The 57,671-nt window shown below is 68.9% G+C and carries 51 protein-coding genes, 1 tRNA gene and 1 pseudogene (1 of these 53 cut by a window edge); 31 read left to right on the top strand and 22 right to left on the bottom strand.

Annotated features, from left to right (window positions below; all coding sequences use genetic code 11):
* A protein-coding gene (locus OCQ_RS23590; RefSeq protein WP_014385952.1) for a hypothetical protein crosses the window boundary here: on the top strand, positions 1 to 497 show its 3' portion. It extends 283 nt beyond the left edge of the window; only the last 497 of its 780 coding nucleotides appear in the window; the start codon falls outside the window, past its left edge; the stop codon is at positions 495 to 497.
* 113 nt (positions 498 to 610) lie between these two features.
* Here the strand turns inward: OCQ_RS23590 and OCQ_RS23585 are convergent, their stop codons facing one another.
* Both OCQ_RS23585 and OCQ_RS23580 read right to left on the bottom strand, forming a co-directional pair.
* The gene (locus tag OCQ_RS23585) at positions 611 to 1,747 is read right to left on the bottom strand and encodes an LLM class flavin-dependent oxidoreductase (protein WP_014385951.1); all 1,137 of its coding nucleotides are present in this window, start codon (positions 1,745 to 1,747) and stop codon (positions 611 to 613) included.
* Positions 1,748 to 2,030: 283 nt separating this feature from the next.
* Positions 2,031 to 2,104 (bottom strand) — tRNA-Gly (locus OCQ_RS23580).
* A 175-nt stretch (positions 2,105 to 2,279) separates the two neighbouring features.
* Between OCQ_RS23580 and OCQ_RS23575 the strand changes: the two genes are divergently transcribed.
* From OCQ_RS23575 to OCQ_RS23545, 7 genes and pseudogenes are all read left to right on the top strand, one after another.
* Positions 2,280 to 2,915, top strand: a complete 636-nt coding sequence (locus tag OCQ_RS23575) for a hypothetical protein (protein WP_179960093.1) — start codon at positions 2,280 to 2,282, stop codon at positions 2,913 to 2,915.
* A 29-nt stretch (positions 2,916 to 2,944) separates the two neighbouring features.
* Positions 2,945 to 3,517 carry a dCTP deaminase gene (dcd, locus tag OCQ_RS23570; protein WP_008261591.1) on the top strand — a complete coding sequence of 191 codons (573 nt, stop codon included), beginning with the start codon at positions 2,945 to 2,947 and terminating at the stop codon, positions 3,515 to 3,517.
* A 48-nt stretch (positions 3,518 to 3,565) separates the two neighbouring features.
* Positions 3,566 to 5,838, top strand: a pseudogene (locus tag OCQ_RS23565) (DUF7159 family protein).
* A gap of 170 nt (positions 5,839 to 6,008) precedes the next feature.
* Positions 6,009 to 7,115, top strand: coding sequence for a DUF7159 family protein (locus OCQ_RS23560; RefSeq protein ID WP_008261587.1), 1,107 nt, complete (start codon positions 6,009 to 6,011; stop codon positions 7,113 to 7,115).
* Positions 7,116 to 7,279: 164 nt separating this feature from the next.
* On the top strand, positions 7,280 to 8,740 hold the full coding sequence (locus OCQ_RS23555; RefSeq protein WP_420029192.1) for a DUF7159 family protein: 1,461 nt from the start codon (positions 7,280 to 7,282) through the stop codon (positions 8,738 to 8,740).
* A 96-nt stretch (positions 8,741 to 8,836) separates the two neighbouring features.
* Positions 8,837 to 10,162: a UDP-glucose dehydrogenase family protein gene (locus OCQ_RS23550; protein WP_008261583.1), complete on the top strand. Its 1,326-nt coding sequence runs from the start codon at positions 8,837 to 8,839 to the stop codon at positions 10,160 to 10,162.
* Between the two features lie 114 nt (positions 10,163 to 10,276).
* Positions 10,277 to 10,738, top strand: coding sequence for a TauD/TfdA dioxygenase family protein (locus OCQ_RS23545; RefSeq protein ID WP_014385948.1), 462 nt, complete (start codon positions 10,277 to 10,279; stop codon positions 10,736 to 10,738).
* A gap of 18 nt (positions 10,739 to 10,756) precedes the next feature.
* Here the strand turns inward: OCQ_RS23545 and OCQ_RS23540 are convergent, their stop codons facing one another.
* Complete coding sequence (locus OCQ_RS23540; RefSeq protein WP_014385947.1) at positions 10,757 to 12,079, bottom strand: MFS transporter; 1,323 nt, start codon at positions 12,077 to 12,079, stop codon at positions 10,757 to 10,759.
* Positions 12,080 to 12,318: 239 nt separating this feature from the next.
* Positions 12,319 to 12,975, bottom strand: coding sequence for a class I SAM-dependent methyltransferase (locus OCQ_RS23535; RefSeq protein ID WP_014385946.1), 657 nt, complete (start codon positions 12,973 to 12,975; stop codon positions 12,319 to 12,321).
* A 100-nt stretch (positions 12,976 to 13,075) separates the two neighbouring features.
* Here OCQ_RS23535 and OCQ_RS23530 point away from each other — a divergent pair, with 100 nt between their 5' ends.
* From OCQ_RS23530 to rfbA, 3 genes are read left to right on the top strand one after another with little or no spacing between them, the layout of a single operon-like run.
* Positions 13,076 to 13,831: a maleylpyruvate isomerase family mycothiol-dependent enzyme gene (locus tag OCQ_RS23530; RefSeq protein ID WP_014385945.1), complete on the top strand. Its 756-nt coding sequence runs from the start codon at positions 13,076 to 13,078 to the stop codon at positions 13,829 to 13,831.
* A gap of 29 nt (positions 13,832 to 13,860) precedes the next feature.
* Positions 13,861 to 14,235 carry a nuclear transport factor 2 family protein gene (locus OCQ_RS23525; protein WP_009954015.1) on the top strand — a complete coding sequence of 125 codons (375 nt, stop codon included), beginning with the start codon at positions 13,861 to 13,863 and terminating at the stop codon, positions 14,233 to 14,235.
* A gap of 34 nt (positions 14,236 to 14,269) precedes the next feature.
* Positions 14,270 to 15,145, top strand: coding sequence for a glucose-1-phosphate thymidylyltransferase RfbA (gene rfbA / locus OCQ_RS23520; protein WP_008261569.1), 876 nt, complete (start codon positions 14,270 to 14,272; stop codon positions 15,143 to 15,145).
* Here rfbA and OCQ_RS23515 read toward each other — a convergent pair.
* The 5 genes from OCQ_RS23515 to OCQ_RS23495 all read right to left on the bottom strand — a co-directional run bounded on the left by OCQ_RS23515 (position 15,142) and on the right by OCQ_RS23495 (position 23,314).
* Positions 15,142 to 16,407 (bottom strand): YibE/F family protein, encoded by a 1,266-nt coding sequence (locus OCQ_RS23515; protein ID WP_014385944.1) that lies wholly within the window; start codon positions 16,405 to 16,407, stop codon positions 15,142 to 15,144. The genes rfbA and OCQ_RS23515 overlap by 4 nt on opposite strands.
* Positions 16,408 to 16,439: 32 nt before the next feature.
* Positions 16,440 to 17,744 (bottom strand): pyridoxal phosphate-dependent aminotransferase, encoded by a 1,305-nt coding sequence (locus OCQ_RS23510; protein WP_008261567.1) that lies wholly within the window; start codon positions 17,742 to 17,744, stop codon positions 16,440 to 16,442.
* 32 nt (positions 17,745 to 17,776) lie between these two features.
* On the bottom strand, positions 17,777 to 20,746 hold the full coding sequence (locus OCQ_RS23505) for a (Fe-S)-binding protein (protein ID WP_014385942.1): 2,970 nt from the start codon (positions 20,744 to 20,746) through the stop codon (positions 17,777 to 17,779).
* 249 nt (positions 20,747 to 20,995) lie between these two features.
* On the bottom strand, positions 20,996 to 22,672 hold the full coding sequence (locus OCQ_RS23500; RefSeq protein ID WP_014385941.1) for an Hsp70 family protein: 1,677 nt from the start codon (positions 22,670 to 22,672) through the stop codon (positions 20,996 to 20,998).
* A gap of 96 nt (positions 22,673 to 22,768) precedes the next feature.
* Positions 22,769 to 23,314, bottom strand: a complete 546-nt coding sequence (locus OCQ_RS23495; protein ID WP_014381310.1) for a hypothetical protein — start codon at positions 23,312 to 23,314, stop codon at positions 22,769 to 22,771.
* Positions 23,315 to 24,017: 703 nt separating this feature from the next.
* Here OCQ_RS23495 and OCQ_RS23490 point away from each other — a divergent pair.
* The gene (locus OCQ_RS23490; protein WP_232065624.1) at positions 24,018 to 25,367 is read left to right on the top strand and encodes a sugar porter family MFS transporter; all 1,350 of its coding nucleotides are present in this window, start codon (positions 24,018 to 24,020) and stop codon (positions 25,365 to 25,367) included.
* A 47-nt stretch (positions 25,368 to 25,414) separates the two neighbouring features.
* Here the strand turns inward: OCQ_RS23490 and OCQ_RS23485 are convergent, their stop codons facing one another.
* The 5 genes from OCQ_RS23485 to OCQ_RS23465 form a co-directional block, all read right to left on the bottom strand.
* Positions 25,415 to 26,152: a hypothetical protein gene (locus OCQ_RS23485; protein ID WP_014385939.1), complete on the bottom strand. Its 738-nt coding sequence runs from the start codon at positions 26,150 to 26,152 to the stop codon at positions 25,415 to 25,417.
* Positions 26,153 to 26,171: 19 nt separating this feature from the next.
* Entirely contained in the window at positions 26,172 to 26,891 is a 720-nt protein-coding gene (locus OCQ_RS23480; RefSeq protein ID WP_014943047.1) for a hypothetical protein, read from the bottom strand.
* Positions 26,891 to 27,433: an LpqN/LpqT family lipoprotein gene (locus OCQ_RS23475; protein ID WP_041785263.1), complete on the bottom strand. Its 543-nt coding sequence runs from the start codon at positions 27,431 to 27,433 to the stop codon at positions 26,891 to 26,893. Before OCQ_RS23475 ends, OCQ_RS23480 begins: the two co-directional genes overlap by 1 nt.
* Positions 27,434 to 27,443: 10 nt before the next feature.
* A complete protein-coding gene (locus OCQ_RS23470) occupies positions 27,444 to 28,661 on the bottom strand; it encodes a putative alpha/beta hydrolase (protein WP_014385936.1) in 1,218 nt (405 codons plus the stop codon).
* 112 nt (positions 28,662 to 28,773) lie between these two features.
* Entirely contained in the window at positions 28,774 to 29,367 is a 594-nt protein-coding gene (locus tag OCQ_RS23465) for a hypothetical protein (protein ID WP_014385935.1), read from the bottom strand.
* Between the two features lie 318 nt (positions 29,368 to 29,685).
* Here OCQ_RS23465 and dnaK point away from each other — a divergent pair, with 318 nt between their 5' ends.
* The 4 genes from dnaK to OCQ_RS23445 are packed head-to-tail and all read left to right on the top strand — an operon-like array spanning position 29,686 to position 33,806.
* Positions 29,686 to 31,545, top strand: coding sequence for a molecular chaperone DnaK (gene dnaK / locus OCQ_RS23460; protein ID WP_014385934.1), 1,860 nt, complete (start codon positions 29,686 to 29,688; stop codon positions 31,543 to 31,545).
* Complete coding sequence (grpE, locus tag OCQ_RS23455) at positions 31,542 to 32,183, top strand: nucleotide exchange factor GrpE (RefSeq protein ID WP_014943046.1); 642 nt, start codon at positions 31,542 to 31,544, stop codon at positions 32,181 to 32,183. The genes dnaK and grpE overlap by 4 nt, the downstream gene beginning before the upstream one ends.
* 49 nt (positions 32,184 to 32,232) lie before the next feature.
* A complete protein-coding gene (dnaJ, locus tag OCQ_RS23450) occupies positions 32,233 to 33,411 on the top strand; it encodes a molecular chaperone DnaJ (RefSeq protein WP_008261532.1) in 1,179 nt (392 codons plus the stop codon).
* Entirely contained in the window at positions 33,411 to 33,806 is a 396-nt protein-coding gene (locus OCQ_RS23445; protein WP_008261523.1) for a heat shock protein transcriptional repressor HspR, read from the top strand. The genes dnaJ and OCQ_RS23445 overlap by 1 nt, the downstream gene beginning before the upstream one ends.
* Before the next feature lie 138 nt (positions 33,807 to 33,944).
* Here the strand turns inward: OCQ_RS23445 and OCQ_RS23440 are convergent, their stop codons facing one another.
* From OCQ_RS23440 to OCQ_RS23430, 3 genes are read right to left on the bottom strand one after another with little or no spacing between them, the layout of a single operon-like run.
* Positions 33,945 to 34,856, bottom strand: coding sequence for an aldose 1-epimerase (locus OCQ_RS23440; RefSeq protein WP_014385932.1), 912 nt, complete (start codon positions 34,854 to 34,856; stop codon positions 33,945 to 33,947).
* Between the two features lie 2 nt (positions 34,857 to 34,858).
* Positions 34,859 to 36,049: an FAD-binding oxidoreductase gene (locus tag OCQ_RS23435; RefSeq protein WP_014385931.1), complete on the bottom strand. Its 1,191-nt coding sequence runs from the start codon at positions 36,047 to 36,049 to the stop codon at positions 34,859 to 34,861.
* Positions 36,050 to 36,081: 32 nt separating this feature from the next.
* Complete coding sequence (locus OCQ_RS23430; RefSeq protein ID WP_371286286.1) at positions 36,082 to 36,516, bottom strand: DUF3060 domain-containing protein; 435 nt, start codon at positions 36,514 to 36,516, stop codon at positions 36,082 to 36,084.
* A gap of 133 nt (positions 36,517 to 36,649) precedes the next feature.
* Here OCQ_RS23430 and clpB point away from each other — a divergent pair, with 133 nt between their 5' ends.
* From clpB to OCQ_RS27245, 9 genes are all read left to right on the top strand, one after another.
* Positions 36,650 to 39,196, top strand: a complete 2,547-nt coding sequence (gene clpB, locus OCQ_RS23425; protein ID WP_008261516.1) for an ATP-dependent chaperone ClpB — start codon at positions 36,650 to 36,652, stop codon at positions 39,194 to 39,196.
* A 117-nt stretch (positions 39,197 to 39,313) separates the two neighbouring features.
* Positions 39,314 to 40,597 (top strand): acyl-CoA dehydrogenase family protein, encoded by a 1,284-nt coding sequence (locus tag OCQ_RS23420; protein WP_009954035.1) that lies wholly within the window; start codon positions 39,314 to 39,316, stop codon positions 40,595 to 40,597.
* A gap of 89 nt (positions 40,598 to 40,686) precedes the next feature.
* The gene (gene ttfA, locus OCQ_RS23415) at positions 40,687 to 41,565 is read left to right on the top strand and encodes a trehalose monomycolate transport factor TtfA (protein WP_014385929.1); all 879 of its coding nucleotides are present in this window, start codon (positions 40,687 to 40,689) and stop codon (positions 41,563 to 41,565) included.
* 50 nt (positions 41,566 to 41,615) lie between these two features.
* Complete coding sequence (locus OCQ_RS23410) at positions 41,616 to 42,389, top strand: SDR family NAD(P)-dependent oxidoreductase (RefSeq protein ID WP_026071156.1); 774 nt, start codon at positions 41,616 to 41,618, stop codon at positions 42,387 to 42,389.
* Positions 42,376 to 42,915: an orotate phosphoribosyltransferase gene (gene pyrE, locus OCQ_RS23405; protein ID WP_008261506.1), complete on the top strand. Its 540-nt coding sequence runs from the start codon at positions 42,376 to 42,378 to the stop codon at positions 42,913 to 42,915. The genes OCQ_RS23410 and pyrE overlap by 14 nt, the downstream gene beginning before the upstream one ends.
* Positions 42,916 to 43,141: 226 nt before the next feature.
* The gene (locus OCQ_RS23400; RefSeq protein WP_014385928.1) at positions 43,142 to 44,044 is read left to right on the top strand and encodes a hypothetical protein; all 903 of its coding nucleotides are present in this window, start codon (positions 43,142 to 43,144) and stop codon (positions 44,042 to 44,044) included.
* Positions 44,041 to 44,688 carry a TrmH family RNA methyltransferase gene (locus OCQ_RS23395; RefSeq protein WP_014385927.1) on the top strand — a complete coding sequence of 216 codons (648 nt, stop codon included), beginning with the start codon at positions 44,041 to 44,043 and terminating at the stop codon, positions 44,686 to 44,688. The genes OCQ_RS23400 and OCQ_RS23395 overlap by 4 nt, the downstream gene beginning before the upstream one ends.
* A 152-nt stretch (positions 44,689 to 44,840) precedes the next feature.
* Positions 44,841 to 45,980: a glycoside hydrolase family 76 protein gene (locus tag OCQ_RS23390; protein WP_009957191.1), complete on the top strand. Its 1,140-nt coding sequence runs from the start codon at positions 44,841 to 44,843 to the stop codon at positions 45,978 to 45,980.
* A complete protein-coding gene (locus tag OCQ_RS27245; protein ID WP_009957192.1) occupies positions 45,977 to 47,326 on the top strand; it encodes a 3-oxoacid CoA-transferase in 1,350 nt (449 codons plus the stop codon). Before OCQ_RS23390 ends, OCQ_RS27245 begins: the two co-directional genes overlap by 4 nt.
* A 15-nt stretch (positions 47,327 to 47,341) precedes the next feature.
* On the opposite strand, the gene OCQ_RS23380 is transcribed toward OCQ_RS27245, so the two are convergent.
* A complete protein-coding gene (locus tag OCQ_RS23380) occupies positions 47,342 to 48,034 on the bottom strand; it encodes a DedA family protein (protein ID WP_009957193.1) in 693 nt (230 codons plus the stop codon).
* A gap of 92 nt (positions 48,035 to 48,126) precedes the next feature.
* On the opposite strand from OCQ_RS23380, the gene fbaA reads away from it, so the two are divergent.
* On the top strand, positions 48,127 to 49,158 hold the full coding sequence (gene fbaA, locus OCQ_RS23375; RefSeq protein ID WP_014385926.1) for a class II fructose-bisphosphate aldolase: 1,032 nt from the start codon (positions 48,127 to 48,129) through the stop codon (positions 49,156 to 49,158).
* An 86-nt stretch (positions 49,159 to 49,244) separates the two neighbouring features.
* Here fbaA and OCQ_RS23370 read toward each other — a convergent pair whose 3' ends face one another.
* Complete coding sequence (locus OCQ_RS23370) at positions 49,245 to 50,126, bottom strand: Rv0361 family membrane protein (protein WP_009957195.1); 882 nt, start codon at positions 50,124 to 50,126, stop codon at positions 49,245 to 49,247.
* A 123-nt stretch (positions 50,127 to 50,249) separates the two neighbouring features.
* Here OCQ_RS23370 and OCQ_RS23365 point away from each other — a divergent pair, with 123 nt between their 5' ends.
* A complete protein-coding gene (locus tag OCQ_RS23365) occupies positions 50,250 to 50,663 on the top strand; it encodes a DUF3151 domain-containing protein (RefSeq protein ID WP_014381301.1) in 414 nt (137 codons plus the stop codon).
* A 4-nt stretch (positions 50,664 to 50,667) separates the two neighbouring features.
* Here OCQ_RS23365 and OCQ_RS23360 read toward each other — a convergent pair whose 3' ends face one another.
* Genes OCQ_RS23360 through OCQ_RS23350 form a run of 3 tightly spaced genes read right to left on the bottom strand, consistent with a single transcriptional unit; the run spans position 50,668 to position 53,044 of the window.
* Positions 50,668 to 51,564 (bottom strand): cation diffusion facilitator family transporter, encoded by an 897-nt coding sequence (locus OCQ_RS23360; protein WP_009957198.1) that lies wholly within the window; start codon positions 51,562 to 51,564, stop codon positions 50,668 to 50,670.
* 40 nt (positions 51,565 to 51,604) lie between these two features.
* Positions 51,605 to 52,387: a site-2 protease family protein gene (locus OCQ_RS23355; RefSeq protein ID WP_009957199.1), complete on the bottom strand. Its 783-nt coding sequence runs from the start codon at positions 52,385 to 52,387 to the stop codon at positions 51,605 to 51,607.
* A 9-nt stretch (positions 52,388 to 52,396) separates the two neighbouring features.
* Entirely contained in the window at positions 52,397 to 53,044 is a 648-nt protein-coding gene (locus OCQ_RS23350) for a hypothetical protein (RefSeq protein ID WP_014383409.1), read from the bottom strand.
* A 285-nt stretch (positions 53,045 to 53,329) separates the two neighbouring features.
* On the opposite strand from OCQ_RS23350, the gene OCQ_RS23345 reads away from it, so the two are divergent.
* From OCQ_RS23345 to purT, 4 genes are all read left to right on the top strand, one after another.
* Positions 53,330 to 54,244, top strand: a complete 915-nt coding sequence (locus OCQ_RS23345; RefSeq protein ID WP_014385924.1) for a histidine phosphatase family protein — start codon at positions 53,330 to 53,332, stop codon at positions 54,242 to 54,244.
* A gap of 208 nt (positions 54,245 to 54,452) precedes the next feature.
* Positions 54,453 to 55,751: an adenylosuccinate synthase gene (locus OCQ_RS23340; protein ID WP_014385923.1), complete on the top strand. Its 1,299-nt coding sequence runs from the start codon at positions 54,453 to 54,455 to the stop codon at positions 55,749 to 55,751.
* On the top strand, positions 55,748 to 56,395 hold the full coding sequence (locus tag OCQ_RS23335; protein WP_009956038.1) for a PaaI family thioesterase: 648 nt from the start codon (positions 55,748 to 55,750) through the stop codon (positions 56,393 to 56,395). Before OCQ_RS23340 ends, OCQ_RS23335 begins: the two co-directional genes overlap by 4 nt.
* 29 nt (positions 56,396 to 56,424) lie before the next feature.
* Entirely contained in the window at positions 56,425 to 57,621 is a 1,197-nt protein-coding gene (gene purT, locus OCQ_RS23330) for a formate-dependent phosphoribosylglycinamide formyltransferase (protein ID WP_014943033.1), read from the top strand.
* Positions 57,622 to 57,671: the final 50 nt, after the last annotated feature.

The raw sequence follows: 57,671 nt of genomic DNA, 5'->3' as shown, positions 1-57,671 counted from the left end.
GCCAGCTGACATATGAGTTGCCGTTCTTGCTCGGTCACCCGTTCAACCTGTGGACCGCCACCACGGACCCCGGGTGGCGGTGGCTGTGGTGGCAGTACGGCCTGGCCGATACCCGCTACCGCAGCGACGACCCGTGGATCTTCGGCCTGGAATTCGGCGCGGTGCTCGTCGGCATCATGCTCACCATCGTGTGGCTTCGTTTGTTGCGCAAGGATTTACCCGACGAGTCGCGGATCAAGTGTCTTTGGCTGACGTTCTTCGGCGTCGCGGTGCTGCTCACCGGGACCCTCGTCTATTACGTCAGCGAAATCCGCACCGGCTTCAACGACATCGGCCAGGGCGCTTACGGCCTGTGTTTCAAGCTGGTCGGGGAGAACGTCCCCTACATGATCCTGCCGGTCTTCGTCCTCTACGCCATTTATCTCCAGGTCGATTACCTGACCAGGCGCGCCGGGGCGACTACACAGGCGCCCGCGCCGGTCAACGCCGGGGTGTAGTTGAAGCGTCGGGCGGCACCGCCACGGGATCGCTGAGCCGGGTAGGGCAGGCCAACGCGTCGGCACCCTCGACAGGCGCGCAAAACCGTTGGGACAAGCCAGGTTCGGTGCTTTCACAGCCTCGCGATTCCGCGGAGGATCTTCATGAAGGGCAACGCGCTGGACAGCCCGCGACTGAGTTGGGGCTGGATGGTGCTCATGTTGAGCAGCGTCGGATACCGGACACCGTGATCGCGGTAGGTGGCGAGCTGATCGAGGACCTCGTCAGGTGTTCCGCTGAGCAGGCATCGCCGCATCAAAGCCCGCGGTACCGCATCGATGTGGGCGAGCGTCGTCGCCTCGTCGAGTAGCTGCGGCAGGAGGTCCTGATATCCGGTGCATCCCTCTCCCATCGGGTGACGGGCGCCGTGCTCGGCCCATTCCACATCCGGGAGAAGGAGGGCATACGTGCGGGCGGGCACTGACTCCAAGGCGTCGTCGACCTCGGCCGTACTGCGCCCGGTCACGACGAACTGCGTGATCGCGGCGACGATGGAGTACGGATCCCGGTTGGCGTCGTCGGCGGCCGCGCGAACCTGTTCCAACCCGGTTGCGTACCGTTCCGGGCTAACGATCGCCACTGGGAACCACCCGTCGGCGTAGCGACCCGTCGCCCGCAACATCCGCGGTCCGTGCGAGGCCACCCAGATCTGCGGCCGGTTGCCTTTGACGGCAGGCAAGGTGAAAATCGCGTTGCGCAGGGGGAACCATTCCGAATCTCGATTCACCAACTGCCCGTTGGAGTTCCACAGCGCACGGATCGTCGCCAGCCCCTCCTCGAATCTGGCCACCGGCTTGGACCAGTCCACCCCATATGGCTCATTGCCTTCGCGTTCCCCGGTTCCGATCCCGAGGACCGCGCGGCCCCGGGTCATCAGGTGCAGCGTCGCCGCGGTCTGCGCCGTCACGGCCGGATTCCGGCGGCCGGTGTCGGTCACGCAGGTGCCCAGTCGCATCCGGTTGAAACGATGCCGGCCGGCGAGGTGCCCGAGCGTCGTCCACGGCTCCAGGAATGCGTCCGCATGGGGCGCCAGTCGGGCTATCCCGCTGTACTTCGGCGTCATCACCGCTCGCGGCAAAAAGGCATTGAGATGGTCGGGCAGCCAGTACGAATCAGCACCGGTCAGCATGGCTACCCGATAACCCATTTCGGCCGCCGCCGTCGGCCCGAACCGGCTATGCAGTGGCGCTTCGACGACACCGAACTTCACTGCCTCGCCCCCCGGTTGACGCGGCGGAAGACCGCATGGTGGCCAGCGGTGAGACTTAGCAGCGGTCGTTGCCCTAGCGCCGGCATGGACAGCCGCGCCGTGGGTGCCGTATCACGCCGCCAACGTTATGTAGGGCCGAGCAAACGGGACTAGCCATCGCGCGCGGCTCTGTGGCCAGACTGCGCATGGCCCGCCGATCGCCGTGGCGTCGCCTCGACCAAGGAAGAGATTCGGTGCCCGGGCCGCGCTGCCCAGCATGTGAAAGCGTTACCGCTGGTGGATGTGGAGCCGATGACGGGAATCGAACCCGCGTATTCAGCTTGGGAAGCTGATGTTCTGCCATTGAACTACATCGGCACAGTCGCCTCAGAAGGCTAGCATCCAGCACCGCGCCCGCCGGCGCGCCCAGGAGGCCTGACCTCCCCCGGCAACCGGGTCCTAAGAGCGGACACGCGAAATCTAAGACGCCTATCTAACTATTCTCATAACGCTCAGATTTATTATTTCGTTATCGCAACGTAATGTGCTCCGGGTGGGTCGACACGAATTAGCCAGGAAGCGACGTAAACCGTCAGTGGTCCTGGCTGCGGTGCTCGCCCCCGCGGCGGTGTTCTTCGCGGTGTCCGCCGACGTCCATCCATTTGCACCGCACAACCAGGCCAAACCCGTTATCAGCGAGCCCGCCCCCTGTTGCGTGCAAATCGTGACAGCCGCGTCGAAGCGGCCCGCTAAAGCGCTGGTTGACGGCGAGCCCGCCGCGGCATCGCGCTACCACACGCGATCGCGCTTCCTGCCCGCCGGCGTCGCGCCGGAGCAGGGCCTACAGGTCCGCACGATCTTGGTCGAGCGCAGCATCAGCGCGGAGTTCCCCCAGATCCACGAGATCGGTGGGGTGCGGCCAGATTCGCTGCCCTGGCATCCCCGCGGGTTGGCGCTCGACGTCCTGATCCCCAACCCCGGCAGCGCGGAGGGCATCGCGCTGGGAAACTCCATCGTCGCCTACGTGATGCAGAACGCCACCCGGTTCGGGATCCAGGACGCGATCTGGCGCGGCGTCTACTACACCCCCGGCGGAGCGCAGGCCAGCCGGCTCGGCCACTACGACCACGTGCACGTCACGACCACCGGCGGCGGATATCCGACCGGCGACGAGGTCTATCTCCGCTGAACCCGCTGCCCAGCAGATAGGCTCGTCGCGTGCTGCTCTCCGATCGCGACCTCAGGGCCGAAATCAGCGCCAGCCGGTTGGGCATCGACCCCTTCGACGACGCCCTGGTGCAGCCGTCCAGCATCGACGTTCGCCTCGACTGCATGTTCCGGGTGTTCAACAACACCCGCTACACCCACATCGACCCGGCCAAGCAGCAGGACGAGCTGACCACCCTTGTCGAGCCCGTCGAGGGGGAGCCGTTCGTGCTGCATCCCGGCGAGTTCGTGCTCGGCTCGACGCTGGAGCTCATCACGTTGCCCGAGGACCTCGCGGGACGGCTGGAGGGCAAGTCGTCGCTGGGCCGCCTCGGCCTGCTGACGCATTCGACCGCCGGCTTCATCGATCCCGGCTTCAGCGGTCACATCACCCTCGAACTGTCCAACGTCGCGAACCTGCCGATCACGCTGTGGCCGGGCATGAAGATCGGTCAGCTGTGCATCTTGCGGTTGACCAGCCCGGCCGAACACCCTTACGGCAGTTCGAGAGTGGGCTCGAAGTACCAGGGCCAGCGAGGACCCACGCCGTCGCGCTCCTATCAGAACTTCATATCGTCTACATAGGTTCTGCGGGGCCCGCTCGCCCCCGTTCTGCGCGATACTTAGTTAGCCATGGTTTTTACCTCCGCCTGGCCGTGGTTCACCGCAATGCCTTTGGAGGGGTTTGTTTTGGATATCGTGCTCGGGGTGTCGATGGCACCGTCGTCGATCCAAATGGTTGTCCTGCAAGGCGAATACGCCGACGGCGCCACGGTAGAAGAGGACGCGATCGACGTCACCGGCGCCGACGACGCGGCGACCGTGAGCGCGTCCGACCGGGTGATCTCGGCGATCTTGGGCACCCGTGAGGGTGCCGCCGATGCCGGCCTCGAGCTGTCGTCCATCGGGGTGACGTGGACCGATCAGTTCGAAGCTGCCGCCCTGCGCGACGCGCTGACCGCTCACCGGCTCGACAACGTGATGCTGGTCTCGGCGTTTCTTGCCGCGGCGGCGCTCGCGCAAAACGTCGGCGGCGCAATGGGTTACGAACGCACCGCCGTACTCCTGGTGGAGCCCGATACCGCCACGCTGGCCGTCGTGGAGACCTCCGACGGCTCCATCCCCGATGTGTACAAGCAGCAGATCCATGCCGAGTCCTACGGCGCCGCCGCCGAGCAGCTCAGCGGAATGGTCGCCGGGCTGGAGAAGCTGGAATACCGCCCGGACGGGCTGTTCGTGGTGGGCTCGGGCGTCGATGTCGCCCCGTTGAAGCCGGCGCTGCAGACGACGACGGCGCTCGACGTGAGCGTGGCCGAGGAGCCGGAGACGGCGCTGGCCCGCGGCGCGGCGCTGGCGTCGGCGAATGCCCCGCTGTTTGCCTCCTCGACCGCCGCGCTGGCCTATGCGCAGGACCCCGGCACCGGCGCCGTCGACCAGCACTCCCTGCCCGAGTACCTCTATGTCCCGTTCGGTCCCGACGCCGGCGACGACGAGCTCGCCTACAGCGCGGTGGCCGATGAGGACGCCGACTCGCCGACCGTGGTCATCGAACGGCTCTTCCTTCCCGAAGAGAGTCAGCCGCAGCGGCGGCCGGCGCTGCTGATCGGCAGCGGGCTGGCGGTGGCTGGCATCAGCGCAGTGTTGGCGCTCGAGATCGCGCTCGCGATCGGGATCCGCACGACGGGCACCGTCGCGTTGCAGCCCACCCCGAACCAGCACCTGATCGTTCCCACCGAGCAGGCGCCGGCGCCGGTGCAGGCGTCCGCGCCGGAGGCGAAGATCAGCCTGCCGGCCCCGGTGGCGGCCCCCAAGCCGTTGAATCCCCCGGTCGCGGCCCCGCTGCCCGCGCCTCCGCCGCCGGAAGCCCCTCCCGTACCGGCGGCGCCGCCGGTGGTCCCCGTTCCCGTCGTGGTTCCGCCCCTGCCAGTCCCGGTGCCGGTGCGCATCCCTGTTCCCAACCCGGTGGTAAGGCCGCCGCTGTTCGAGGCACCGCCGCGCGTGTCAATCCCTCAACCGGCGCGGCCGCAACCGCCGGTGCAAATTCCTCAGCCGCCGACGCCCCCGAAGGTGGGCGGCACCGTTCCGCAGTCGCCGCCGCATCAAACGCCTCCCGGTGAAGGCACCCCGCCCAAGCCGGGCGCTCCGGGTAACTCCGGTGGCGGTCACGTGCCGACGCCGGGTTCGGGGGGTTCCGGTGGTGGGCATGTCCCGACGCCGGGTTCGGGTGGTTCCGGTGGCGGCCACGTGCCGACACCCGGTTCGGGTGGTTCCGGTGGCGGCCACGTCCCGACGCCCGGGTCGGGCGGCTCCGGCGGAGGCCACGTGCCGACGCCCGGGTCGGGCGGTTCCGGTGGCGGCCATGTCCCGACGCCCGGGTCGGGTGGTTCCGGCGGTGGTCACGTGCCGACGCCCGGATCAGGTGGTTCCGGTGGTGGCCATGTCCCGACGCCGGGTTCGGGTGGTTCCGGTGGTGGCCCATGTCCCGACGCCGGGTTCGGGTGGTTCCGGTGGTGGCCCATGTCCCGACCCCGGGTTCGGGTGGCGGCCATGTCCCGACGCCCGGTTCGGGTGGCGGCGTACCGAAGCCTGGTGGGGGCGGCCCGGGCGGACTCGGCGGCGGCCACGCTCCTGCGCCCGGCGGCGGACTTGGCGGCGGTCACGCTCCTGCGCCCGGCGGCGGACTTGGCGGCGGGCACGCTCCTGCGCCCGGCGGCGGATTTGGCGGTGGCCACGCTGCGCCGGCGCCTAAAGGCGGCGGTGGCTTCGGCGGCGGGCATAGCGGCGGTGGCCTGGGCGGCTTCGGCGGCGGCCACAGCGGCGGCGGCCTGGGCGGTTTCGGCGGCGGTCACGGTGGCGGCGGTGGCTTCGGCGGCGGTCACGGTGGCGGTGGCGGCGGCCACAAATAGCCTCGGTTTGCCGAGCCTCCTCCCACCAAGCGGCGCATGGGGCACAGCTTCGGCGGTCACGGCCACCGATAACTCAGCAGGCTAGGGTGGCGTCGCGAACCCCCATGCGGCGCCGGCGCGGCTGTGCTGGCGCAGCACAGCAACCAAGCGTCTGGCGATTTGGAGGAGCGGTGGAGGTCGTACTCGGTGTGTCGATGGCACCGGAGACAGTCCGCATGGTGCTCGTCGAAGGCGCTGCCGCGGGCGGGGTGACCGTCGATCAGGACGGCTTCGACGTCGTCGGCGACCCGACCCCAGCTGCCGCCGCGGATCACGTCGTCGCGGCCATTCTCGGCACCCGCGACAGCGCGGCCCTGGGCGGTTACCAGCTCAAATCGAGCGGAGTGAGCTGGACCGACCCGGCCGAGGCGGCGGCCCTGCGAGATGTGTTGGCGGCGCGCAGGATCGAGAACGTGATGCTGGTCTCGGCGGTGATGGCCGCCGCGGCGCTGGCGCAGGCGATGGGCAGCGCGACCAACTGGGCCCGCACGGCGTTGCTGCTCGTCGAACCCACCAGCGCGACCCTCGCGGTCGTCGACACCTCCAACGGGACCGTCACCGACGTGCACCGGCACCCGCTGCCCGGCCGCGACGACGTCGCGCTGGCGAAGCTGACGGCGATGGTCTCGGGCGCCGAATCAATGCGGGCGCGGCCTGACGGGCTGTTCCTCGTCGGCTCGGACGTGGACATCCCGTTGATCAAGCCAACGCTCGAGGCCGCCACGTCGCTCTCGGTGACCACGCCTGAGGAACCCGAGATGGCCCTGGCCCGGGGTGCCTCGCTGGCCGCGGCGAACGCACGGTTGGGCGCGCCGCGGACGATCACGATGCCGTCCGCGCGGATTTCCTCGACCGAGGCGACCGGGTCCGCCCACAACCCCGACGCGCGGGCCGCCCGGTCACGCGAGCGGCACAGCCGAAAGCCGGCGGCCACCGTCGCGCTCGTGATGACCATTTTCGTCACCGGCTTCGTCGCGTTGGCGCTCGCGCTCGTCTTCGGCCGCGATCCGGACACGGGCCAACCACCGGAGGTCAGCACGAACGTCGTCGCTCCGCAGGCCCCGTCGCCCCCGAACACCGGCCCGCCCCCGCCGCCGCCCCCTGCGCCGGCGCCGCCCGAAGCCCCGACGCCCGAAGCGCCCCAGGCACCTGCGCCGTCCCCGCCGCAATCCGGCGACCACCCACACTGGGACGACTGGCTGCATCGCCATTTGGGGCCCGATTTTCCGGTCCCCTAGCCCCGCCGCGGACGGGTCCCGGCCCACCCCCCGGCCGCCGAACACGCGTAAAATCGGGGCACTAGGGGAATAACGGTGGGGACTCAGCGATGTCACGCGCCATCATTTCGTGCGACGGCGACGCCCTCACCGCGAATGACTAGCAACCGACTATTGGAGGAGCTTTGGACACCGTACTTGGTGTGTCGATGGCGCCGACCGCAGTCCGGATGGTGCTGGTCGAGGGGGAAAACGGCGACGGTGCGACCGTCGATGAAGACAATTTCGACGTGACGACGTCCACTGACGCAGCAACTGTCACCGCCTCGGACCAGGTAGTCTCCGCCATCTTGGGGACGCGTCAGGGCGCGGCGGAGGGTGGCTACCAACTGGCGTCGACCGGGGTCACCTTCACCGACCCCGTCGAGGCGGCCGCGCTGCGCGACAAGCTCGCCGCCCACAAGGTCGAAAATGTGATGCTGGTCTCGGCCTTCCTGGCCGCGGCCGCGCTGGCCCAAGCGGTCGGCCACCGAACCAACTACGCGCAGACCGCGCTGCTCTACATCGAGCCCGACACCGCAACGCTGGCGATCGTCGACAGCGCCGACGGATCCATCGCCGACGTCCGGCGCCAAGTCCTTCCCGAAGACGACGAGGCGGCCGTCGCCGAGCTGACGCGGCTGGTCTCCGGCGCGGAGAACATGGAAAGCCGCCCGGACGCCGTGTTCGTCGTCGGCTCCGGCATCGACATCCCGCTGATCAAGCCCGCGCTGGAGGCGGCGACCACCCTGCCGTTGACGGCGGCCGAGGAACCGGAAACGGCGCTGGCCCGCGGCGCCGCGCTGGCGTCGGCGCATGCCCCGCTGTTCGCGTCGTCCACCGCGGCCCTGGCGTACGCGCAGGATCCCGGCACCGGCGCGATCAATCCGCTGGCCGTGGCGCCCGGCTACTTCGACGCACCCGGCGACGCCGGGGTGGATGCCCTGGCGTACAGCGCCGTGCCCGACGACCCCGACGACTTCTTCACCGGCTCGCAGACCGCCGCGACCGAGCTCGTCGGCGCGGACTATCGCGGGCGCAACTTCAGGTTGGTGGGCAGCGCCGTGGCGGCGGTCTTCGTCATCGGCGTGGTGGCGCTGGTCGTCTCACTGGCCATCGCCATCCGCCCGACGGCGAATGTGCGGCCCAGCCCGAATGAGAACGTCGTGGTCGCGCCCACTCGGCCCGCCCCGGCGCCCGCGGCCCCGGCTCCGGCGCCTGCCCAGGCGCCGGCGGCTCCCGCGCCCGCCCCGGAGGCGCCGGCGCCCGTTCCAGAGGCTCCCGCGCCGGCTCCGGCCGCTCCGGCTCCGGCCCCGGTGGCGCCCGCGCCGATTCCGGTTCCGGCGGCCCCGCCGCCCGCTCCGCCGCCGGTCGCGCCCGTTCCGGTGCCGATCCCGCTGCCGATCCCAGGCATCGGCGGTCCGCCCGGTGGCGGGTGGGGCCCCGGTCACGGCGGAGGCCACGGGGACCACGACGACGGCTTCCCCGGTGGCCCGCGCGGCGGCTTCGGCGGCGGGCCGCGCGGCGGTTTCGGCGGTGGCCACGGTCACGGCGGATTCGGCGGGGGTGGCCCACGCATCAACATCCCGGGCATCCCGGGGATTTAATAGGCCGGCGGAGCGGCGGCCACCCGTCATCTTCCGTTTGCCTCCCGCTTAGCCCGGCGACGCGGTTAGCTCATCGGGGTCGCTTACACCAGTGGTATGCGATGCACCGTGTTCGGCACGGGATACCTCGGTGCCACCCACGCGGTCGGGATGGCGGCGCTCGGACACGACGTCCTCGGGATCGACATCGACCCGGGCAAGGTGGCCAAGCTCGCCGGGGGTGACATCCCCTTTTACGAGCCAGGCTTGCGAAAGTTGTTGAACGAGAACCTGGCTGCGGGTCGGCTGCGGTTCACCACCGACTACGACGCGGCCGCCGACTTCGCCGACCTGCACTTCCTGGGCGTGGGCACACCGCAGAAGAAGGGCGAATACGGCGCCGATCTGCGCCACGTCTATGCCGTGATCGACGAGTTGGTGCCCCGGTTGACCAGTTCGGCGGTGTTGGTGGGCAAATCGACGGTCCCGGTGGGCACCGCGGCCGAGTTGAACCAACGCGCCGCCGCGCTGGCGCCGCGCGGGGTGGACGTCGAAATCGCCTGGAATCCGGAGTTTCTGCGCGAGGGCTACGCGGTGCAGGACACCCTGCGCCCGGACCGCATTGTGCTTGGGGTCCACCAGGATTCGGTGCGCGCCGAGGCCGCGGTTCGTGAGCTGTACGGTCCGCTGCTGGACGCGGGGGTGCCGTTCCTGGTGACGGATCTGCAAACCGCGGAGTTGGTCAAGGTCTCCGCCAATGCCTTTCTGGCGACGAAGATCTCGTTCATCAACGCCATTTCCGAGGTGTGCGAGGCGGCCGGCGCAGACGTCAGCCTGCTGGCGGATGCGCTCGGATACGATCCCCGCATCGGACGCCAATTCCTCAACGCCGGTTTGGGTTTCGGCGGTGGCTGCCTGCCAAAGGACATCCGGGCATTCATGGCGCGCGCCGGGGAACTCGGGGCCGACCAGGCGCTGACGTTTCTGCGTGAGGTGGACAGCATCAACATGCGTCGCCGCACCCGGATGGTGGAACTGGCCAGCGCGGCGTGCGGCGGGTCGCTGCTGGGCGCCAACGTCGCGGTGCTCGGCGCGGCGTTCAAGCCCGAATCCGACGACGTGCGCGACTCGCCCGCCCTCAACGTGGCGGGGCAACTGCAGCTCAACGGCGCCGCGGTCAACGTCTATGACCCCAAGGCGCTGGACAACGCGCAGCGCCTGTTCCCGACCCTGAACTATGCGGTCTCGGTCGAAGAGGCCTGCGAGCGCGCGGATGCCGTGCTGGTGCTCACCGAGTGGCGGCAATTCGTCGAGCTCGATCCCGACGACCTGGCCGACGGGGTGCGCGCCCGCGTCATCGTCGACGGCCGCAACTGCCTGGACACCGCCCGGTGGCAGCGGGCGGGCTGGCGGGTGTATCGGCTCGGCGCGCCGCGACCGTAGGGACACAAGAGCGGGCTTTCCTTCAGTTCGATTTCAACCCCTCTCGCGGGATCGGATCGTCGTTACCCTCAAAAGTCCGACACCGTAGGTGTCTACCAAGGCCTTTCACAACTGGTGCGTGGCTTCATCGACGGGCTTCCCGGCGAGCACCGGTTCGGTGCCACGCTGGCATTCGAACGCAGCGCCGAGAAGATCGGCGAGCTGGTTCGCGGCAAGCCGTTGGCGGCAATCCATCCGGTGGTGCGGGTGCACCCCGAGACCAACGAGCGCGTGGTGTATGTCCACCAGTTCTTCACCAAGGAGATCGTCGACCTGTCCCCGCGGGAGAGTCGTCACGTCCTGGACCTGTTGTTCGAGCAGATCTCCCGCCCGGAGTATTCGGTTCGATTCAAGTGGGAGCCGGGAAGCGTTGCGTTCTGGGACAATCGGGCCACGTTGCATCTCGCGCCGCGCGACTTCGAGCATCTCGATCACGAGCGCGTGCTGCATCGGATCACGCTGGTCGGCGACATCCCGGTCGGCCCGGACGGGCGCCCATCGGAGCCGTTGGAGGGCCAGTTCTTCGGGGCCGCCTGACAGGGCGTGGGCCCGACCTCACCGGCTCCGGTGCGACCACAGCAGGCCGAGCACCCCGAACGCCGCCACCGCGGTGGTGGTCAGCGCTACCGGCCACAACGCCCCGCCCACGTGGGCGACCACCGAGGTGAGCAGCAACGGGATGAGTCCGCCGATGATGGTGGAACTCTGGCCGGACAACGACATTCCGGTGTAGCGGACCCGGGCCGGGAAGGACTCGGCGAGGTATTTGGGCAACGCGCCCCACACGACCCACATCGGCGCGCCGATCAAGGTCTCGGTGATCAGCAGCGCCGCCACCGTCGACGAGGCGGAGAGGACGGCCAGCAGCCCCGCCGTCGGCAACACGAGCAATCCGAGTAGGCCCGCGCGGACCACCCTCGGCGCGCCGACCCGATCGGCGAGCCAGCCGCCCAGCAGCGTCAGCACCCAGAACACGGTGACGTGCACGGCGGAGATTCCCAGCAGCACCGACGAGGCCGGCCGGGCACGGCTTTTGGTGCCGTAGCCGGTGAGAAAGACGGTCTCGACGAAGAACGGGACGGTCACGCCGCCCAAATAGACCCCGAAGCAGACCAGCATGGTGCGGCCGTGCTGACGAACGGCCTCGCGCAACGGGAAACGCGACAGTTCGCCGCTGCGGTGCAGCGCGGTGAACTCCGGCGATTCCATCACCCGCAACCGGATGAACAGGCCGACGACGCTCAGCGCGATCCCGAACAGGAACGGCACCCGCCAACCCCACGTCACGAAACTGTGTTCGCTCAGCAACGAGGCCAGGATGAACAGCGAGCCGGTGGCCAACCCCTGGCCCAGCGTCGCCCCGGTCTGCACCAGCGATCCCCAGAAACCGCTGCGGTGTGGCGGGCTGGTCTCGGTGACCACCAGGACCGCGCCGGCCCATTCGCCGCCGAGCCCCACCCCCTGAAGAAACCGCAACAACACCAGCAGCGCGGGCGCCGACCACCCTATCGCGCTGTAGCTGGGCAGCAACCCCATCAGAAACGACGGGATGCCCATGATCAAAAGCGTTGCCACCAGCATCTTCTTGCGTCCAAGGCGATCACCCAAGTGCCCGAAGACGACCCCGCCCAAAGGGCGGGCGACGAACCCCACCGCGAAAGTGCCAAGTGCGGCAAGCACTCCGGCCGTGGCCGAGGCGCGCGGGAAGAACAGCGGACCGAAGACCAGGGTGGCCGCAAAGCCGTAGAGGAAGAAGTCGTACCACTCCAGCACGCTGCCGGCGAGACTGGCCAACGCCACCCGGCGCATGCCCGGGACGGGTGCCGCCTCTGCGGGCGGGGTCACCGCCCGGGTGCTTTCCTGCTCTGCGATCGTCATCGAGGTCTCCGAATGGTCGGCCGGTCAAGCTCCGCGCACCCGCGCCGGCGATCGAAATGACCGGCGCGAGTGGGGCATCGCGGCGAGTACGACCGTCCGGAGCCCCTGCCCAGTTCAGCGCCATCGGGCGCGATTGACGACGGTTGAAATCAGCTTGAAAGCAACTGATTACGCGGCACAACCCGATTTCGGAGGAACCCGGCGCGCGTCACCGTCATGAAATATTTTGCGGCTCGGCGCTATTGGCCGGCCCGGGCGTGCAGCATGGCTCGGGGGTATTCCCCGCCATCTTGAGAAAGGTCGATCCGAACGTGCTCGAACCCGGCCGCCCGGAGCGCGTCGGCCACCGGAGCAGCGTCGGAGAGCGCGCGAAACGGCAACGCGGCGGCGACGTCGTCGGCGTAATGGTGGCCCGCCACGTGCGGGTTCAGCGAGACGTCGGCGATCAGCGTCGCGTCCGGGGCCAACACCCGCCGCCACTCCGCGAAGGCCTTCTCCGGTTCGAGCAAGGTCCAGATGAAGTGCCGCGCCGTCAGCGCGTCGAAGCTGGCGTCGGGGAACGGCAGCTTTTCGGTGACACCCTCCACGAACTCGACAGTCGCGGCGGTGGCGGCGGCCTTGGCGCGGGCCCGGGCCAACATCGCCTCGGAGGCATCCACGCCGGTCACCCGGTGGCCGAGCTCGCTCAGCAACAACGCGACAAAGCCCGTGCCCGTGGCGATATCGAGCACCCGCGAACGCTCCGGGATTGCGCTCAGCGCCGCCGTCCACAGTCGACGTTCCGGCTCCGAGGAGATACCGTGCGCGGCCCGCTGGTCATATTCCGAACCCTCGCGCTCCCAAAACGCGCGGATCGCCGCGTGCGCGTCCGGGAGGCCCGCGCTGTCAGCAAGCACGGCACCTGGTCCATCGCCTCGTCATCGACGACAGTCTGCAGGGCGCGGGATCCCCACGGCAAGGCGAGCGGGCGCGGCCCACGCGAGTAGCCTGACCGGCGTGGACTATGCCGGCGCATTCCTCGACGAGAACCGGGCTTTCGCGGAGCTGTTCGACGGTGCCGACGAGTCCACGCCGGTGCCCACCTGCCCGGAGTGGACCCTGCGGCAGCTGTTCCGCCACGTCGGGCGCGGCGACCGTTGGGCGGCCCAGATCGTGCGCGACCGGCTCGAGAGCTACCTCGACCCCCGCACCGTGGAGGGCGGCAAGCCGCCGCCCGACCCCGCCGACGCGATCTCCTGGCTCCACGGCGGCGCCCAGCGGCTGGTGGACGCCGTCGAGCTGACCGGGGTGGAGACGCCGGTCTGGACGTTCCTCGGGCCGCGCCCGGCGAACTGGTGGATCCGGCGCCGGCTGCACGAGGTGGTCGTGCATCGGGCCGACGCCGCGATCGCGCTGGGCACCGATTTCGCCCTCGAGCCCGACATCGCGGCCGACGGGATCACCGAATGGCTGGAGCGGGTCGCGATCCAGGCGGGCGGCCAGGGGGCGCCGCTTCCCCTCGAGGACGGGACCACCCTGCACCTGCATGCCACCGACGCCGGCCTCGGCGAGGCCGGGGAGTGGACGGCCGCCGTCGATCAGGGCCGGGTCACGTGGTCGCACGAGCACGGCAAGGGCAGCGTGGCACTGCGCGGCGGCGCCACCGAGCTGCTGCTGGCGATTTTGCGCCGGCGCCCGCTGGCCGACACGGGCGTCCAACTGTTCGGGGACGAAGCCGTGTGGGAGCGCTGGTTGGACCGTACGCCGCTCTAGCCGCGGCGCCGCACGGTAATTTGCACACCATGACCACATCGGAGATCGCCACCGTTCTGGCATGGCACGACGCCCTCAACGCCGCGGACATCGAGACCTTGGCCTCCCTGTCCAGCGACGACATCGAGATGGGCGACGCGCACGGGGCCGCACAGGGCCACGAGGCGCTGCGCAGCTGGGCCGCCTCGCACCGGCCGGCGACCGAGCTCGGCCGGATGTATGTGCACGACGGTGTCGTCGCCGTCGAACTCAAACCCGGCAGCACCGGCGATCCGGGGGCCGCCACCGACGCCGCGCTGACGTTCCGGGTGGTGCGCGACCACGTCACCTCCGTGTTCCGGCACGACAGCCTGGCGTCGGCGCTGGCGGCCACCGAGCTCACCGAATCCGACGCCGTCGACTAGGGCCAGACCAGGACCACAGGCACAGGAGCTATCCATGCGCGGAATCATCTTGGCCGGCGGGTCGGGCACCCGCCTGCATCCGATCACCACGGGCATCAGCAAGCAGTTGCTGCCGGTCTACGACAAACCGATGGTCTACTACCCGCTGTCCACCCTGATGATGGCCGGAATCCGCGACATCCTGGTGATCACCACCCCGCATGACGCGCCGGGATTTCAGCGGCTCCTGGGCGACGGCTCGCAATTCGGCGTCAACATCACCTACGTGACACAGGACCGGCCCGACGGTCTGGCCCAGGCGTTCGTTTTGGGCGCCGACCACATCGGCAACGAGTCGGTGGCTTTGGTGTTGGGAGACAACATCTTCTACGGACCGGGACTGGGCACCAGCTTGCGCCGATTCCAAACCATAAGCGGGGGAGCGGTTTTCGCGTACTGGGTGGCCAACCCGTCGGCCTACGGTGTGGTCGAATTCAGCGACGACGGCCTGGCGCTGTCCTTGGAAGAGAAACCCAAGACACCGAAATCCAACTACGCGGTGCCGGGTTTGTACTTCTACGACAACGACGTGATCGAAATCGCCAAGGGGCTCAAGAAATCGGCGCGCGGCGAGTACGAGATCACCGAGGTCAACCAGATCTATCTCAACCGGGGCCGGCTCTCGGTCGAGGTGATGGCCCGCGGCACGGCCTGGCTGGACACGGGCACGTTCGACTCGCTGCTGGACGCCAGCGACTTCGTCCGCACGCTGGAACGACGCCAGGGCCTCAAGGTCAGCGTGCCCGAGGAGGTGGCGTGGCAGCAGGGCTGGATCACCGATGAACAATTGGCGCAGCGCGCGCACAGCCTGCTCAAGTCCGGGTATGGCTCCTATCTGCTGAACCTGTTGGAGCGGAGCCGGTTTCACTAGGCCGGTAGCGGCGGCCCGCTGCGCGCGGCTTCGCCGCGCTTGCGACCGCCGCTAGGCTTCGCCAGCACCGCCGCGATCCCCGTGGTCAGCGGCACCGACAGCGCCAACGCCATCCCGCCCACCGCCGACCGGGCGATCTCGATGGCCACGCTCTCCCCGGTCAGCACGTCCGTCAGCGAGCGGTTGGCGACGCTGAACAGCAACAGCAGCGGCAGCGAACTGCCCGCGTAGGCCAGCACCAGCGTGTAGACCGTGCTGGCGATGTGATCGCGCCCCACCCGGATGGCGCCCACGAAGATCGCTCGCCGCGAGCCCCCGAGGCGGGCGAGCTCGAACACCGTCGAGGACTGGGTCACCGTCACATCGTTGAGCACACCCAGCGACCCGATGATGAAACCGGCCAGCAGCAGGCCACCGATCGACACGTTGCCCAGGTACGCGCTGACGGTGGTGTTCTGCTCGTCCGACAGACCGGTGAGATGCGCCAATTGTATTGCCGCCCAAGATAATCCGGCTGCGAGCAGCAGGGCCGACAGGGTGCCCAGCAGCGCGGCACTGGTCCGCAGGCTGACCCCGTGGGCCAGATAGATGACCGCGTAGAGGATCGCCGCCGACGCCACCAGCGCCACCGGCACCGCGGGGGCGCCGTCCCGCAGGGCCGGCAGCAGAAACATGACCAGCACCACGAACGCGACCAGGATGCCCACCAGCGCGAGCAGCCCGCGCCAGCGCGCCACGGCCACGATCACCACCGCGAACGCGATCGCCAAACCGACCAGCGCCCAACCCCGTTCGAAGTCGTAGAACGCGTAGCTGGTGGCGCCCTGGTCGTCGACCTGGCGCACGACCCGAATGCGGTCGCCCACCGCAAATTTCGGTTGACCCGGCCCAGGGGAGGACTCGAGCAGGGTGGTGGCGCCCGCGTTCGGCCCGGAATCGACGGCGACCTGGGTCAACACGCAGCGCCCGGCGCCGGGCGCTGCGGGCTGGGGCGGGCCGGTGAGGACCTGACTGACCGACGGGCTGCCGCAGTCGCCCAACCCACTGGACAGCACGTGCCCGGCCTGCGTGCTCACCGCGCCGCCGGACGCGTTCTGCAGCGGCATCGGGATGTCGACGCGCTGCCGACTAGGCCACAACAGGATCGCGCCGACGGCCACCGCCACTCCGATCGCGACCAGCAGCCCGACGACGATCCTGGCGGGCAACGGATCGATGCCGGACGGGCCCGGCGGCAGGCTGTGCGAGTGGGAGTGCGTCACCCGGTCGAGCGTAGAGGCGTTTTCCTGGGTGCTTACTGGCGATAGGCGACGAGGAAGTTGCCCAGCCGCTCGATGGCCGCCGCCAGATCGCGGGCCCACGGCAGGGTCACGATGCGCAGGTGATCCGGTGCGGGCCAATTGAAGCCGGTGCCCTGGGTGACCAGAATCTTCTCCTGCAGCAGCAAATCGAGGACGAGCTGCTCGTCGTCGTCGATGTCGTAGACCTCGGGGTCCAGCCGCGGGAAGGCGTAGAGAGCGCCGTCCGGCTTGACGCAGGACACCCCCGGAATCTCGTTGAGCTTGGTCCAGGCGACGTCGCGCTGCTCGAGCAGCCGGCCGCCGGGCAGGACGAGGTCGTCGATGCTCTGGTAGCCGCCCAGGGCGACCTGGATCGCGTGCTGCGCCGGGACATTGGGGCACAGGCGCATGTTGGCCAGCAGGTTGATCCCCTCGATGAAGCTGCCGGCGTGGTCCTTGGGCCCGGTGATCGCCAGCCAGCCGGCCCGATACCCGGCCACCCGGTAGGCCTTGGACAGCCCGTTGAACGTCAGGCACAACATGTCCGGCGCCAGCGAGGCCAGGTTGATGTGCTTGGCGTCGCCGTAGAGGATCTTGTCGTAGATCTCGTCGGCGAGCAGCAGCAGCTCGTGCTTGCGCGCCAATTCGACGATCTGCGTGAGCACTTCGCTGGTGTACACCGCGCCGGTCGGGTTGTTCGGGTTGATCACCACCAGCGCCTTGGTGCGGTCGGTGATCTTGGACTCCATGTCGGCGATGTCGGGCTGCCAGCCCTGCGTCTCGTCGCACAGGTAGTGCACCGGGGTGCCGCCCGCCAGCGACGTCGACGCCGTCCACAGCGGGTAGTCGGGTGACGGGATCAGCACCTCGTCACCGTTGTCGAGCAGGGCCTGCAGCGTCATCGTGATCAGCTCGGAGACCCCGTTGCCCAGGTAGACGTCGTCGACGTCGAAGCGGGGGAATCCGTCGACCAACTCGTAGCGGGTGACCACCGCGCGGCGGGCCGGCAGGATGCCCTGCGAGTCGGAGTAACCCTGCGCGTACGGGAGGGCCTGGATCATGTCGCGCATGATCACGTCGGGCGCCTCGAAGCCGAACGGCGCCGGGTTGCCGATGTTGAGCTTGAGGATGCGATGACCCTCGGCCTCCAGCCGCGCGGCCTGCTGATGTACCGGGCCGCGGATCTCGTACAGGACGTCCTGGAGCTTCGACGACTGCGCGAAAGTGCGCTGCTGCCGGTGATGGGCCGACGGGTGCGGTGGCAGCTGATGAGGCAGCTGGTGGGTGGTCACATCACCAATGGTGCCATCACTGTCCACTGAAATTTGCTGTCAAGCGCAAAAATCGCAGGTCAGCGCTTGCCCGGGGGTCGCGCCCCGCGGGCGATGCCCAGGCCTTTGACCGGCGGCTGCGACGGTGCGTCGTCGCCGTCGGCCTGCTTTGCCGGCTCCGCTTTCGGTGCCGGCTCGGCCGGCGCCTGTTCGGCGGGCTCGGCTTCTGCTTTCGGCGCCTCGGCTTTCGGGGCCGCCTTCTTGGCGCCGGGTCGCTTGGCGCCCGCGGCCAGGCCCAGGCCCTTCACGGGCGTGGCGGCGGGTGCCTTGGCCTCGGGTTCGGCTTCCGGTGCCACTTCCGCCTCGGGTGCTTCGGCCTTGGGGGCCTCGGCCTTCGGGGCCGCCTTCTTGGCGCCGGGTCGCTTGGCGCCCGCGGCCAGGCCCAGGCCCTTCACGGGCGCGGCGGGCGCCTTGGCCTCGGTCTCGGCCTCGGGCGCGGCCGCTTCGGCAGGTGCCTCGGCCTTGGCCGGTGCCGCCTTCTTGGCCCCGGGTTTCTTGGCGCCGCCGGCGATGCCCAGCCCCTTGACCGGGGCGGCCGCTTCGGCCTTGCCTTCCGCGGCGGGCGCGGCTTTCTTGGCCCCGGGTTTCTTGGCGGCGCCGGCGATCCCGAGCCCCTTGACGGGAGCGGCGGGTGCGGCCGCGGCCTTCGGGGCCGCCTCGGCGGGAGCCTCCTCGGCCTCTTCGGCGGGTGCGGTCGCCGTGGCCGTCGCGGCCTTGGGCGCCGCGGCCGCCCGCTTTTCGGCTTCCTTGGCGGCCGTGCCCTTTTCGGGCAGCGTCGCCTTGTCGTATTCGAGGGACGCGAGCAGGATCTGGGCGACGTCGAGCACCTCGACACCGCTGCGCCCGGCCTCCTCCTGCCGGTCGTTGACGCCGTCGGTGACCATCACCCGGCAGAACGGGCACGCGGTGGCGATGGTGGTGGCCCCGGTGGCCAGCGCCTCGTCGACACGCTCGTGGTTGATCCGCTTGCCGATGTGCTCTTCCATCCACATCCGCGCGCCGCCGGCGCCGCAGCAGAAGCTGCGCTCGGCGTGCCGCGGCATCTCGGTCAGGTTCGCCCCCGACGTACCGATCAGCTCACGCGGCGCCTCGTAGACCTTGTTGTGCCGGCCCAGGTAGCAGGGGTCGTGGTAGGTGATGTCCTGCGACACCGGCGTCACCGGCACCAGCCTGTTGTCCCGGACCAGCCGGTTGAGCAGCTGGGTGTGGTGCAGCACCGAGTAGTTCGCGCCGAGCTGGCGGTACTCGCGGCCCAGGGTGTTGAAGCAGTGCGGGCAGGTCACCACGATCTTGCGGTCGACGGTCTCGGTGCCCTCGAACAGCCCGTCCAGGGTCTCGACGGCTTGCGCGGCCAGCTGCTGGAACAGGAACTCGTTGCCCGAGCGGCGCGCGGAGTCGCCGTTGCAGGACTCGCCGGTGCCGAGCACCAGGTACTTCACCCCGGCGATGGCCAGCAGCTCGGCGACGGCCTTGGTGGTCTTCTTGGCCTTGTCGTCGTAGGCGCCGGCGCAGCCGACCCAGAACAGGTACTCGTAGCCGTCGAAGCTGTCGACGTCCTCGCCGTAGACCGGCACGTCGAAGTCGACCTCGTCGATCCAGTTGGTGCGGTCCGACGCGTTCTGGCCCCACGGGTTGCCCTTGGTTTCCAGGTTCTTGAACAGCACCGACAGTTCCGAGGGGAACTCGGACTCCATCATCACCTGGTAGCGGCGCATGTCGATGATGTGATCGACGTGCTCGATGTCCACCGGGCACTGTTCGACGCAGGCGCCGCAGGACACGCAGGACCACAGCACGTCGGGGTCGATGACGCCGCCCTGCTCCTCGGTGCCGACCAGCGGCCGGGTGGCCTGCTCCGGGCCGGAACCCATGACGCGGCCGAAGCCCGACTCGGGAACGTGGTGGGCCTCGGCGTGCTCTTCGCCGGACAGCTCCTCGCCGAGCCCGCCCGCCGGCGTGCTCTCCAGCGGGCTCTCCTTGTCACCCAGGATGTAGGGCGCCTTGGCCATCCAGTGGTCGCGCAGGTCCATGATGACGAGCTTGGGGGACAGCGGCTTGCCGGTGTTCCACGCCGGGCACTGCGACTGGCAGCGCCCGCACTCGGTACAGGTGGCGAAGTCCAGCATGGCCTTCCAGCTGAAGTCCTCGACCTTGCCGCGCCCGAATGTCGCGTCGTCGGGCGGGTTTTCGAAGTCGATCGGCTTGCCGTCGTGCTCGAGCGGCAGCAGCGGGCCGAGCCCGTCGGGCAGCCGCTTGAAGATGACGTTGATCGGCGCCGTGAAGATGTGCATGTGCTTGGAGTGCAGCACGATGATCAGGAAGGCCAGCATGACCGCGATGTGCAGCAGCAGGGCCACCGTTTCGATGATCTCGTTGGCGGGCTGCCCCAGCGGGCGCAGGATCGCGCCGAACAGTTGCGACAGGAAGGCCCCGTTGCCGTACGGCAGCGTGCCGTTGTTGACCGCGGATCCGCGCACCAGCACGTAGGTCCACACGACGTTGAAGATCATGAACAGCACCAGCCAGGCGCCGCCGGTGTGCGAGCCGTAGAACCGGGATGAGCGGCCGATCTCCTTCGGGCTGCGCATCAACCGGATGACGGCGAAGGTGGCGATGCCGAGGAAGACGGCCGTGGCGAAGAAGTCCTGCAGGAAGCCCAGCGCGTCCCACCGCCCGATGAACGGGATGTGGAAGTTGTCCTGGAACAACAGCCCGTAGGCCTCGATGTAGACCGTGAGGAGGATGAAGAAGCCCCACATGGTGAAGAAGTGCGCCAGGCCGGGGATCGACCACTTCAACAGCTTGCGCTGCCCGAAGACCTCGGAGAGCTCGGCCCAGATTCGTTTGCCGGGTTCGTCGGTGTGCCCCGGGGCCGGCTTGCCGGACGTGATCAGCTTGAACAGCCACAGGACCCGTCGTGCGGCGAGCGCGGCCACGACCAGCGTCATGCCCATGCCCACGACCAGCCTGATGAGCATCTGCGTTGTCACAGAAGGTCTCCCCAATGCATAGATAATTCGGCCTGTGCTTTATTTGCCTGCTTAAGCCCCGCTCATAGTTACATCTTCGCGGCTTTCGGCGCGAGAAAGGCTGCCCTAACTTCGGGTTCGTCGGCGCCTCTGGCCTGCTAGTTGATACCCGTTCGCCGGGTGTGACGTTTGTCGGAGTGACCAGCGCCACCAAATTTCGTTAAATGACCCTTTTCGGAGCCCTTTTCCGGCCAGACGCAATCGTTCGCGTCAGCGCCCGAATGGGGGTTGGAAGATCGGCGGCAGGGGTCGCACCCGGGTGGTCGTCGTCGGCGCCGCGGACGTGGTGGTCGCCTGCGATGTCGTGGTGGGCGGCGCGGTGGTGGTCGTCGTGGTGCTCGGCGGGGGTGTCGTCGTCGTGGTCGACGGCTCCGGCGGCGGTGTCGTGGTGGTCGTGGTGGCCGGCGCCTCGCTGGACGGTGGCGGCGGAGCCGGAACGACGGTGACGGTGGTGCTGTCGTTCGGCCCGGTGATGGTCACCGTTTGTGGTGGTGGCGGTGGGTTGGGCGAGGACGTCGGGGGGGCCGGGGTGGACTTCGTCATCAACAGGCCGATCGCCAGTGCCGCGGCCACCAGCACCGCCACCCCCGCCCCAACGACGGTCAACACCAGCGCCGTGCGCTTGTACCAGGGCAGCCCGCCCTGCTCGGCGTACTCGAATTCCCGTGCCTCGCTGGCATATTCGCCGGTTGCGTCGCGGCCGGTATAGGGCACCGGCTCGTCGGAGTCGGCGTCTTGCGACCACGCCAGGGCGTCATCCACATCGGTGGCCTGGGCGGCCCACGCGGCCTGGGTGGCCCCGATTCCCGCGGTGCCGACCATTTCGGTCGGCGTCTCCACGGCGGCGGCCGCGGTGGTTTCGGCGCCCCCCGCTGCGTACTGCGCACCGAGCGCCGCGGCGCCGAGTGCGGCGAGTGACGCCGGCTGCGCCGCGCTGCGGACCGGAACCCCGAAGCGCTGCGACAACCGCGCGGTGATCAGCGGGATGCTTGCGCCCCCGCCGACGATCGCCACGGCGCGCAGGTTGGTGTTCGGAATTCCGTTGCGCCGCAACGTGTCTTGCAGCGAGGTGACAAACCGGTCCAGCGGTGGGGAGATCAGTTGCTCGAACTCGGTGCGGGTCAGTTGGGTGGACTCCCCGGACGCCCCCGCGACGGTGCTCACCGCGGCGGTCGACAGTTGTTCCTTGGCGCGCCGGCAGGCGGCCAGCAGGCGGGTCTGCGATCCCATCCGCGCGCCGCCGCCCAGGACGGCGGTGCTGACATCGGAGGCCAGCAGGTGATCGACGATGAGCTGATCGATCGCGTCGCCGGAGAAGTCGGTGTGCCGCACGGCCGGGGCGACGGGCGCAAAGCCGGCATTGGCGTCCAGCACCGTGACGGTAGTGCCGCCGGCACCGAAGTCGCACAGCGCGACGACGCCGTCGGCGGGAAACCCCGGCGTGCCGCGCAGGGCCGCCACCGCGGCCGTGGCGTCGGAAACCAGCATCGGCGCGACCCCACCGCGCGCGAGATCCGACTGGGCGAAGAACTCGTCGCGCAGCGCCGCGAACTGTTCGTCGGACCAGTAGGCGGGGACCGCGATGCTGATCGGTGTCCCGTAGCCGACCGTGCGGGCCATCGCCTCGATCGCCTCGACCGTCAGCGCCGCGCCCAGGTACTTGGTGCCGTCGGCCGCCACCAGCGGGGCCCGGTCGCCGACCCGCTCGACGAACCCGCGCAGCACCAGGCCGGGTGCGGTCAGGTTCGGATTCTCTTCCGGCAGGCCGACTTCGGTGGGACGGTGCTCGAACAGGGTGACCACCGAGCTGCGGGTGACCGGGGCGGTGCCGGCGCGGGCCGCCACTAGATTGGCCACCCCGATCGATAGCCCGAGCGACTGGCTCATGTCCGCACCCCTGTGTCAGTAGTCCCGTGGATTGCAGCGAGTCTAGGGCGCCGCCGGCGCCGCGTCGCCGAGCGTGATCGGCCTGCCGCCGACTCGCTAACGCAGGCCCGGCGGAACCGTGATGACCGTCGGCACCTGCGGAATGGTGATCACCGGCGGCAGCTGCGGCAGATGGTGGCGATGCGTGGGCTGCTGCGTTTGTTGCCCGGTGGGCTGCTGCTGCGTCGGCTGCTGGGCCGGCGGCTGCTCTTCGGCGCTGCTGCTGGACTCGGTGGTGGTCGTGGTCGTCGTGGTCGACGGCGTCGTTGTTGTCGTTGTCGTGGTGGTGCTCGTCGTCGACTTGGGGACGTGGTTGACGGATTGGTCGTCGTGAATGAGCTCGATGATCCCGAAGACGATCAGGCCGATCAGGATGACGACGGAAATCAACCAGGCGATGAGCATCGCGGGCCTGCGGTACCAGGGCGTGGGCTCGGGTTCCTGGTCGAACGGGTCGAAGCCCTGGGGTTGCTCGAACCCGTGGGGCGGCTGGGGCGGGAAGTTCGGTGGCGGGACTTCACCGGTCGGCGGCTCGCTCATGCCGAAATCGGCATGCTGGGTCGGCCGATTGTGGAAGTCATCGCGTGGACCGTTGGATGCCACGGCACCGATGGTACTGACCGCACCTGCCAGCCTGCTGATGCCAACCCCTAAGGGGCGGTCGCGTCGCTCAGAAGGAGGGGTGCGGGTTCCCACACAGAGCGTGCACTCAGGGTCCACAGCCTACCGCCAGACTGTGGCGCTCAACACACCCGCCACACCATTTCCGGACGAATGATATTGCAGTACAGCACAGTTCGACCGCCCCATCGCTTTTGACTTACCAACATATTCGTGACAGTCTCTTTTCCCGAATCGATGTGGAGGTCGAACGGCAAGCCCACATCAACTGCGGCGCCTCCCGGGCTGGGCAGGCCGGCGAGTGAGCCGCCAGCGACCGACACGTACCCGCCGTCACAGCAGCGACGCCCGGTATGACATTGGGTCCTGGCGCCGCGGCGAGCGGCCATGCAATCCGAGCGCAGGGTAGGGAGGCGATCACGATGCCCGGCCGGCCCGCCCATGCGCCCCGGGTTCGTCGTCTCTGCTACAACGATCGGCCCTGCTAATGGCCGCCGATCCCACAGACCGCGAATGGTGGTCAGAAGCCGGCGACGACGCCCCGACCGCGGCGAGCCAGCACCGTCGCGCGGCGGAGTCGCCCGATGGGACCGACCCGGCAAAGTGCGCAGCTGCGGCTCACGAGGAAACGTCGCACGGTGCAGTCGGCGCCGTCGCGGAGGCGGGAAACCAACTGACGAGCGCCGTGGTCGTCATTGCGCTCGTCTCGGCGATCTCGGGCTTGCTCTACGGCTACAACACCGGTGTCATCTCCTGGGCCCTATTGCAGCTCACCGAGGAGTTCAACCTCACCGCGGCCTGGAAGCAGGTGGTCGCCGCCAGCATCCTGCTCGGCGCCATCGTCGGGGCCTTGGCGTGCAGCTGGCTATCCGACCGGTTCGGCCGGCGCGGCACGCTGTTGATGCTGTCGGTGCTGTTCATCGTCGGCGCGCTGTGGTGTGCCGACGCGCCGGATGTCGTAGTGCTGTCGCTGGGAAGGCTGGTCCTGGGCTTCGCCGTCGGCGGGGCGACCCAGACGGCCCCGATGTATGTCGCCGAGCTCTCGCCGTCGGCCTACCGAGGGCGGTTGGTGCTGTGCTTCCAGATCGCCATCGGGGTGGGCATCCTCGCCGCTAACCTCATCGGGGTCTTCGACTCGGTCTCCTGGCGGGGGCCGACCGGAATCGCGTGCGTACCCGCCGCGATCATGCTGTGGCTGTTGCTGCGCCTCCCGGAAAGTCCGCGCTGGCTGGTCAAGCAAGGTGATCGAAACGCCGCGCGAGCCGTGTTGGAGCGGGTCCGGCCCGACGGCTACGACGTGGGCGCCGAGCTGGACGAAGCGACCGAACTCGCGCGCATGGAACGCAAGGCCAGCACCCGCGGGTGGAGCGGGCTGCGCGACTCCTGGGTGCGCCCGGCCCTGGTCCTGGGTTGTGGCATCGCGGTGTTCACCCAGCTCAGCGGCATCGAGATGATCATCTACTATGCGCCGACCATCCTGACTGACGACGGCGTGTACCGGTCCGTGGCTCTGCTGGTGTCGGTGATGTTGGGTGCGACGTACGTGATCGCCCAACTAGTGGGGCTGGCCATTATCGACCGGGTCGGCCGGCGCCGGCTCACCCTCATCATGGTGCCGGGCGCGGCGATCAGCCTGTTCGCGCTCGGCCTGATCTTCGTCACCGCCGACAGCGGCCACGATGTGATCGCCTACATCATGATTTCCCTGATCGCCTTCATGGTGTTCAATGCCGGCGGCCTGCAGCTGATGGGATGGCTGACCGGCTCGGAGACCTATCCGCTGGCGGTGCGACCGGAGGGCACCGCCGTGCATTCGGCGACGCTGTGGGGGACCAACCTGCTCATCACGCTGACGCTGCTGTCGCTCATCAATGCGATCGGGGTCGGACCCTCGATGTGGCTCTACGCGTTGTTCAACGTGGCGGCGTGGATCTTCGTATTCTTCCGCATGCCCGACCTCACCGGTAAAAGCCTGGAAGAAATCGAAAAGAACCTGGCGGAGGGGAAATTCCGACCGTCTGACTTCGCACGCTGACGAATACGCTTGCGCGGCACGTCTTTTCGGGCAGCAGTGCGGCGCGGTCACACGCCAGCCATTGACCGGCCCCGAAGGATCCGTTCGATCCGGTCGAGCAGCTCGCTCGGGTTGTCGTGGGCGCCGTTGTTCCAGGCCGCGAGGGCGTCGAGGAGGTTGCTCGGTTGAACACTCAGATACATCCCGAGCATCACCGTCGCGGTCGCCTCGCCGCTGACATCGGCTGGCTGGTAGGCGACTTCGACTTGCAACCGCTCGGTACCGGCCGCCACGCTCGGGACGAGCTTTGGCTCGATCGAACGGACATGCTCACGCCGGATGTCGGTCAACTCACTGCCGCGCTCTGCGATCCGCACGGTCAACGCCGCGGGGGTGATACGGAGAAGGGATCGGCGCCAGATCCAGAGGGAGACTCCCACCAATAAGGCAGAGATGGCCAGCAGAATGACCCCGCCGTACCACAGCCACGCCGGATTACCGGGTGCACATCCTGCGCCAATCATGGCGAACGCGATTAGGGGGAACAGCAAGGTCGCCATGTATGGGTTGCTCTCGTACCACGGAAGATAGCGGCAGACAATCTCCTGCCCGGTCCGCCTGACCCCGGCGCCGAAAATTCGGCGGCCGCTCCCATAAATGATGCCGACGCCGACCGCAGCGGCGCCGACAGGCAGATACCAAGCCGACCCAACCAGCACATTTATGCCCGCCAATAGGCACAGCGCGCCGCCGAAGGAATAGCGCAGCACGCGCCACCAACGGCCTTTTGCTTCGCCGCCGGCCATCAGTGACCGCCTCGTGTGGTCACTGTCGATTGCCCCGAAGGATCCCTTCGACCCGATCCAGTAGCTCGCACGGGTTTTCGTGGGCGCCGTCTTTCCAGGCGATTAGTGCGTTAAGAAGGTTAATCGGCTGGATGGTCAACTGCAGGCCGAGCAGCACAGTCTTGGACTCGCTGCTCAAACCCGTTGCGCGGTAGCTGATTGCGACTTGCAGCGACTGGCCGCTCACACCATTCGGGACGATCTTGGGCTCGATCGACACGACACACTCACGGCTTATTTCGGTCAACTCTTCTTTCGGCGCAGTCAGGCGCACCGTCAACACCGAGGGCGAAATGCACAGAAGGCACCGGCGCCACATACATACCGCGCTGGAAACGAAGATGGGCGTCAGAACCAGCAGAAGGATTCCGATGAACCGAAGCCACGCGGGATTGCCGGGTGCACTGCCCGCGCCGATACCTGCGACAGCGAGCAATGGGAACAGCACGTTCAAGACGTACACATTTCCCTCGTACCACGGGATGTATCTACAAATAATCTCGTCGCCCGCCCGGGTGACTCCCGCCCGAAAAATTCGGCGTCTTCCGAGGATGAACATGAGTGCCGCGCAGAATGCGATCAGGGACAGGTACCACTGAACTCCGACCGAAGTTGCTACCGCCGCAAGAAGGAGTAGAGCCGCGCCAAAGATGTACCGCAGTCCCCGCCGCCACTGGCCGCTCGTCTCGCCGTTGATCATCAGTGACGGTCTCGTGTTGCGGTGACGGGCGCCGGACCTGCCGGCGCGGCACCCAGTTGTACAGACAGCCAGACGTTTTCCCGCCGCACGGGTGAATCATCTAGCGCGGTCACCGTAAGTTGCGCAATCAGTGTCTCCTGTTCAGCCGAGATGATCCGCGATCGTGACACACTGTCGATGGCGCCGAGCTCATGGATAATCTTCATCGCCAGCAACCCCTGAATTCCGATGGATTCAGCTGCCGGGCCGAGTTCACGGCGCACCTCGTGACATCCCGGAGTCGACTGCAGCTGCTGCTCCACCAGCATCGCGAAAACTTCGGCGGGGTCCAAAGCGGCCTCGACACGATGCATCGTCAACACCGCGTTAGCGCCGAATGTGTCGATGCACGGGTCGGCGCGACAAACCCATACCCGGGCTCCGACTGCGGAATCGAACGGTTCCCAGCCCTGTGGTACCCCGACCTCCACGACAAGCCCGGCGAATCGGTCGACCGGGGATACTGCAACGCCGTGCTTCTCTATGAACTCATCAAATCGCATCGTCGCCGACCTACCCGAATCCGAAAACCGATTCCACGCCGTGCACCGCACTCCCGACCGCATCCGCGACCGGATGCCAGACTTCTCCGACCACCTTCGATCCACCCCAAGCGGCGATAGCTCCCACGCCCGCGCCCACCACCAGGCCAAGGGCCGTCCCCGCCCCCGGAATGACCGAACCGATCGCTGCACCAGCAGCCGCGTCTCCTGCCAATGTGCCCAGGCCCAGCCCTAACACGGTTCCGACAGACTCCCGGGTGACGGCCTCGGAAACCGAGTTGCCGTCATGGATGTCGGACATGACGGCGGGCACCGCGCTGGCCGCAGCGACCACCCCGCCGACGCGGGAGAAGCCTTTCAGCTCGATGCCGCCGATCTTCGGATCCTCGAACCATCTCAACAAGCCCGGATCAGCCTTGCCGGGACCCGTACCGGGGGACTCGGCGATCAATCTGGTCGTCGCCCCGCGCACACCGTCGGCGGTACCGCCGGCGATCGCGCCCGCGGCGCCGGTCAGCACCTCGCCCTTCGTCGGGGCCAACGCGGGACCGCCGCCGGGCTGCTCGGCCGCGCCGCCGCTGGGCTGCTCGGCCGCTCCCTGGGCGGGCCCGGCCTGGGGGGCCGTGAGGTCGTATCCGTCCGCGTGCAGGGTCCCCATTGCGTTCTGGAACGAGTTGGCGTAGCCGTTGCGGGTGGATTGCAGCTGGCCCAGCGCTGCTTTGGTGTCGCGGATGGCGTCGTCTTCGCGGCCGCTGATAAACGCATCCAGCGCGTGTCGGTCTTCCGCGGTCAGTGTGGGATCTTTTTCCAGCTCCACCGCTTGGCCGATGAAGCCGTCCAGCTGCTGCAACTGACTTTCTAGGGCCGCGATCTGCCCGGCCGCCGTCTTTTGCGCCTCGGCCAGATTGGCAGCGATGTTTTCCAGGTCCGCACCGATCTTGGGCAGCTGCAAGGACTGCGCCCCAAGGGATTTCGTCACGCGCTGCACTTCGGCGGAGCCGTTGATCGGATGATCCCCATTCTGATGGTTCCACGCGGCGTCGAAGCGGCTACGGGCCTGGTCGAACGCATTGGTGGCCTCGGCGGTGCATCGGCCCGCCTTGAGAAACGCCTCCGCCAGCTGAGCAATCTGAAACGGGCTACCGGCCTGCAGGCTCTGATTGATCGCCCACGGGTCGCCACCGGCTTCGGCGATCAGCGCCGCGACGCTGATGTAGCGCAGTTGCATGGAGTCGTGAGGTCTTCTTGGTTAGGCCGGGACTGAGCGAGCACCGGTAGCTGGTCGGCGACATCACGCGGCAGACCGATCCCCCCGCCACGCCGTCGACAAGGTTACCGCCCTAGAACGTGTTGACCTTGTCGATGCTGACGAACATGCCGTGCTTGGTCTGGTCGTTGGTGAAGCGGGTGCCGTCGACGTTGGCGATGATCGTCCAGCCCTGGGCGGCGTAGGTCTGGTAATCGATCTTGACGGTCGGGATGGCTCCGAGGTTGCCCAGCACCCACTGCACCTTGCCGCCGGTGGTGACGCTGACGCCGTTGGCGTGCTCACCGTCCTGCAGCGGGGAGTTGGTGAAGGGCGCCTCGCAGCCGACGGTGTCCTTGTTGATCTGGCAGCGCGTCACGCCGGATTTGGTCTCGATGAAGACGTAGCCGTTCTGGTCGGGCGGCAGGGGGATGGCGCCGGCCGGATTCGTGGGGCCCGTCGGCGCGGCCGGAGCCGTCGGGGCCGGAGCGGCGGTGGCCGACGGCGGCGACGGCGTGGATCGCGGCGTGGGGAAGGACGGTTCGCCCGCGCCCGCCCCGGGCGAAGCCACCGGCCGGCCGCCGATGACGGAGCTGCAGCCGGACACCAGCCCGGAGCCGGCGAACAGGGCTACGAGCAGCAGCGAACCACCGGCCAGGCTCCGCCGCGCATTATCCGAAAACCGCACCCGCCGCTCCCCAGACGATTCGAATGGCGGCACTCAGGTTACCCACCCTCCGACGACAGTCGCTGCACTCGAGTGCCTATCGATGCGGCGCCGATGGTGAAGCTTTACCGCCGCGTGACCGACTCGCGGGGCGACTGTGCGCCGCCACCGCTGGCCCCGGGAACAACACGGGACCGCGGGCCGTTAACATGATCGACAAGTTGAGTGAACCAGGCTCAAGACTGGGTTGACAGCCTATCGCCCTCAGGGGCAGGCTTGAGCGGGGTTCACTCAGCATAGTGGCACCAGACAAGCTCTACACAATCAGGAGGAATCACTATGGCTCGTGCGGTCGGTATCGACCTCGGGACCACCAACTCCGTCGTCGCAGTCCTCGAGGGCGGTGACCCCGTCGTCGTCGCCAACTCCGAGGGCTCGCGGACCACCCCGTCCATCGTCGCGTTCGCGCGCAACGGCGAGGTGCTCGTCGGCCAGCCCGCCAAGAACCAGGCGGTCACCAACGTCGACCGGACCATCCGTTCGGTCAAGCGGCACATGGGCACCGACTGGTCCATCGAGATCGATGACAAGAAATACACCGCCCAGGAGATCAGCGCCCGTGTGCTGATGAAGCTGAAGCGCGACGCCGAGGCATACCTGGGCGAGGACGTCACCGACGCGGTGGTCACCGTGCCGGCGTACTTCAACGACGCCCAGCGTCAGGCGACGAAGGAAGCCGGCCAGATCGCCGGCCTGAACGTCCTGCGCATCGTCAACGAGCCGACCGCCGCCGCACTGGCCTACGGCCTGGACAAGGGCGAGAAGGAGCAGACCATCCTGGTCTTCGACCTCGGTGGCGGCACGTTCGACGTGTCGTTGCTCGAGATCGGCGAGGGCGTGGTCGAGGTCCGCGCCACCAGCGGTGACAACCACCTCGGTGGGGACGACTGGGACGACCGTGTCGTCGACTGGCTCGTCGACAAGTTCAAGGGCACCAGCGGAATTGACCTGACCAAGGACAAGATGGCGATGCAGCGGCTGCGTGAGGCCGCGGAGAAGGCCAAGATCGAACTCTCGAGTTCGCAGAGCACCTCGATCAACCTGCCTTACATCACCGTCGACGCGGACAAGAACCCGCTGTTCCTCGACGAGCAGCTCACGCGCGCCGAATTCCAGCGCATCACACAGGATCTGCTGGACCGCACCCGTCAGCCCTTCCAGTCCGTGATCAAGGACGCCGGCATCTCGGTCTCCGAGATCGACCACGTGGTCCTGGTGGGTGGTTCCACCCGGATGCCCGCGGTGACCGAACTGGTCAAGGAGCTCACCGGCGGCAAGGAGCCCAACAAGGGTGTCAACCCCGACGAGGTGGTGGCCGTGGGTGCCGCTCTTCAGGCTGGCGTGTTGAAGGGCGAGGTGAAAGACGTTCTGCTGCTTGACGTTACGCCGCTGAGCTTGGGTATCGAGACCAAGGGTGGCGTGATGACCAAGCTCATCGAGCGCAACACCACCATCCCGACCAAGCGGTCGGAGACCTTCACCACGGCCGATGACAACCAGCCGTCCGTGCAGATCCAGGTGTACCAGGGTGAGCGCGAAATCGCTTCGCACAACAAGCTGCTCGGCTCCTTCGAGCTGACCGGCATCCCGCCGGCGCCCCGCGGCGTCCCGCAGATCGAGGTCACCTTCGACATCGACGCCAACGGCATCGTGCACGTCACGGCCAAGGACAAGGGCACCGGCAAGGAGAACACGATCAAAATCCAGGAGGGCTCCGGCCTGTCCAAGGAGGAGATCGACCGGATGATCAAGGACGCCGAGGCGCACGCCGAGGAGGACCGCCAGCGTCGCGAGGAGGCCGACGTCCGCAACCAGGCCGAATCGCTGGTCTACCAGACGGAGAAGTTCGTCAAGGACCAGCGCGAAGCCGAGGGCGGGTCGAAGGTTCCCGAGGACACGCTGTCCAAGGTCGACGCCGCGATCGCCGAGGCCAAGACGGCCCTGGGCGGCACCGACATCACCGCGATCAAGTCGGCGATGGAGAAGCTGGGCCAGGAGTCGCAGGCGCTCGGGCAGGCCATCTACGAGGCCACCCAGGCCGCGGGCGAACAGGCCGACGCGACCGGTGGCGGGCAGGCTGGCTCCGCTGACGACGTCGTGGACGCGGAGGTGGTCGACGACGACCGGGAGTCCAAGTGACAGAAGGAAACCCACAGGAACAGGTGACCGTCACCGACAAGCGGCGAATCGATCCTGAGACCGGTGAAGTACGGCAGGCCCCTCCCGGCGATACGCCGGGAGGGCCGGCCCCGGCCGACGAGCCGGCGGTTCAGGGCGAGGGCAAGCTCGCCGAGCTGACCGCCGATCTGCAACGCGTGCAGGCCGACTTCGCGAACTACCGCAAGCGGGCGCTGCGCGACCAGCAGGCCGCGGCGGACCGGGCCAAGGCCGCCGTCGTCAACCAATTGCTGGGCGTGCTCGACGATCTCGACCGGGCGCGCAAGCACGGCGACCTCGAGTCGGGCCCGCTGAAGGCGGTGGCCGACAAGCTGGAGGGCGCGCTGACCGGGCTCGGCCTGACGGCGTTCGGCGAGGAGGGCGAGGACTTCGACCCGGTGCTGCACGAAGCCGTCCAGCACGAGGGCGACGGATCTCGACCGGTGATCGGCACCGTCATGCGGCAGGGCTACAAGCTCGGCGATCAAATCCTGCGCCACGCCATGGTCGGCGTCGTCGACACGGTCGACGACGAAGGCGACGAATCGGCCTCGGCCGGTGAGGCTGAGGAAACCGCGCCGGTCGAATCGGACGATAACGCCGGCACGTCCGGTGACTAGACCACACAATCAGCACAACGCAACGCCACAGGTGAGGGGGTGACGCGACATGGCCCAGCGTGAATGGGTCGAAAAAGACTTCTACAAGGAGCTGGGCGTCTCCTCTGACGCCAGTCCCGAAGAGATCAAACGCGCCTACCGCAAACTGGCGCGCGATCTGCACCCGGACGCCAACCCGGACAATCCCGCCGCCGGTGAACGATTCAAAGCCGTGTCGGAGGCGCACAACGTGTTGTCCGATCCGGCCAAGCGCAAGGAATACGACGAAACCCGAAGGCTGTTCGCCGGCGGCGGTTTTGGCGGGCGCCGGTTCGATACCGGCGGCTTCGGTGGCTTCAACGTCGGCGGCGACGGGGCGGAGTTCAACCTCAACGATCTGTTCGACGCCGCCGGCCGCAGCGGCGGCACCAACATCGGCGACCTGTTCGGCGGATTGTTCGGGCGCGGCGCCGGCGGCCGGCCCAGCCGGCCGCGCCGCGGCAACGACCTCGAGACCGAAACCCAGCTGGAATTCGTCGAGGCCGCCAAGGGTGTGGCGATGCCGCTGCGGCTGACCAGCCCGGCGCCGTGCACCAACTGCCATGGCAGCGGCGCGCGGCCGGGCACCAGCCCGAAGGTGTGTCCCACCTGCAACGGCTCCGGCGTGATCAACCGCAACCAGGGCGCGTTCGGTTTCTCCGAGCCCTGCACCGATTGCCGGGGCAGCGGCTCGATCATCGAGCACCCCTGCGAGGAGTGCAAGGGCACCGGGGTCACCACCCGGACCCGCACCATCAACGTGCGCATCCCGCCCGGCGTCGAGGACGGACAGCGCATCCGGCTGCCCGGCCAGGGTGAGGCCGGTCTGCGCGGCGCGCCTTCGGGCGACCTGTACGTGACGGTGCACGTGCGCCCGGACAAGGTGTTCGGCCGCGACGGCGACGACCTGACCGTCACCGTTCCCGTCAGCTTCACCGAATTGGCCTTGGGCTCAACCATTTCGGTGCCCACGCTGGACGGCAAAGTCGGTGTCCGGGTGCCCAAGGGAACTTCCGACGGCCGCATCCTGCGGGTGCGCGGACGCGGTGTGCCCAAGCGCAGCGGCGGCAACGGGGACCTGCTGGTCACCGTAAAGGTCGCCGTGCCACCGAATCTGGAGGGCGCGGCCCAGGAGGCGCTGGAGGCATACGCCGCCGCCGAGCGCTCCAGCGGGTTTGACCCCCGGGCAGGATGGGCGGGTAATCGCTGATGGCCAAGGGCTCGAGTAATTCACGAAATGAGGATGCCCGAACGTTCCTGATCTCGGTCGCCGCCGAGCTGGCCGGCATGCACGCCCAAACCCTGCGCACCTACGACCGCCTCGGCCTGGTCAGCCCGCGCCGCACTTCCGGTGGGGGACGCCGCTATTCGGAGCACGACGTCGACCTGCTGCGTGAGGTGCAGCGGCTCTCGCAGGACGAGGGGGTCAACCTCGCCGGCATCAAGCGGATCATCGAGCTGACCAACCAGGTCGAGGCCCTGCAGGCGCGGATCAAAGAGTTGAACGAGGAATTGGCGCAGTTGCGCGCCAGCCAGCGCCGCGACGTGGCGGTGGTGCCCAAGAGCACCGCGCTGGTGGTGTGGCAGCCGCGCCGGGGGCGTTAATCGTCGGGAAGTTTGTTTTGCGCCCCAAGGGTTCCTGTCTCCGGAGCACACAACATTCGCAAAAGCGCTAGCGCATGTGCTAGCGCTTTTCGCATGCTCCTGGTGATCAGCAGACAGCGACTGCGGTGACCCAGGTGGTCACTGTGATCGCACCCGGATCGAAAACTGCGTCACCACCGGCTCACCCGGCGCAGCGCAGCGATAGCCGCCGCGGCGCAGCGCGTCGGTCGGTGCGGCCATCGGCTCGAAACAGATGATGGCCTTGGACGGATCGTCGACCGGCGGCGCGAAGATCTGCGCCGCCGAATAGCCCCGCTCGAAATGCACCTCGATGCGGCGTCCGCCCCCGGACACCGCGAACACCGCGCCCTCGGTGACGTCGTCGTAGGCATCGTCAAAGGCCTTGTTGCGCAACGCCTCTTCACCTGCCGGCTGCAGCTCGGACTCTCCGGTGGGCAGCCCCTTGTCGTCGAGACCGAGGTGCCGCAGCGCCGGCGTCTCGACGACCCAGTCACCGCGGGCCACGCCCAGCAGCTGCAGGTAGGGATGAAACCCGAAGCACAGCGGCACCGCCGAGTCGCCGGTGGCGGCGACGGTGCTCCGCACCGTCAGGGTGCGATCGGCCAGTCGCGCGGTCACTGTCAGCACATGCGGGTACGGGAAGCTGGCCAGCAGTCGTGGATCGGCACCGAAATCCACCAGAGCGGTCAGCTCGTTCGGGGACTCGTCCGTCACCCGCCAACCGGGATAGGCGGCCAGGACGCCGTGGATCGGCAACCCGTTGGGGTCGGCGCGCACCCCGTTCTCACCCGGCGTCAGGTCCACCGTCGCGCCCTGCGCGGTATAGGTGTTCGCGCCCAACCGGTTTGCCCACGGATACAGGATCGGGATGCCCATCGTCTTGCCGTCGCTGACATAGGCGTCCAGACCGCGACGTTGGCCGAGCAACTCCGCGCCGGCGTCGCGCAGCGACGTGCCGATCATCCCCGCGTCCGGAACGAACTGGGCAACCAGTGGCGACGAAGGATCGCGCAGGGTGACGACGTGCATGGCTACCTCCAGAGCGGATCGTGCTGAATGCGTTCGGGCGGAGCGCCTTTGGCGAGCAGCGCGGACTTGGTGGCGCTGACCATCGCCGGCCCGCCGCAGATCAGGATCTGACGGTCGCCCCAGCCGCCGTACTTGGTCACCACGTCGGGCAGCCGGCCGATCTGGTGCACGTGCAGGCCCCGCGGCGGCGTGACGTCGGGATAGTCGGCGGCCCACGCCGGGTCGGCGCTGTACTCCGAGACCGGCGACACCGACAGCCACGGGTTGTGCGACGCGACCTGCCACAGGGTGGGCAGGTCGTAGAGTTCGCAGCGGTAGCGCGCGCCGAAGAACAGATGTATCCGCGGGTTGACCGCGTAGCGGGACAGGTCCATGATGAGCGCCCGCAGCGGCGCCAGGCCCGTGCTGCCGGCGACCATCAGCACGTCGCCGCCGTCTCGGTCGACGCCCAGGCCGCCGTGTGGGCTGGACAGCCGCCACCGGTCGCCGATGCGGGTTTCGTTGACGATCGCGGTGCTGACCAGGCCGCCGGGCACCAGGCGCACGTGGAACTCGATCCCGCCGCCGGGATCGGCGGGAATGGCGGGGCTCAGATATCGCCAGCGGCGCGGGCATTGCGGCACATGGGCGTTGACGTATTGCCCGGGGTGGTAGTGCATCGGCTGGTCGAGCTGCAGCCGAACGACCGCCAGGTCCCGCGACACCCGCAGGTGTTCGATGACGGTGCCGTCCCACCAGGCGGGTCCCTCCTCAGCGTCCGCGGCGCCGCTCATCACCCCGATGATCAGGTTCAGCGACTGCCTGGCCGCGTCGTCGACCGCGCCGGTCCAGGCCGCACCCAGATGCGAGCGCAGCGTCGCCAGCAATGCGCGGCCCAGGGTGTCGTAATGGTGCGGCAGCACACCGTATTTGCGGTGGTCCCGCCCGAGTTGGGCCAAAAACGCCACCGGCTCCCGCGCGCGCCGCGCGACCAGTTCGCCGTACACCCAGTGCATCGCGTGGCCGAAAGCGGCGCGCTGGGCACTCATTTCGGGTGGGAAGAGATCGCGCACCGAGGCGTCGAGGGCGAACCAATGGGTGTAGAAGCGGTGCACCAGCTCGCCGGAATCACCCTGGGAGCCCGAGCGGCCCGCGCCGTCCGGTTCGAAGGCGTCGCGCAGCACGGCCAGCGCTTGGACGTCCTCGAGGCTCACGGGCCCCGATTCTAGGCTCGGATTCCGTGGATTCAGCCCTGCCGGACGACGTTGGCGGTCCCGGCGCTGACGATCTTGGGTGAACCCCAGTGGTAGACAACGACGTTGCCGGCTCCGGATGCGCTCAGCGCGTCCGTGCTGTCGACCGCGACGCGATTGTCGTTGCCGGAGACGGTGACGCTGGTGCAGTGGCCGGTGAGGGTGATCGTGTTGTTCTTTCCGCTCACCGACAGGTAGCCGGCGTGGCAGGGCAGCGTCTTCGTCGTACCGGCGCCGCTCACCTGCAGCGTCCCGGCGTCGGGCACCTCACTGGACTGGCTGCCGTGGGCGAGGTCGGTATGCAGGCCGACCGAGACAAGGCCCACGACCGCCACTCCGGCGAGGGCGGCCAGCCATAAGCTCCTGCCCCGGCGCGGGGTTCGGGCGGGGTCGGCGGCCTGGTCGGGGTGTTGCATCGTCTGCGTCATCGCTACGGGGGTACCCCGTACGGCGTAGTGCCCAAAACTCGGTAGAGTTGAGCGGAACAGACTCAACATTGACGACGTTGAACAAGCAGACAAGCATTTTTGCCAGCTCCCTTTCGACCCGAATGGAGGCGTCGTGGACTCTTTCAACCCGACCACCAAGACCCAGGCGGCGCTGACCTCGGCGCTGCAGGCGGCCTCGGCCGCCGGTAACCCGGAGATCCGGCCCGCCCACCTGCTGATGGCGTTGCTGACCCAGGCGGACGGCATCGCCGCGCCGCTGCTGGAGGCCGTGGGGGTCGCGCCCGCCACCATCCGCGCCGAAGCCGAGCGCCTGCTCGAGCGGCTGCCGCAGGCCAGCGGCGCCAGCTCGCAGCCGCAGCTCTCGCGCGAGTCGCTGGCCGCCATCACCACCGCCCAGCAACTGGCCACCGAGATGGACGACGAATACGTCTCCACCGAACACCTGATGGTCGGCCTTGCCACCGGCGACTCCGACGTCGCCAAGCTGCTCACCGGGCACGGCGCGTCGCCGCAGGCGTTGCGGGAGGCGTTCGTCAAGGTCCGCGGCAGCGCCCGGGTCACCAGCGCCGACCCCGAGGCCACCTATCAGGCGCTGGAGAAGTACTCGACCGACCTGACCGCGCGCGCCCGCGAGGGCAAGCTCGACCCGGTTATCGGGCGTGACAACGAGATTCGCCGCGTCGTGCAGGTGTTGAGCCGGCGCACCAAGAACAACCCGGTGCTGATCGGCGAGCCCGGCGTCGGCAAGACCGCGATCGTGGAGGGTCTGGCCCAGCGCATCGTCGCCGGCGACGTGCCGGAGAGCCTGCGCGACAAGACCGTCATCAGCCTGGACCTCGGCTCGATGGTCGCCGGCGCGAAGTATCGCGGCGAGTTCGAGGAACGCCTCAAGGCCGTCCTCGACGACATCAAGAACTCCGCCGGGCAGATCATCACCTTCATCGACGAGCTGCACACCATCGTCGGCGCCGGCGCAACCGGCGAGGGGGCGATGGACGCCGGCAACATGATCAAGCCGATGCTGGCCCGCGGCGAGCTGCGCCTGGTCGGCGCCACCACGCTCGACGAGTACCGCAAGTACATCGAGAAGGACGCCGCGCTGGAGCGCCGCTTCCAGCAGGTGCTGGTCGGGGAGCCGTCGGTGGAGGACACCGTCGGCATCCTGCGCGGGCTCAAGGACCGCTACGAGGTGCACCACGGCGTGCGCATCACCGACTCGGCCCTGGTGGCCGCGGCGACGCTGTCCGACCGCTACATCACCGCGCGCTTCCTGCCGGACAAGGCCATCGACCTGGTCGACGAGGCCGCCAGCCGGCTGAAGATGGAGATCGACTCGCGGCCCGTCGAGATCGACGAGGTCGAGCGCCTGGTGCGCCGCCTCGAGATCGAGGAGATGGCGCTGGCCAAAGAAGAGGACGAGGCGTCCAAGGAGCGGCTGGAGAAGCTGCGCTCCGAGCTGGCCGACCAGAAGGAGAAGCTCGCCGAGCTCACCACGCGCTGGCAGAACGAGAAGAATGCGATCGACGTGGTGCGCGAGCTCAAGGAACAGCTCGAGGCGCTGCGCGGGGAGTCCGAGCGCGCCGAGCGCGACGGCGACCTGGCCAAGGCCGCCGAGCTGCGCTACGGCCGCATCCCCGAGGTCGAGAAGAAACTCGACGCCGCGCTTCCGCAGGCCGAGGCCCGCGAGAACGTGATGCTCAAGGAGGAGGTCGGCCCCGACGACATCGCCGACGTGGTGTCGGCATGGACGGGCATCCCGGCCGGACGGATGCTCGAGGGCGAGACCGCCAAACTGCTGCGCATGGAAGACGAGCTGGGCAAGCGCGTCATCGGGCAGCGCAAGGCGGTGACGGCGGTGTCCGACGCCGTGCGGCGCGCCCGCGCCGGCGTCGCCGACCCCAACCGGCCGACCGGTTCGTTCATGTTCCTGGGCCCGACCGGTGTCGGTAAGACCGAGCTGGCCAAGGCGCTGGCGGAGTTCCTGTTCGACGACGAGCGCGCGATGGTCCGCATCGACATGAGCGAGTACGGCGAGAAGCACTCGGTGGCCCGGCTGGTCGGCGCCCCTCCCGGCTACATCGGCTACGACCAGGGCGGTCAGCTGACCGAGGCGGTGCGGCGGCGTCCGTACACGGTGATCCTGTTCGACGAGATCGAGAAGGCGCACCCGGACGTGTTCGACGTGCTGTTGCAGGTGCTCGACGAGGGCCGGCTCACCGACGGGCAGGGCCGCACGGTCGACTTCCGCAACACCATCCTGATCCTGACGTCCAACCTGGGCTCGGGTGGCACCGAGGAGCAGGTGATGGCCGCGGTGCGCTCGGCGTTCAAGCCGGAGTTCATCAACCGGCTCGACGACGTCATCGTCTTCGCCGGCCTGGAGCCCGGTGAGCTGGTGGCCATCGTCGACATCCAGCTGGCGCAGCTGCAGAAGCGGCTGGCGCAGCGCCGCCTCACCCTCGAGGTGTCGCTGCCGGCCAAGCAGTGGCTGGCGCATCGGGGATTCGACCCGGTCTACGGCGCGCGGCCGCTGCGCCGGCTGGTGCAACAGGCCATCGGCGACCAGCTGGCCAAGCTGTTGCTGGCCGGCGACGTGCACGACGGCGACACCGTGCCGGTGAACGTCAGCCCCGACGGCGACTCCCTGATCCTGGGCTGAGCCGCGCTCGAACGTCGACTTGTTGTGGTGCTTTCCCCCGAAACCGCCCAACAAGTCGACGTTCGGCGTTTGGACGCGCATTGGTAGCGTCCCACCGACGGCAGATCGGAGGCCAACATGGCGTGGGACTTCAGCACCGAGCCGGATTTCCAGGCGAAGCTCGACTGGGTCGAGGATTTTTGCCGTGAGGAGATCGAGCCGCTGGACTTCGTGTTCCCCTACGCGGTGCGCTCGCCCGATCCCCGGGTGAAGGCCTACGTGCGCGGTCTGCAACAGCAGATCAAGGACCAGGGGCTGTGGGCGATCTTCCTCGACGAGGAGTTGGGTGGCCCCGGTTTCGGTCAGCTCAAGCTGGCGCTACTGAACGAGGTCATCGGCCGCTACTCCCAGGCCCCGCAGATGTTCGGCGCCGCCGCACCCGACACCGGCAACATGGAGATGCTCGCCGCGTTCGGCACCGAGGAGCAGAAGAAGCGGTGGCTCGAGCCGCTGCTCAACCAGGACATGTTCTCGGCGTATTCGATGACCGAGCCACAGGGCGGATCCGACCCCAGCCTGTTCAAGACCCACGCCGTGCGCGACGGCGACGAGTGGGTCATCAACGGCGAGAAGTGGTTCACCTCGGCGGGACGGGTGGCCGACATCCTCTTCGTGATGTGCACCAACGGCATGTTCGTCGTGCCGCGCCGCACCCCGGGCGTCGAGATCCAGCCGGAGCCGCGCAACCACAACCACATCATCTACAACGACGTCCGGGTTCCGCTCGACCACCTGCTCGGCCCCGAGGACGGCGCCAAGACTCTGGCCCAGCGTCGGCTCGGCGGCGGCCGCATCCACCACGCGATGCGCACCATCGCCCAGTGCCGGCTCGCGTTCGACATGATGTGCGAGCGGGCGCTGTCGCGGGAGTCGCACGGCAAGGTCATCGCGGAGCATCAGATGGTGCAGGAGAAGATCGCCGACTCCTACGCCGCGATCCGCATGCTGCGGCTGCTGGTGCTCGAAACGGCGTGGAAGATCGACAATTCCAGCACCAAGGAGGCCCGCACCGACATCGCGACGGTCAAGTTCACGATGGCCAAGGTGCTGCGCGACGTGTCGTACAACGCCCTGCACATCCTCGGGTCGCTCGGAACCACCGACCTGACGCCGCTGCAGGCGATGTATGCGAGCGCGCCGACGATGGGGCTGGCCGACGGCGCCGACGAGGTCCACAAGGCCACCGTCGCCCGGCGCCTGCTGCGCGACTACAGCCCGCAGCAGCATCCGTACTGGCCGACGGAGTACTTCCCGGCCAAGCGGGAGGCGGCGTGGGCGAAATTCGAGCCGAAGTTCCAGGCAGAACCCGAACTGCGGGCCGCGGCCGAGGACTCCAAGAAGTACTTCGCCCGCCGGCGCTGACGCCCGCCCGGGCCGCAATGCATCCTGTGATTGGGTTGTGACCTGGTCGCCTTCTGTGTTCCGGGCCAATAGCAGATACGCTGTTTTGGATGGTCCCCCTCTGGTTCACGCTCTCCGCGCTGTGCTTTGTCGGCGCGGGGGTGCTGCTGTACGTCGATGTCGACCGTCGGCGCGGACGCAGCAGGCGCCGTAAGTCGTGGGCGCGGTCGCACGGATTCGACTACGAGCGGGAATCGGCCGACATCCTCAAGCGCTGGAAGCGCGGCGTGATGTCGACGGTGGGTGACGTGACCGCGCAGAACGTGGTGCTGGGCCAGATCCGAGGCGAGGCGGTCTACATCTTCGACCTCGAAGAGGTCGCCACGGTGATCGCGCTGCACCGCAAGGTGGGCACCAACGTCGTGGTGGACCTGCGGCTCAAGGGGCTCAAAGAGCCACGGGAGAGCGACATTTGGCTGCTGGGCGCGATCGGGCCGCGGATGGTGTACTCGACCAACCTGGACGCCGCCCGCCGGGCCTGCGACCGCCGCATGGTCACCTTCGCCCACACCGCGCCGGATTCCGCCGAGATCATGTGGAACGAGCAGAACTGGACGCTGGTCGCCATGCCGATCACCAGCACCCGCACCGAGTGGGACGAGGGTCTGCGCACCGTGCGGCAGTTCAACGACCTGTTGCGAGTGCTGCCGCCGCTGCCGGAGGAGACCCCGCAGGAGTCCGGGGCACCGGCGGGACCGCGCAACGCGTCGCCGAGCCGCCCGTTGGCGCCGGCGGGCCGCGCCGAGCTGCCGCCCCGGCGCGCGCAGCAGGATGTGGCCGGCCTGCTCGGGCCCGACGCCGCGCCGGGCCGCCGCGCGGCCGAGCCGGTGCGCCGCGACCAGCCGCGACCGGAGCCGCGCCCCGATACGCTGCGCCGCCCGCCCCCGACCGGGCGCAACGGCCACCAGGCCACCAACTATCAGCGCTGACGGCGGGTAGCCGGGAGGCCGGTGGGGCCGCCGTAACTAGGATGGCGCTCATGCCCCGCCCCGTCGCCCTGATCACCGGGCCCACCTCCGGGATCGGCGCCGGGTACGCGCGACGCTTCGCCCGCGACGGCTACGACCTGGTGCTGGTCGCCCGCGACGCCGATCGGTTGAACCGGCTGGCGGACGAATTGAAGAGCACCGCAGGCGACGTCGAGGTTCTCCCCGCCGACTTGGGCGATGCGGCCGACCGGCAACGGGTGTCCGATCGCCTCGCCGCCGGAGTGCGCGTCCTGGTGAACAACGCCGGCTTCGCGACGTCCGGCGACTTCTGGTCCACCGACCCCGCCGTGCTGCAATCCCAGCTCGACGTCAACGTCACCGCGGTCATGCACCTGACCCGGGCGGCGCTGCCGGGCATGCTCGACGCGGGCGCCGGCACGGTCATCAACATCGCCAGCGTCGCCGGGCTGGTGCCCGGGCGGGGCTCGACGTATTCGGCGTCCAAGGCGTGGGTGATCTCGTTCAGCGAAGGCTTGTCCGTCGGGCTGCAGGGCACCGGGGTTTCGGTGCACGCCGTGTGCCCGGGCTACGTGCGCACCGAATTTCACGCCCGCGCCGGCATCGACATGTCCAAGTCGCCGTCGTTCATGTGGCTCGAGGTCGACGACGTGGTCAGCCAGAGCCTCGCCGACATCGCCCGCGGCAAGGTGATCAGCATCCCGGGTCTGCAGTACAAGGCGATCATCGCCGCCGAGCGGATGATCCCGCGGACCCTGATGCGGGCGGTCACCAAACGAGTCGGTGGTGGCCGTGGCCGAACCTGAGCGCGAGGAGCTGGCCGAACTGGTGCGCCGCCTGGCGGTGGTGCACGGCCGGGTCACGCTGTCGTCCGGCAAGGAGGCCGACTACTACGTCGACCTGCGCCGGGCGACCCTGCACCATCGTGCGTCGGCGCTGATCGGCAAGCTGATGCGCGAGCTGACCAGCGACTGGGACTACGCGGTGGTGGGCGGGCTGACCCTGGGCGCCGACCCGGTGGCCACCGCCATCATGCACGCGCCGGGCCGGCCCATCGACGCTTTCGTTGTGCGCAAGTCCGCCAAAGCCCATGGGCTGCAACGACTTATCGAAGGCTCCGAGGTCTCCGGGCAGCGGGTGCTGGTGGTCGAGGACACCAGCACCACCGGCAACTCGGCGCTCACCGCGGTGCGCGCCGTGCAGGACGCGGGCGGCGAGGTGCTGGGAGTGGCCACCGTGGTGGACCGCGCCACCGGCGCCGCCGAGGCCATCGAGGCCGAGGGGCTGCCGTACCGCAGCGTGCTGGGACTGGCCGAGCTGGGGCTGGGCTAGGTGCCGGCTTTTTCGATGCACCGATTGCCACATCCGCCGCAGCGGTCCCTGGCCGGGGCGATGTGCGTGGTGCCCGCCTCCCAGCGACAACGGCGTCGAGGCGCGCAGGCGCCCGACTTGTCGCTCGGAGGTGGGCAATTCGCCACTCCCTTCCGGCGGGGACTGCTGTGCCGCATGTGGCCCGCGTGGCCGATGCGTTCTGGTCCGACCCCGGGGCGCTAATTCAATGCGGACCATCCTTGCGATCGCCGCGTGCCTGGCGCTCTGCCTGGCCGGCTGCTCATCGACCAACCCCGCCGCCGCGCCCTACGGGGCCCAGGGCGCGCGGCTCGGCGAATCGCTGGTGCTGCTGGGCTGGAACATGTCCGTGTCGAACCTGCGCTGGGATGGCGACTATGTGCTGGTGGACGTCGACGCGAGTCCCGCCTCGACCAAGGACCCGCACGCCAAACCCGAGGACATCCGCTTCGGCCTGTACGGCGCGCTGGCCCACCCCATGGAGGCCGACGGCCTGGGCAGCTGCGAGAACGCGAAGACCGGCGTGCACGACATTCGCGCGACGCTGTCCGCGCCGCCCGACCGGCTCACCGGCACGGTTTGCCTTGGGCCGCTGAAGGATCGGAGTCAGGTCCGCGGCATCTACGGCTACTCGCCGCGCGACCGCATCCCGAACAGCTCGTCGGCCTACCCGGTCGCCTTCCCGGTCGGCCTCCTGCCGACCAACCCCAACGACAGCGGCGGGCTGGCGGTCAAGACCGCCAGCCTCACGGCGTGGCGGGCCGACGGCAAACCGGTGACCAAGGCGCAACTGGGTGATCCGGGGGCGTTCACCGGCAACGGCTACATGCTGCTCGGGTTGGAGGCCACCGCCATCGCGGCCCGCTACCGCGACGAGTCCGCCAAGCGCGGCGGCCCGATGATGTTGCTGGCCTCGCCGACGCTGCCCGCCCCGGGACTCAACCCCGCCTGCGCGACCTACGGCTCGTCGGTGCTGATCCTGCCCGACGCGTCGCTGGACGCGGTGCATGTCAACGCCTCGCTGTGCACCCAGGGGGAGATCAACGACGCGCTGCTCTACGCGACGCTGGCCATTGACGGCACGCACGCCGGGGTGTGGACCCAGCGATGAGCGGACCCGGGCCCACCGAATGGTCCGCGACCCCGCCCGCCGGCGTCGGGCCGTGGCCGGGCGAACCACCCGACGACCCGCGGTATGACCCGATCCTGTTGCGCGAGGGCGACACTCGCAACGTCGTCGACGCCTACCGGTACTGGACCCGGGAAGCCATCGTCGCCGACATCGACCGGCGACGCCATCCGCTGCACGTGGCGATCGAGAACTTCGGTCACGACGCCAACATCGGTTCGGTGGTGCGCACCGCCAACGCCTTCGCCGTGCACACCGTGCACATCGTGGGGCGGCGGCGGTGGAATCGCCGCGGGGCCATGGTGACCGACCGCTATCAGCGGCTGTGCCACCACGACAGCACCGCCGAGCTGCTCGACTTCGCGGCGGACGCCGGCCTGACCGTCGTCGCCGTCGACAACGTCCCGGGCGCGGCGCGGCTCGAGGAGACCGCGCTGCCGCGCGAGTGCCTGCTGGTGTTCGGTCAGGAGGGGCCCGGCATCACCGACGACACCCGCAGCGGCGCGACCCTGACGGTGTCGATCGCCCAGTTCGGCTCGACGCGCAGCATCAACGCCGGCGTCGCCGCCGGGATCGCCATGCACACCTGGGTGGAGCAGCACGCCGACCTGTCCCGCGCCTGGTGACACCCGCCGGGCGCGTTGAGTGTGAACCGGCGGCGTTGATTGTGCGCTGACGGCGGGCCAGCTCGGCGTGTCGCCGCCGCACATGCACACCGAAAGCCCTGCGTTCACACTCGACGCCGCGCGCTCACACGCATGGGGCAGGATCGGCAGGTATGGATCAGCTATGGGCCAACCGGGCGGCCAGCTGCGAAGCCGCTGTCACACAACGGCACCTGAAGCGGCTGTGGGGTCTACCCGCCACACAGCTCGGGGTGGTGGCCTGGCCGGCGCAGCGCAAAGACCGGCTGTTCGGGACCTGGCACTACTGGTGGCAGGCGCATCTGCTGGACTGCCTCATCGACGCCCAGCAGCGTGATCCCCAGCCCCACCGGCACACCGAGATCAACCGGCAGGTCCGTTCGCACCGGCTGCGCAACAACTTCTCGTGGATCAACAACTACTACGACGACATGGCCTGGCTGGCGCTGGCGCTCGAACGTGCCGCGCGCATCGCCGGCGTCGAGCGCCGAAAAGCGTTGCCCAAGCTGGCGAACCAATTCCTGACGGCGTGGTCGCCCGAGGACGGCGGCGGCATCCCCTGGCGCAAGCAGGACAAGTTCTTCAACGCCCCCGCCAACGGCCCCGCGGGGATCTTCCTCGCCCGGTACGGCGATCACCTGAAACGTGCCGAGCAGATGGCGAATTGGATCGAGGCGACGCTCATCGACCCCGAGACGCACCTGGTGTTCGACGGCATCAAGGCGGGGTCGCTGGTGCGCGCGCAGTACACGTACTGCCAGGGCGTGGTGCTGGGGCTCGAGACCGAGCTGGCCGCCCGCGCCGGGGTGGAGGTGAGGGCCCGGCACGCCGCGCGGGTGCATCGGCTGGTCGCGGCGGTGCGCGAGCACATGGCCCCGGCGGGCGTGCTGGTCGGCACCGGCGGCGGCGACGGCGGCCTGTTCGCCGGTGTGACCGCCCGCTACCTGGCGCTGGTGGCGACCACGCTGCCGGGGGATTCGCCGGAGGACGCGATGGCCCGCGACACCGCCCGCCAGATCGTGCTGGCCAGCGGGAAGTCGGCGTGGGACTACCGCCAGACGGTGGACGGGCTGCCGGTGTTCGGCCCGTTCTGGGATCGCGACGCCCAGGTGCCCACCGCGGACGGCAAAGAGGCGGAGTTCGTCGAGGGCGCGGTGATGGCCTCCGAGGTCGCCGAGCGGGACCTGTCGGTGCAGCTGTCGGGGTGGATGCTCATGGAGGCCGCCTGTAACGTCTCCGCCGAATCGTCGCACGAGGACAGGAGCGCCCTGTGAAGAAAGTCCACCCCGACGCGGAGTCGGCGCTGCACGGCCTGCTGAAGGACGGCATCACCATCGCCGCCGGCGGCTTCGGCCTGTGCGGCATCCCGGAGAAGCTGATCCGGGCCCTGGTGGACAGCGGCATCAAGGATCTCACCATCGTCGGAAACAACGCCGGCGTAGACGATTTCGGCATGGGCCTGCTGCTCAAGGGCAGGCAGGTGAAGAAGGTGATCGCCTCCTATGTGGGGGAGAACAAGGAGTTCGAGCGGCAGGTGCTGGCCGGCGAGCTCGACCTCGCGCTCACGCCCCAGGGCACGCTGGCGGAGAAGCTGCGGGCCGGCGGCGCCGGCATACCCGGGTTCTACACGCGCACGGCCTACGGCACCAATCTCGCCGAGGGCAAGGACACCCGGGTCTTCGACGGTACGGAATACGTTCTGGAAGAAGGCATCCGGGCGGACGTGGCGCTCGTCAAGGCGTGGAAGGGCGACACGGCGGGCAACCTCGTCTACCGCAAGACGGCGCGCAACTTCAACCCCATGATCGCCACCTGCGCGGCGGTCACGGTGGCCGAGGTCGAGGAGCTGGTCGAGGTCGGCGAGCTGGATCCGGACCTGATCCACACCCCCGGCATCTACGTGGACCGCATCATCGAGGGCACCGGCTACGAGAAGCGCATCGAGTTCCGCACCACCAGCGGCGGCGCAGCGCTGAAGAACGACAGCCCTATTCGCGAGCTCATGGCCCAGCGCGCGGCCCGCGAATTGCGCGACGGCTACTACGTGAACCTGGGCATCGGCATCCCGACGTTGGTGGCCAACTTCATTCCCGACGACATCAACGTCACGCTGCAGTCGGAGAACGGCTTGCTCGGCATCGGGGCCTACCCGAGCGAGGACAGCGTGGACCCCGATCTCATCAACGCCGGCAAGCAGACCATCACGAGCCTGCCCGGCTCCAGCTTTTTCAGCAGCGCCGACTCCTTCGCGATGATCCGCGGCGGCCACATCGACCTGTCGATCCTGGGCGCGCTCGAGGTGGCCGAGAACGGCGACCTGGCCAACTGGATGGTGCCCGGCAAGATGGTCAAAGGGCCCGGCGGCGCAATGGATCTCGTGTCGGGTGTCAAGCGGGTGATCGTCGTCATGGACCACACCGCGAAAGACGGCAGCCCGAAAATCCTCAAGCAATGCACGTTGCCGCTGACCGGCAAGGGCGTCGTCGACATGATCATCACCAACCTGTGCGTCTTCGACGTCGAGCCGGGGCAGGGGCTGGTGCTCACGGAACTGCATCCCGGGGTGACGGTCGAGGACGTCCGCGCCAAGACCGGCTGCGATTTCACCGTCGCGGTCTGAGCCGCGCGCGGGCCGCTACTCGGAGGCCGGCAGCTTCTCGGGTTCCCTGTCGGCGGTCTCCGTCACGCGGCGGCGGCCCCGATAGCCGCGCCAGGCAGCGATGAACGCCGGGATCATCGACACGAACAGGATGGCGAGGATGATCTTTTCCAGGTTGTGGTGCACGAACGGCACGTTGCCCAAGAAGTAGCCCGCGAGGGTCGCGCCGCCGCCCCAGGCGATGCCGCCGACGATGTCGAACCCCAAGAACAGCGGATAGCGCATGTAGGACACCCCGGCGATCACCGGGACGAACGTCCGCACGAACGGCGCGAACCGGGCCAGGATGATCGCCCAGGGCCCGTACTTCTCGAAGAACGCGTGTGACTCGGTCACGTAGTGCTTCTTGAAGAACCGCGAGTCTTCCTTCTTGAACAGCGCGGGCCCGATCCGCCGCCCGATGAAATATCCGGTCTGATCGCCCAGGACCGCGACCGTGGCGACGCACGGCGCCAGCACCCAGATGCTGACCGGTGGGTGCGGATGCGCGGCCAGCAGACCGCCGGTGAACAGCAGCGACTCGCCGGGCAGCAACGGAAACAGCAGCCCGGTCTCGATGAAGACGATGACCAGGATCCCGGGCAGCACCGCCGACCCGAAGACGCCGTCGGCGCCCAACCAATACATCGGGTCGAGGATGGCGGGCAGGGCCGTCACGGCGGTACTCATGATCCATCAACATACCGGCCCGCGGTGAGCCGCCCGCCGACCTGGACGATACTGGGTGGACCCGGCCGCAGAAGGGGCAGAAGGGAGTTGCCATGCCCATCGCCACGCCCGAGGTCTACGCCGAGATGCTGCGCCGCGCCAAGGAGCACTCGTACGCCTTCCCCGCGATCAACTGCACCTCGTCGGAGACGGTGAACGCCGCCCTCAAGGGCTTCGCCGATGCCGGCAGCGACGGAATCATCCAATTCTCCACCGGCGGAGCCGAATTCGCGTCCGGCCTCGGAATCAAGGACATGGTCGCCGGGGCGGTGGCGCTGGCCGAGTTCACCCGATCCATCGCGGCCAGGTACCCGATCAACGTCGCGCTCCACACCGACCATTGCCCCCAGGACAAGCTCGACACCTACGTCCGCCCGCTGCTGTCGATCTCGGCCGAGCGGGTCAGCAGGGGCGGCGAGCCGTTGTTCGGATCACACATGTGGGACGGGTCGGCGGTGCCGATCGACGAGAACCTGGCGATCGCCCGGGAACTGCTCACCGAGGCGTCGGCCGCCAAGATCATCCTCGAGATCGAGATCGGCGTGGTGGGCGGGGAAGAGGACGGCGTCGCCAACGAGATCAACGACAAGCTCTACACCACGCCGGAGGACTTCGAGAAGACCATCGACGCGCTGGGCCACGGCGAGCACGGCAAGTATCTGCTGGCCGCCACGTTCGGCAACGTGCACGGCGTGTACAAGCCCGGCAACGTCAAGCTGCGCCCCGACATCCTGGCCCATGGCCAGAAGGTGGCGGCGGCCAAGCTCGGGTTGCCCGACGACACGAAACCGTTCGACTTCGTCTTTCACGGCGGCTCCGGATCCGAGAAGTCGGAGATCGAGGAGGCCCTGCGTTACGGCGTGGTGAAGATGAACGTCGACACCGACACGCAGTACGCGTTCACCCGCCCGATCGCCGGCCACATGTTCACCAACTACGACGGCGTGCTGAAGGTCGACGGCGACGTCGGGGCCAAGAAGGCCTACGACCCCCGCAGCTACCTCAAGAAGGCCGAGGCGTCGATGTCCGAGCGGGTGGTCCAGGCGTGCACGGACCTGCACTGCGCCGGAACGTCGATCGCCTGACCCCGTCGAGCGTCGACTTCTGCGGCTGAATCCGCCCCATTTCGCGCAACAACTCCACGTTCGGCGGGCAGGGGCGGGCTAGCGGGTCAGCCGCTGGCGGACTGGCAGATCTTCCACTGGTCGTCGCGGTACTGCAGGTCCAGGCTGCGGGTGGAGCGCACCTGCGGGTCGTAGGCCATGAACGTGGTGACGTTGGCCTCGGCGTGCTGGCCGTTGACGACGACCTGGTCGATGCTGGCGATCACCGGATACTGCTTGGCCGCCGAGACCCGCCGGTACGTTTCGTCCCAGGAACGTTCGTCGTAATCGGCGTAGCCGTCGCGGGTGGTGCCGCAGGTGATGGTGCGCAGCGTGGTCAGGTCGCCCCGCTGAATCGCGACGTCGAAGTTGCCGATGGTGTGCCGGACCTGGTCTTCCTGCGAGACGCCGGTGTGTTTGCCCCGGGTAAGCAGCACCGTGCCCAGGATCGCGATCGCCGCCAGCGCCAGCACGATCACGACGATCGCCAGTATCCACCCCCAGTTGAATTGCCTGGACGTGCGCAGCTTCCCGCCGAGCCGGGGTGGGATCGATTGCGGGACAGCGGCTTTGGGCGGGGCCCCGAACTGCGCGGTCCCGTCCTGTCCCGGCGTGGCGAAGACCTCGGTGGCGGGCTCCGGGGTGGTGGAGATGATCGTGGTCTCTTTCGCGTCAAACCCCGGGGCGGTGAAGCGACGCTCGCGCTGCGGTGCCTCCGGCACTTCCTGGGGACCGCTGCGCGGATCGGGTTTGTTGATCACCACGGTCTCGGTCTCGGCGTCGTTGGGGACCATGGGCACGCTCTCGGTGGCGTCGTCACCGGTCTCGAAGCCGGCTTCGGGGCCGGATTCGGCCCCCCACTCGTCGCTCGGATCGTTGCGAGACTCGCGTGGATCGAACCCGGGCCGGTTCGGCGGGCCGCCGCGGTCGGGCTCGGATGGGTTGGGCATGAGTACTACTGTCCTCCCGCTGTCGAGTGGGGTAGTTGCAGAGCTTAGCGACCGAGACCCCGGCCCGGGGCGATGGCCGAGGTGCGTCCTGCGGGCAAAACGGGCGAGCTGCAGAATAGAGCCATGACGCCGATGAAGGATCTGCTAGGGCCCGACCCGATCCTGCTGCCCGGGGACCCCGACACCGAGGCGGAACTGCTGGCCGGCGAGAAGCCGGGCATCGTCGCCGCCGCGCATCCGACGGCGTCGCTGGCCTGGGCGGCGCTGGCCGAGCAGGCGCTGGCCGACGACCAGGCCATTACCGCGTACGCGTACGCCCGCACCGGCTATCACCGCGGCCTGGACCAGCTGCGCCGGAACGGCTGGAAGGGTTTTGGCCCCGTCCCGTATTCGCACGAGCCCAACCGCGGCTTCCTGCGCTGTGTGGCCGCGCTGGCGCGCGCCGCCGACACGATCGGCGAAACCGACGAGTACGCACGGTGCCTGGACCTGCTCGACGACTGCGACCCCGAGGCGCGCAAAGCGCTTGGGCTGTAACGCCTTAAAAGCTTTCCGAGCAATCGGTGTCGTCGGGGCAGTCGATCTGAACGGTGGCGTGTTCCAGCCCGCGGGCCGATAGCACCGCCCGCGCGTCATGCAGGACCCGGGCGGGGTCCCCGGTGCTGGTCAGGTGCGCCGTGCACATGTCTTTGCCCGGCGACAGCGTCCACACGTGCAGGTCGTGCACCCCGGTCACGCCGTCGACGGCGCCGAGGGCGCTGCGCAGCTCCTCGACGTCGATGTGGGTCGGTGACGATTCGGAAAGGATCCGCAGCGCGTCGCGTGCGAGCGCGATCGCCCGGGGCAGCACCCAGAGCGCGACGAGCACGGCAACCACCACGTCGGCGTAGGGCCAGTGCGTCGTCACGGTGACCATGCCTGCGATCAGCACGCCCAGGCTGCCGACGGTGTCGGCGACGACCTCCATGTAGGCGCCCTTGACGGCCAGGCTCCCCGACGAGTGGGACCGCAGCAGCAGCGCGACGGCGAAGTTGGCGGCCAGCCCGGCCAGCGCGACGACGATCATCGGCACGCCCGGGACGGCGGGCGCCTCGCTGAGCCGCCGGACGGCCTCGTAGAGGATGAACGCCGCCACCCCGATCAGCAGGCCCGCGTTCGCGACGGCGGTGAATACCTCGGCGCGATGCCAGCCATACGTGCGGGCCGGCGACGAGCTGCCGCGGCGGGCCAGCGTGACGGCGGCCAGCCCCATGAACACGGCGACCACGTCGGTCAGCATGTGGCCGGCGTCGGCCAGCAGCGCGATCGAGTTGATCAGCAGCGAGGTCGCCAGTTCCACGACGAAGAACGCCGCCAGGATCGCCGCGGCGGTGACCATGCGCGGGATCAGCCGAGCGTCGTCCGTCTCGGCCGGGGTGTGATTGTGGCCGGCGCCCATGTCCGGAAATATATGCGTGACGACGCATATATGGCAAGGGTCAGAACCAGCGGCTCCAGAAGCGGGTCAGCCCGTTGCCCCAGCTCACCAGCACGTCCGGCACGCCGGACAGGTCGAACAGCGACAACACGATCCCGAAGAACCAGTGGTTGAGCACCGGCGCCAGGAGCAGGAACAGCAGGATGACGAAGCCCCATTGCTTGGCCGGGGCCAGTGCGCGCTGCGTCTCGGGGTTCAGGTGCGGTTCCAGGGCGTCGTAGCCGTCCAGCCCGGGGATGGGCAGCAGGTTCAGCACGACGGCGGTGAGCTGAAGGAATCCCAGGAACGCCACCGCGGCCCACAGCACCACGTGCGTCGGGTCGAAGAACAACCGGATCAGCGCCAGCAACAGCGCCGCCAGCACCAGGTTGGCCGCCGGCCCGGCCAGGCTGACCAGCGTGCGACGGGCCGGCGTCATGAACCACGTCCGCACGTAGACCGCCGCCCCGGGCAGGCCGATCCCGCCCAGCGCGACGATCACCAACGGCAGCACGAGCGACAGCGCCGGATGGGCGTAGCGGCGGGGATCCAGCGTCAGGTACCCGCGCACGGCCGCGTCGTGGTCGCCGAACCGCCAGGCGGTGACCGCGTGCCCGAACTCGTGCAGGCACAGCGACACCAGCCAGCCGGCGATCACGAAGATGAACACCCCGACATAGGCGAGCGGCCGCGCGCTGTAGCCGGCCTGCCAGGCCAGTCCACCACCGACCGCCGTCAACCCGAGCAGGGCCAAAAAGATCGGGCTGGGCCGGACCGATTCGCGTTGGGGCGAGGGGAAGCTCACCGCACGAAACTATCGGACCAGCAGCCAGCCCTCGATGTTGCGGTAGAACGCCGAGCGGCGGCCGGGCCGGGGGGCGGGGACGCCGTCGCGCAGCACGACGACGCCCGTGCTGCCGAGCTGGGCCGCGCGGCCGGTGACCCACCGGCGCCAGCGCCCCTGGAGCGAGGCCCGCAGGCCGGGCATGGCCAGCGTCGGCTCGACGAGCACGCCGGCGGCGTCGCCGTCGAACAACGTGGTGTCGTCGACGACCGCCTCGCCGTGGATCACCCGCTCGCCGTCCGGCGGCACCCAGGCGGCGCGCCCGACGACCACCGAGCCGGTCTCGTCGCGGATCAGCGTCACCCGTTGCGCGGAACCGCGGACGGCCCGGCGCGCCGCCCGGCGCGCAGCGGGCAGGCGATAGATCCGGGTCGCCCGGGTGCGCCGCCGCGGCACGTAGGCCACCTCGACGTCGAGCCGCTCCGCGCGCAGCAGCCGGGTCAGCACCGCCGCCAGGTCGGCGTCGGCGCCCACCACGACCAGGCGCGGGAAGGGGCCTATCGCGGCGTCGAGGTCGGGTTCGCCGGCGATGCGGTGGGCGCGCAACCCCCGCAACGGGCCGTAGGTCCGCCCGTGCGTGAACACCAGGACCGCGGCGGCCGGATCGTCTTGTGTCACAAGCTATCCAATCAAGCTGTTCCAATCTGTTTGACTTCCAACGACTCTGGCTCGATCAATGGGCCATAACGACACAGTCACAACATGGTGTCGGACTGCGAAAGTTGTTGCGGCGCCGCCTGGAAACACCCGGATACTTTACTCCTGCCACAGGGCCTACGTTGTGCGGAATCCCGCCAACGAGTGGCTGAGAGAACGGAGAACGACCATTCGCCGCCTCACCCCCATTTTCTCCGCCGTGCGGCCCGCGCCGCTCGGGTACGGCGCCGGCCCCGCCCGCCTCCGTTGCTGACGACGCACCTCGGTCGCCTTGGCGCCGTGCTGCTTTCGGCCGTCCTGCTGTGCCTCGCATCGGCGCGGGCGTCGGCCGACGAGTCGATCGTGATCGATTTGGTGCGCCACGGGCAGTCGGTGGCCAACGCCGCGAGGGTGATCGATACGGCGGTGCCCGGGGCCGCGCTCACCGCGCTTGGCCAACAACAGGCGCAGGACGTCGCCAATGTGCTCGCGGCGAAGGGCCCGGTCGCCGCGATCTTCGCGTCGCAGTTGATCAGGACGCAGCAGACCGCGGCGCCGTTGGCGGCGGCGTTGGGGATGAATGTGCAGGTGCTGCCCGGGCTCAACGAGATCGACGCGGGCATCTTCAACGGGATGCCGCAGTTCAGCCTGGCGGGGCTGGCGTACCTGCTGGCACCGGTCGCGTGGTTGCTCGGGCTGCGCGTCGTGCCGATGCTCGCGCCGGGCTCGGCCGACCCCAACGGGTACGAGTTCCACAGGCGTTTCAGCGGCGCGCTCCAGACGATGTCCGGCAACGCGGCGACGACCGCGAGCGGCTTCAACGACATGCTCGCAAGGATGTACGGCAGCGCGTTGGCCAACCCGGTCCGCGCGTCCGACGGCAGGATCAGAGAGGTCGCGTTCTCCAGCGAATTCGACATCGGCATCGGGACGATGACGACCGTCACAAACCCCGAACAGTTGCTCCTGCTTTTCGACCCGCTGCCCAACACCGGCATCGTCGAGATCCAGGGCAATCCCCACGATGGCTGGACGCTGGTCAGCTGGAACGGGAAACCGGCGTGGCCCGGTTGGGCGGCCAAGCGATACGACCGTGACGCCAACGGCCTGTGCCTGATGCTGGACGCGCCGTCGCGCAACGGCGTGTGCGCGGCGAAGCCGCCGGTGGCGGCAAGCCCCTGAGCACCATGCGAGGCCCGACGTCTAGGATCGCCACGTGAGCGCGGCAAGCAAAGACGCGTGCAGCTACGCGCACGGTCACGACGCGGCCAACCGAGGCGCCGTCACCCGACGGCAGTGCGAGCCATCGGGCGATGTCGAAAACCGTTGCAGCGGTGCAAGATCTGGCGTTCTGCCAGCAGAACCACAGTAGGCAGGCGGGAGCAAACTCATGCCGGCAATCGTCCTGATCGGCGCCCAGTGGGGCGACGAGGGCAAAGGTAAGGCCACCGACCTGCTGGGTGGGCGGGTGCAGTGGGTGGTGCGCTACCAGGGTGGCAACAACGCCGGGCACACGGTCGTCTTGCCGACGGGGGAGAACTTCGCCCTGCACCTGATCCCGTCGGGCGTGCTCACGCCCGGCGTCACCAACGTCATCGGCAACGGTGTGGTGATCGACCCCGGCGTGCTGCTCGACGAGCTCAAAGGCCTCGAAGACCGCGGTGTCGACACCTCGAGGCTGCTGATCTCCGCCGACGCGCACCTGCTGTTGCCCTACCACGTGGCCATCGACAAGGTCACCGAGCGCTACATGGGCAACAAGAAGATCGGCACCACCGGCCGCGGCATCGGGCCCTGCTACCAGGACAAGATCGCCCGGATCGGAATCCGCGTCGCCGACGTGCTCGACCGGGAGGTGTTGACCCACAAGGTCGAGGCCGCGCTGGAGCTGAAGAACCAGATCTTGGTCAAGATCTACAACCGCAAGGCGCTCGACCCGCACCAGGTGGTCGAGGCCCTGCTCGAGCAGGCGGAGGGTTTCGCGCACCGCATCGCGGATACCCGGCTGTTGCTCAACACCGCGCTGGAGTCCGGCGAAACCGTGTTGCTGGAGGGTTCGCAGGGCACCCTGCTCGACGTCGACCACGGCACGTATCCCTATGTGACGTCGTCGAATCCGACGGCGGGCGGGGCGGCGGTGGGTTCGGGGATCGGGCCGACGCGGATCACCGCGGTGCTGGGCATCCTCAAGGCCTACACCACCCGCGTGGGCTCCGGCCCGTTCCCCACCGAGTTGTTCGACGAGAACGGCGAATACCTGTCCAAGACCGGGGGCGAATTCGGCGTCACCACCGGGCGGCGCCGGCGGTGCGGCTGGTTCGACGCCGTCATCGCCCGCTATGCCACCCGGGTCAACGGCATCACCGACTACTTCCTGACCAAGCTCGACGTGCTGTCCAGCCTGGAAACCGTTCCCGTGTGCGTCGGCTACCAGATCGACGGGGCACGCATCCACGAGATGCCGATGACCCAAAGCGATTTGCACCGCGCCGAGCCGATCTACGAGGAGCTGCCCGGCTGGTGGGAGGACATCTCGCACGCCCGCGAGTTCGACGACCTGCCCGCCAAGGCCCGCGACTACGTGCTTCGGCTCGAAGAGCTTGCGGGAGCCCATGTTTCGTGCATCGGTGTGGGACCCGGGCGCGAACAGACCATCGTGCGCCGCGACGTCCTGGCGGCCCGCGCGTGACGGACCCGGAACCGAACCCGATCGACCTCGATCCCGAATACGAACACCACGGCGGCTTCCCGGAGTACGGGCCCGCCAGCCCCGGACCCGGCTTCGCCCGGTTCGTCGCCTCGATGCGCCGGCTGCAGGACCTCGCCGTGTCGGCCGACCCGGGCGACGACGTCTGGGACGACGCCGCCGACCGGGTCGCGGCGCTGACCGAGCTGCTGGGGCCGTTTCAGGCCGAGGCCGAGGGCCAGGCGCCCGCGGGCCGCACCCCCGACCTGCCGGGCATGGGCAGCCTGCTGCTGCCGCCGTGGGTGCTGACGCGGTACGACCCCGAGGGCGTCGAAATGACCGGCCACTTCAGCCGCTTCCACGTCGGCGGCAACCACGCGGTGCACGGCGGCGTGCTGCCGCTGCTGTTCGACCACATGTTCGGCATGATCTCCCACGCCGCCAACCGGCCCATCAGCCGCACGGCCTTCCTGCACGTCGACTACCGCAAGGTCACCCCGATCGACGTGCCGCTGCTGGTGCGTGGCCGGGTCACCGGCACCGAGGGCCGCAAGGCGTTCGTCTCCGCCGAATTGGTCGACGAGGAGCAGACCGTGCTGGCCGAGGGCAACGGCCTGATGGTGCGGCTGCTTCCCGGTCAGCCCTAGCACTCGCCGAACCGACCTATCCTTGAGCCGTGACTGACGGCGTGACGGACGGACGCGACGACGAGACGACGGCGCTCGTCGTGCCCCCACCGGCCCCCGCCGACGCGCGCCCGACGGTGCTGCTGCTGGGTTCCGGCGAGATCAGCCGGGAGCTGGCGATCGCCCTGGGACGCCTCGGGGCCCGGGTGATCGCCGCCGACCGGTACCCCCACGCGCCCGCGCACGGGGTCGCCGACCAGGCGCTGGTGCTCGACATGACCGACGCCGACGAGCTGGCGCAGGCGATCGGGCGGCTGCAACCCACCCTCGTCGTCACCACCACCGACGCGGTCGCCACCGGGGCCCTCGACGCCCTCGACGGCGAGCTGGTGCCCAGCGCCCGCGCCGTGCGGCTCACCGCCGACCGCGAAGGGCTGCGCCGGCTGGCCGCCGACGAGCTGGGGCTGCCCACCGCGCCGTTCTGGTTCGTCGGATCGCTGGGCGAACTCGAGGCGGTCGGCGCGCACGCCGGGTACCCGCTGCTGGTCAAGCCGGTGGCCGGGCCGACCGGGCAGCGGCAGTCGGTGGTGGCGCGCCGCGAGGACATCGAACCCGCCTGGCGCCGCGCGGTGGGCGACCAGTCCTCCGCCCGGGTGCTGGCCGAAACCGTGGTCGAGGTCGAGTTCTACGTGACCCTGCTGGCGGTCCGCAGCGAGGGCCCGTCGGGGCCGGCCATCGAATTCTGCTCACCCATCGGGCACCGCGGGTCCGACGGGCAGGTGCTGGAATCCTGGCAGCCCCAGAAGATGAGCGCGGCCGCGACGGACGCCGCGAGGTCGATCGCCGCGCGGATCGTCAAGGCGCTGGGCGGGCGCGGCGTGTTCGGGGTCGAATTGATGGTCAACGGCGACGAGGTGTACTTCGCCGACGTCACGTCGCGCCCGGCCGACAGCGCCTGGGTGACCCTGCGCAGCCAGCGACTTTCGGCGTTCGAGCTGCAGGCCCGCACCATCCTGGGCCTGCCGGTGGACACCATGATGGTGTCGCCGGCCGCCGCCCGGGTGGCGGGCCCGGCCGATCCCCATGACCCCGCCGCGTTGATCGGCGCGCTGAGCGTGCCGGAGAGCGACCTGCGCGTCTCCGGGAGCGGGTTCCGGGCGTTGGCGACCGCGCCGGAGGTGACGGCGGCCCGCGAGCGCGCCGGCCAGGCCGCCGAACGGCTGGCCGCCCCGGCGCCCCGCGGCTGAGCCCCGAGATGCGCGCGGCGCCGGTCTCGATACGATCGCAGGTCAGGTAG

It is taken from the genome of Mycobacterium paraintracellulare, from assembly GCF_000276825.1.
Classification (GTDB): Bacteria; Actinomycetota; Actinomycetes; order Mycobacteriales; family Mycobacteriaceae; genus Mycobacterium; species Mycobacterium intracellulare.
The sequence above is the reverse complement of the archived record's forward strand: the minus strand, read 5'-3'. Positions and strand labels throughout refer to the sequence as shown.

What these genes read in the sequence shown, in the direction of transcription:
- OCQ_RS23400 (WP_014385928.1), top strand. Translation starts at nt 43,142, where the DNA reads ATGCGGACCATCCTTGCGATCGCCGCGTGCCTGGCGCTCTGCCTGGCC.
- OCQ_RS23500 (WP_014385941.1), bottom strand. Translation starts at nt 22,672, where the DNA reads ATGAGCCAGTCGCTCGGGCTATCGATCGGGGTGGCCAATCTAGTGGCG.
- OCQ_RS23475 (WP_041785263.1), bottom strand. Translation starts at nt 27,433, where the DNA reads ATGCGATTTGATGAGTTCATAGAGAAGCACGGCGTTGCAGTATCCCCG.
- OCQ_RS23540 (WP_014385947.1), bottom strand. Translation starts at nt 12,079, where the DNA reads ATGACGATCGCAGAGCAGGAAAGCACCCGGGCGGTGACCCCGCCCGCA.
- OCQ_RS23380 (WP_009957193.1), bottom strand. Translation starts at nt 48,034, where the DNA reads ATGAGTACCGCCGTGACGGCCCTGCCCGCCATCCTCGACCCGATGTAT.
- OCQ_RS23440 (WP_014385932.1), bottom strand. Translation starts at nt 34,856, where the DNA reads ATGCACGTCGTCACCCTGCGCGATCCTTCGTCGCCACTGGTTGCCCAG.
- rfbA (WP_008261569.1), top strand. Translation starts at nt 14,270, where the DNA reads ATGCGCGGAATCATCTTGGCCGGCGGGTCGGGCACCCGCCTGCATCCG.
- OCQ_RS23485 (WP_014385939.1), bottom strand. Translation starts at nt 26,152, where the DNA reads ATGGCCGGCGGCGAAGCAAAAGGCCGTTGGTGGCGCGTGCTGCGCTAT.
- OCQ_RS23360 (WP_009957198.1), bottom strand. Translation starts at nt 51,564, where the DNA reads ATGGGCGCCGGCCACAATCACACCCCGGCCGAGACGGACGACGCTCGG.
- OCQ_RS23480 (WP_014943047.1), bottom strand. Translation starts at nt 26,891, where the DNA reads ATGATCAACGGCGAGACGAGCGGCCAGTGGCGGCGGGGACTGCGGTAC.
- OCQ_RS23430 (WP_371286286.1), bottom strand. Translation starts at nt 36,516, where the DNA reads ATGACGCAGACGATGCAACACCCCGACCAGGCCGCCGACCCCGCCCGA.
- OCQ_RS23420 (WP_009954035.1), top strand. Translation starts at nt 39,314, where the DNA reads ATGGCGTGGGACTTCAGCACCGAGCCGGATTTCCAGGCGAAGCTCGAC.
- OCQ_RS23550 (WP_008261583.1), top strand. Translation starts at nt 8,837, where the DNA reads ATGCGATGCACCGTGTTCGGCACGGGATACCTCGGTGCCACCCACGCG.
- OCQ_RS23395 (WP_014385927.1), top strand. Translation starts at nt 44,041, where the DNA reads ATGAGCGGACCCGGGCCCACCGAATGGTCCGCGACCCCGCCCGCCGGC.
- OCQ_RS23340 (WP_014385923.1), top strand. Translation starts at nt 54,453, where the DNA reads ATGCCGGCAATCGTCCTGATCGGCGCCCAGTGGGGCGACGAGGGCAAA.
- OCQ_RS23410 (WP_026071156.1), top strand. Translation starts at nt 41,616, where the DNA reads ATGCCCCGCCCCGTCGCCCTGATCACCGGGCCCACCTCCGGGATCGGC.
- dnaJ (WP_008261532.1), top strand. Translation starts at nt 32,233, where the DNA reads ATGGCCCAGCGTGAATGGGTCGAAAAAGACTTCTACAAGGAGCTGGGC.
- dnaK (WP_014385934.1), top strand. Translation starts at nt 29,686, where the DNA reads ATGGCTCGTGCGGTCGGTATCGACCTCGGGACCACCAACTCCGTCGTC.
- OCQ_RS23390 (WP_009957191.1), top strand. Translation starts at nt 44,841, where the DNA reads ATGGATCAGCTATGGGCCAACCGGGCGGCCAGCTGCGAAGCCGCTGTC.
- OCQ_RS23365 (WP_014381301.1), top strand. Translation starts at nt 50,250, where the DNA reads ATGACGCCGATGAAGGATCTGCTAGGGCCCGACCCGATCCTGCTGCCC.
- OCQ_RS23445 (WP_008261523.1), top strand. Translation starts at nt 33,411, where the DNA reads ATGGCCAAGGGCTCGAGTAATTCACGAAATGAGGATGCCCGAACGTTC.
- ttfA (WP_014385929.1), top strand. Translation starts at nt 40,687, where the DNA reads ATGGTCCCCCTCTGGTTCACGCTCTCCGCGCTGTGCTTTGTCGGCGCG.
- fbaA (WP_014385926.1), top strand. Translation starts at nt 48,127, where the DNA reads ATGCCCATCGCCACGCCCGAGGTCTACGCCGAGATGCTGCGCCGCGCC.
- OCQ_RS23525 (WP_009954015.1), top strand. Translation starts at nt 13,861, where the DNA reads ATGACCACATCGGAGATCGCCACCGTTCTGGCATGGCACGACGCCCTC.
- OCQ_RS23370 (WP_009957195.1), bottom strand. Translation starts at nt 50,126, where the DNA reads ATGCCCAACCCATCCGAGCCCGACCGCGGCGGCCCGCCGAACCGGCCC.
- OCQ_RS23470 (WP_014385936.1), bottom strand. Translation starts at nt 28,661, where the DNA reads ATGCAACTGCGCTACATCAGCGTCGCGGCGCTGATCGCCGAAGCCGGT.